The following is a 41,719-nucleotide window of genomic DNA, read 5'->3' as shown; positions in this document are numbered from 1 at the left end:
CCCCGTATCGCTTCCGCGGTGCCCGATGAAAACGATGAGCAGGACCACGGCTGCTACCCCGGCCGTGGTCGCTCCGCCGATCAGTGCGTTGCGGGTACGGCGGCTCGTCCGAGGCGGCGGTGGCGGCAGGACGCCGTCAGTGGGTTCAGGCGTGCCGTTGCCGTTCTCGGTCAATATCTCCCCCAGCGCCGCGTCGAACGGCGATCAGCCCGGTTGGAACGGTGCCCCCAGCAGGACTCGAACCTGCGACCAAGTGCTTAGAAGGCACCTGCTCTATCCGCTGAGCTATGGGGGCGGCGGCGCGCGGAACCAGGGTAGTAGAAGCCGCCGTCACTACGCGGCGCCATTCCGATCCGCCGGTCGCGGCCAGGGGCGGTCGGGCACGCACTGCGGCGCCGGTGATGGCGCGCCCTGCGGGCTTCCGCGCCACCGCGCGCGCCGGGGATGAGCTGATCGTCAAGCCGAATCGGCCGCAAAACGTCCCACAGCCGGGGCGCGCTTGGTACGGTCGGGGGCAGGCTCGCCCCGGTTCTTTCCGGACGAAGCCGCAACAGAGAAGTTATAAACAAACCTGACCCCGGTGTTCCCATGTCCCCAGGGGCTGCGGCATGCTCACGGCTGTGACGATCACAGGCCCGGACGCTGACCTGCTGGGCGCGGTGGGCGCGCTCCGCGACAGCGTGGCCGCGCCACGGCTCCCACTGGCCGCGGACGGTGTCGTCGCCACGCGCAGAATCCAGGCCGAACTGATCAGACGCCTGGACGACTATCTGATACCCAGGCTGCGCCGGCCCGAGGGCCCGGTGCACATCGTGGTCGGCGGCTCGACCGGCGTCGGCAAGTCCACCCTGGTCAACTCGCTGGTCCGGCAGGAAGTCAGCAAGGCCGGGGTGCTGCGGCCGACCACCCGCTCCGCGGTGCTCTGCGTGAACCCCGCCGAGGTCGCCGCGGTCACCGGCCCGGAACGGCTGCTGCCGGCCTTCCTGCGCGCGCCGGGGCCGACCGATCGGGCCGACGCCCTGACCCTCGCCCCGCACCCGGCCATCCCGGCCGGCATCGCGCTGATCGACGCCCCGGACGTCAACTCGGTCGTCGCCGACAACCGGGACGCGGGCGAGCGGCTGCTCGGCGCGGCCGACGCCTGGCTGCTGGTCACCACCGCCGAGCGCTACGCCGACGCGGTGCCGTGGCGGCTGCTTCAGGCGGCCCGCGAGCGGCGGGTGACCATCGCGATCGTGCTGAACCGGGTGCCGCCGGAGAGCCTGCGCGAGGTGCGCGAGGCCGGGCAGGCGCTGCTCGCCGTCAACGGCCTCGGCGATCTGCCGCTGTTTACCGTGCCGGAATCTGTTCTCACCGGCGGCCTGCTGCCCGAGTACCTGCTTGACCCGTTGATGACCTGGCTGCGTTCCACCGCACATGATCCGACGATGCGTCAGGCGACCATCGCCGCGACGGTCAACGGCATGTTCGATGACTTACCGCGCCGCCTCGGTGCGGTAGCAGAGGGCCTGGCAGCTCAAGTTGAGGCAGCCGACCGGCTGCGCAGCCAGGCGGATCTCGCCTACGCGTCCGAGCGCATCTCCTTGCATGACGCCATCGCGCAGGGCGAACTGCTGCGCGGTACGCCGCTGCTGGAGTGGCAGGCGATGATCGCTCCAGACCGCGCCACTGCGCTGTTCTCCGCCGGCGATCCGGCCGCGGAAACCGCCCGCCGCCTGCTGCTCGGCGCCGCGGCCGACCAGGTGGCCGCCGCCGCGTCGCGCGCCGCCGAGCAGGTCGCCGGGGCCTGGCGGGAGGCGCTGGCCGAGCAGGACAGCGCCGAAGCCGTGGTCTCGGCCGGAACCCGCGCCGGAGCCGTGCCCCCCGAACTGGACGAATGGGCCGACGGCCTGGTCGACCTGCTGGCCAGGGAGCCGCACCGCAAGCGCTCCGACGCCCAGTTCTTCGCCGCCGGCCGCAACGGACCCGCCGCGCTGCTGGCCGCCGTCGTCTTCACCGGCCGCCGCGGCGCCACCGCGCCGCCCAGACGCCGCCGCGCCCTGCGCTCGGGCTCCTCCATCGACCGGACCGTGCACCCGGTCGCCGCCGCGACCCGCCGCCTTGCCGACGCGGTCTTCGGCGCGGACGAGACCGACCGGCTCGCCGAACTCGCCGCGACCTCGCTGGACACCGCCCTCGGCGCACTGTTCGACCGGCTCGCCTTCCGCCACCACCGCGCGCTGTCCGACCTCGGCGTCGAGCCCGGCGCGGCGAAGGCGCTGCTCGAAGCCGGGCAGGCGGTGCAGCGGGCCCGATGAGAGTCATCCGCGGCAGTCAACGCACCCTCGGAGTCGGTACTCGGCTCGACGCGCTGGCGCGGCTGGTCGCCACCGCCGAGGGCCGGCTGCCGCAGCAGGCGCTCGATCCGGCGCGCGAGGTGCTGCGCCGGGCCGCCGCCCGCTTCGGCATGTCTGCCGAGCACACCGTGGTCATCCTCGGCGGGGCCACCGGTGTTGGGAAGTCCTCCCTGTTCAACGCCCTGGTCGGGATCGGCCTTTCCCCGGTCGCGGTGCGCCGCCCGACCACGACACAGGCCATCGCCTGCGTCTGGGAGGCGGACCGGCTCGCCGAGGCCAGGCCGCTGCTCGACCGGCTCGGCGTCGAGTCGCGCCGCCAGCTGACCCGCGACTCGGCCCTGGACCGCTCCGCGGTGCGCGACGCGCTCGCCGGGCTGGTGCTGGTCGACCTGCCCGACCACGACTCGGCCGTGCGCGAGCACCAGATCGAGGTGGACCAGGCGGTCAGCCTGGCCGACGTCGTGGTCTGGGTCACCGACCCGCAGAAGTACGCCGACGCCTCCTGGCACGACCGCTACCTCAAGGCGCTGGCGCACCACGCGGACATCATGCTGATCGTGCTCAACCAGATCGACCGGCTGCCCCCTGAGGCGGTGACCGAGTGCGCCGCGGACCTGGCCCGGCTGGTCGAGGAGGACGGGCTGACCGGCGTCGCGGTGATCCCGGTCTCCGCGCGCACCCGCGAGGGCCTCGACGAGCTGCGCCGCCGGCTGACCGAACGGGTCTCCGGCCGCAGGGCCGCCGCGGACCGGCTGGCCGCCGACGTCGACCGGGTCGCCGAACGGCTGGCCCCGATGCTGGTCACGGACGCGGCGACGCCGCAGCAGGACGACGGTGAGGCGACGGTCTCCGACGAGGCGCGCGCCGAGGCGATGGACGGCCTGCGCGCGGCGGCGGGAGTGGCCAGCCTCGCCGACGCCGTCAGCGAGCGGATCGCGGTCCGCGGCCAGGCGGCAGTCTCCACGCCGCTGCGCCTTTTGCGTGGACTGGTGGACCCGGGCACGGCCGCCGCGCCGGGCGCCGCGGGCCCGGCCGATCGCGGAGCCGACGGCCCGTCAGGCGGCGGCAGCCTGCGCGATCTGGTCCGCGCGGCGACCGACCCTGAGGGCGAGGCCCCGGCTCCGGTGCCGGTGGACCGAGCGGCGCTGGAAACCGTGCTCTCCCGGCTCTCCGACGCGGCCACGGCGCAGCTTCCGCCGGACTGGGCCCGCGCGCTGCGCAGCCAGATCACCGGCAGCAGGCGCAAGGTGGCCGACCGGATCGACGCCGCGCTGGCCGCCAGCGAGATCGACGCCAGGCCGCCGACCCGGCGCCTGCTCGTGCAGACCGGGCACGCCGCGCTGCTCACCCTCACCGCGCTGTGGGTCGTGCTCTGCTTCGTCCCCGGCTTCCCGGAAGCCCTCGCCATCGTGCTGGCCGCGCTCTGCCTGCTCGGCTCGATCGCCCTGGACCTGACCGCGCGCCGCAAGGCCCGGGATGCCGCGGTGGCCGCGGGGCAGGTCGCGGTCGGGCAGCTTTCCGTGGAGCTGGCCGCGGTCGCGCAGGACGAGCTGTTTGGCCCGATCGGCGAGGAACTGTCCAGATATCGCAGCGCCCTGGCCGACTTCAAGACGGTGCGTGAGGGCTGATCGCGGCTCCGGCGCCGTCACCGGCCGTACCGTACCGGCGGCCGAGTTATCCACAGAGCGCTGAAAGTCGGTCCGGACCGGCTCCGTACGGCCACTAAGCTTGTAGGCATGGCGGAGTTCATCTACACCCTGCGCAAGGCCCGGAAGGCCCACGGCGACAAGGTCATCCTCGACGACGTGACCCTCTCGTTCCTGCCGGGCGCGAAGATCGGCGTGGTCGGCCCGAACGGGGCGGGCAAATCGACCGTGCTGAAGATCATGGCCGGTCTCGAGCAGCCGTCCAACGGCGACGCGAACCTGACCCCCGGATACTCCGTCGGCATCCTGCTGCAGGAACCCGAGCTCGACGAGAGCAAGGACGTGCTGGCCAACGTGCAGGAGGGGGTGGCCGAGACCAAGGCGATGCTGGACCGCTTCAACCAGATCGCCGAGCTGATGGCCACCGACTACTCCGACGAGCTGCTGGCCGAGATGGGCACGCTGCAGGAGCAGCTGGACCACCGCAACGCCTGGGACCTGGACGCCCAGCTCGAGCAGGCCATGGACGCGCTGCGCTGCCCGCCCGGCGACGCCGACGTCAAGGTGCTCTCCGGCGGCGAGAAGCGCCGGGTGGCTCTGTGCAAGCTGCTGCTCGAGGCCCCCGACCTGCTGCTGCTCGACGAGCCCACCAACCACCTCGACGCCGAGTCGGTGCTCTGGCTCGAGCAGCACCTGGCCAAGTACGCCGGCACCGTGGTCGCGATCACCCACGACCGGTACTTCCTCGACAACGTCGCGCAGTGGATCCTGGAGCTCGACCGCGGCCGCGCCTACCCCTACGAGGGCAACTACTCCACTTACCTGGAGACCAAGGCCGCCCGCATGAAGGTCGAGGGCCAGAAGGACGCCAAGCGGGCCAAGCGGCTCAAGGACGAGCTGGAGTGGGTGCGCTCCAACGCCAAGGGGCGCCAGGCCAAGCAGAAGGCGCGCCTGGCCCGCTATGAGGAGATGGCGGCCGAGGCGGAGAAGACCCGCAAGCTCGACTTCGAGGAGATCCAGATCCCGCCCGGCCCGCGCCTTGGCAGCGTGGTGGTCGACGTCACCAAGCTGAGCAAGGGCTTCGGCGAGCGGCTGCTGATCGACGACCTGTCCTTCACCCTGCCGCGCAACGGCATCGTCGGCGTGGTCGGCCCGAACGGCGCCGGCAAGACCACCCTGTTCAAGACCATCGTCGGCTTCGAGCAGCCGGACTCCGGCGAGGTCAAGGTCGGCGAGACGGTGAAGATCTCCTACGTGGACCAGAACCGGGCCGGCATCGACCCGAAGAAGACGCTGTGGGAGGTGGTCTCCGACGGGCTCGACTACATCCAGGTCGGCCAGGTCGAGATGCCCTCGCGCGCGTACGTCTCCGCGTTCGGCTTCAAGGGCCCGGACCAGCAGAAGCCGGCCGGGGTGCTCTCCGGCGGCGAGCGCAACCGGCTGAACCTGGCGCTCACCCTCAAGCAGGGCGGCAACCTGCTGCTGCTCGACGAGCCGACCAACGACCTGGACGTGGAGACCCTCTCCTCGCTGGAGAACGCGCTGCTGGACTTCCCCGGCTGCGCCGTGGTGGTCTCCCACGACCGCTGGTTCCTCGACCGGGTGGCCACGCACATCCTGGCCTACGAGGGCGACTCCAAGTGGTTCTGGTTCGAGGGCAACTTCGAGTCCTACGAGAAGAACAAGGTCGAGCGGCTCGGTCCCGAGGCGGCCCGCCCGCACCGGGTCACCTATCGCAAGCTGACCCGGGGCTAGCCGGGTGCCCGCGGAGATCACTGACAAGGGGCTGAGGTACGTCTATCTCTGCCCCTTGCGGTGGGCGGACATGGACTCCTTCGGGCACGTGAACAACGTGGTCTACCTGCGCTACCTGGAACAGGCGCGCGTGGAGTGGATGTTCATGACCGCCAAGCAGGCGGGGATCGAGGAGTTCTCCCTCGGCACCGTGGTGGCCCGGCACGAGATCGAGTACAAGCGCCCCCTGGTGTACCGCTCCGAACCGGTGCGTGTGGAGACCTGGGTGACCCGGGTCGGGAACGCCTCCTTCACCGTGGCCTACGAGGTCAAGGACGACGAGTTCGTATACGCCCTCGCCAAGACGGTCCTGGTGCCGTACGACCTGGGCGCCGAGCGGCCGCGGCGGCTGACCGCCGAGGAGCGCGACTACCTCAAGCCCTACCTCGCCCCCGCACCACCCGAGTCGCGGCACCGGTGAGCGGCACCGTCGAACCGCCGCCGCCGAAGATCCGAACCGCCGACCTACTGACCCGCTGAACCTCCGACCCGCTGGTAGACCGATGAACGACGAGTACGTATTCGCCAGCCCGGACGACGCGGCCGCCCTGGGCGTCTACCTGCAACGCCTACTCGGCATGGACAAGACGGCCGCAGTGCGCATAGTCGGCATAGGACCGGTGGCCGCCGCGTACGCCGCTCCGCCGCTGCACGGATCCGCAGCTCGCGCCAGCGTTCTGACGGTGCGTACGGTGGGCCTTGCCGAAGGCACGCAGCCCTTCGACCGCACCGTGTCCGCCGGTCAACTGCTCGAATCGATCCACACCGACGAGGGCGGCACCGCCGGATTCACGCTGCCCGCGCAGCTCACCGGCGGTCCGTCCTGGGCCGGCCTGCTGCCGCCGCGCACCGGCTGGCAACCGCTCGGCGAGATTCCGCTGCGGCAACTGGCCGAGGCCGTCACACAGGGCAACGCAGACTTCAGATTCGCCGCGCTCGGCCGCGACCGCGCGGCGCTGGACAATCTCGCCGAGGAGATCTGGACCCGCGAACTTCCGCACGGCCTGCGCTGGCGCACCGCCCACGCCGCGTCCGCGATGGGATTCCTCGGCCCGCAGCCGGAAAGCTCCGCGCAGTCCGCGCGAGTGGCCGCACACACGCGGTGGCTGCGCGTGGACACCCCCTACGGCACCACGCTGGAGCGCATCAACGCCGGCCTATAAGGCCCGGCCCGGTCCAGTTCCGGGGTACCAGCAACATCGGCCTGTGGCACAAGCTAGGGTGTCGCTTCTGTACGCACTCACTGGTTGAGGGGAGAGATCGATGAGTGCACCGAAGATCACCGTCATCGGCACGGGATACCTGGGCGCGACACACGCGATCTGCATGGCTGTGCTCGGGTTCGACGTGCTCGGCGTCGACGTGGCGCAGGACAAGGTGGACCGGCTCAACGCCGGGCAGGTCCCGTTCTTCGAGCCGGGACTTCCCGAGCTGCTGGTCAAGGCGCTCGAATCCGGCAAGCTGCGCTTCACCACCGACTACGCCGAGGCCGGCGCGTTCGGCGACGTGCACTTCGTGTGCGTGGGCACGCCGCAGCTCGCCGGCTCCAACGCGGCCGACCTTCGTTACGTGGAGAGTGCGGTCACCGCGCTCGCGCCGCACCTGGACCGCCGCGTGCTCGTCGTGGGCAAGTCCACCGTGCCGGTCGGCACCGCGGCCCGGCTGACCGGCCTGCTGCGCGCGCTCGCGCCGGCGGGGGAGCAGGTCGAGCTGGCGTGGAACCCGGAATTCCTGCGTGAGGGCTTCGCCGTCGAGGACACGCTGCGACCCGACCGGCTCGTCTTCGGCGTCGAGTCGCAGTGGGCCCAGGACCAGCTGCACACCGTCTTCGCGCCGATCATCGAGCAGGGCAGCCCGGTCGTGATCACCGACCTGAGCACCGCCGAGCTGGTGAAGGTGGCCGCGAACTCCTTCCTGGCCACCAAGATCTCCTACATCAACGCGATGGCGGAGGTCTGCGAGGCCACCGGCGCGGACGTGCACCAGCTGGCCGAGGCGCTGTCCTACGACTCCCGGATCGGCGGCCGCTTCCTGCGCCCCGGACTCGGCTTCGGCGGCGGCTGCCTGCCCAAGGACATCCGCGCTTTCGCCCACCGCGCCGAGGAACTCGGCATCGGGCAGGCCGTGGCCTTCCTGCACGAGGTGGACGCGATCAACCGGCGCCGCCGCTCCCGCACCGTCGACCTGGTCCGCGAACTGGCCGGAGGCTCGCTGCGAGGCGCCAGGATCGCCGCGCTCGGCGCCGCGTTCAAGCCGAACTCGGACGACATCCGGGACGCACCGGCCCTCGACGTCGCCCGGATGCTCCAGGAGAGCGGCGCGAAGGTGCGCGTGTACGACCCGGAGGCGTTGGAGAACGCCCGCCGCGCCTACCCGAACCTGGAGTACGCGCACAGCACGCTCGATGCGGCGCGCGATGCCGATGTGGTGGTCCTGCTGACGGAGTGGACCGAGTTCCGCGAGATCGATCCGGCCGCGCTCGGCGACGTCGTCGCTCAGCGGAAGGTGGTGGACGGTCGCCACGCGCTCGATCCGGTTGCGTACCGCGCCGCGGGTTGGGAATACCGCGCCCTGGGGCGCCCGTAGCAGAGCTCGGCTAATCCGGCTGTGCCGGACCCGCCCGAGAGTCTGCCTTAGCGAAGCCCGGGTGCCGCTACTCGGCGTTGACCATGAAGTGCGCGGCCCGCTCCAAGTACTGCCAGAGCTCGGTCTCGTCCGCCTCGGGCAGCTTCAGCGAGCGCACCGCCTCGGCCATGTGATGCAGCCACAGATCCCGGGCCCGGGCGTCGACCCGGAAAGGCGCGTGGCGCATCCGCAAGCGCGGGTGCCCACGCGTCTCGCTGTACGTCGACGGGCCGCCCCAGTACTGGATCAGGAACAGGGTCAGCCGCTCCTCGGCCGGACCCAGGTCCTCCTCCGGGTACAGCGCCCGAAGCTCCTGGTCCTTGGCGACGCCCTCGTAGAAGCGGTGCACCAGCGCCCGGAAGGTCGGCTCGCCGCCGACCCTGGAGTAAAACGGCTCCGGTTCTCCGCGCGGAATGCTCGCCTGCGTCACCCGACCATCCTAATGCCGCGCCTCGCCGTGATCTTCGACGCGGCAGGCTGCCCGGTCCGCCGTGAATGGCCCCAGTCCGTTAACGCTTCGTCCGTAACGTCTCAGCCCTTTAACTCAGCCAGCCGCGATGGCAGGCCTGCCAGCCGAGCTGCAACCGTGTGCTCACGCGCGCCAGATCCATCATGTGCGCCACCCGGCGCTGCACGGTGCGCAGGCCCAGGCCGAGCTGCTTGGCGATCGCCGCGTCCGTCGCGCCGACCATCAGCAGCGAGAGGATCCGCAGATCCAGGCCGGTCGGTTCGGTCTCGGGGACGTCGAGCTCGATCCCGCTCGGCTCCACGAGGCGCACCGGCACCGCGCGGTCCCACACCGATTCGTACAGCCCCATCAGCAGCCTGATCAGGCCGGGGGCGCGCACGAACATCGCCGAGGGCTCGCCGCCGTCCGGGTTCGTGCCGTCGCTCAGCGGCACCAGCGCGACCGCGCGGTCCGCGATCACCAGCTTCGTCGGCACCCGCTCCACCACCCGGCACAGCTGCTGGTGCTTCATGTGCGCCATCAGACCCTCGAAGGCGCCCGGGCGATCCAGCATCGCGTGCTCGACGATGACGTGGTACCGCACGCCGCGGTTGATGGCCTGCTCCTCGGCCGCGCTCTCGCCCGGCCCGACCACCTCGTGGTTGGCCTCTGACATGACATGCAACTCGGCGGTCGCGGCCATCTGGACTTGCTCGAAGCGATGCCGCACCGCATGAGCGCCAATCACCACTTCCACCAGGTCGCGGGCGGAGCTGTCCGCACTCGCGCTGCGATACGCCTCAGCCAGCGACGCCAGGCCAAGCTCGGCGCGGTACAACGCGTGCCGCTGCTCAGCCAGCAGCGCCCCCAGAGCCACGGCTGGCGGAGCGGCCACGTAGCGCTCCCGCGGCCCAGTCTGCTTCGTCACCAGTCCCAGCTCGGCCAGCTGCGTGAGCGCCTTACGCACCTCGGCCCGCGGCAGTCCAGTCCGCTCGACGAGCCCGGCAGTACTGCCGGACCCCGCAGTCACCAGATCCTGGTAGACACGCTCCGCCGTCGGATCGAGGCCGAGTATGCCGAACACCGTCTATCCCCTCGTCAGCAGGTCTGCATGATCCGTGCCCGATTTGGCGGCGCGGATGCGTCTACCTCGCGTGTCTTTGTGCGTCCATGATTATCCGCCGCCGAAGCTGTTCTATGACGCGGGCTCACGTTCGCCAAGATCAGCGACCGGTCCGCCACCGGAACTCGGTCGGCGTACGCCCGGTTTTGGCACTCGGGTTGACCGAGTGCCAGCGGGAGTCATAACCTGCCGATTGGCACTCTCGCCGTGAGTGTGCCAATGCCACCCCGTCCCCCTGGCACCCGCGACGACAGGCGTGGACGGTGGCCCCAAGTCGACCGGCGGGGCGGTGTTCCCGCCGCCAGTGAATGTCTCCGAAGGAGAGGTCACGACCGTGGCTACCGTTGCCATCAAGCCGCTTGAGGACCGCGTCGTCGTCAAGCCGCTGGACGCCGAGCAGACCACCGCCTCCGGCCTGGTCATCCCGGACACCGCGAAGGAGAAGCCGCAGGAGGGCGTCGTCCTGGCCGTGGGCCCGGGCCGCTTCGAGGACGGCCAGCGCCTCCCGCTCGACGTCAAGGAAGGCGACGTCGTCCTGTACTCCAAGTACGGCGGTACCGAGGTCAAGTACAACGGCGAGGAGTACCTCGTCCTGTCGGCGCGCGACCTGCTCGCCGTCGTCAACAAGTAGCAGGCGCCCGCGCAGCCAGCCGTGAAGGCCGCGTTCCGCAAGCCCCGCTCGGACGGGCGGCGGGGCGCGGCCTTCCGCGCCTGACGCGCGCACGTCCGACCGGCCACAAGGCCCGGCGGAGCGACCAGGTTCGCTGTTCCACCAACCCAGGCTTAGAAGGGACGCTTGGCACTCATGGCCAAGATGCTGCAATTCGACGAGGACGCCCGCCGCAAGCTGGAGCGCGGCGTCAACGCGCTCGCCGACGCGGTCAAGGTGACGATCGGCCCGAAGGGCCGCAACGTCGTCATCGACAAGAAGTTCGGCGCGCCGACGATCACCAACGACGGCGTGACCATCGCCCGCGAGGTCGAGCTCGAGGACCCGTACGAGAACCTCGGCGCCCAGCTCGCCAAGGAGGTCGCGACCAAGACCAACGACATCGCGGGCGACGGCACCACCACCGCGACCGTGCTGGCCCAGGCGCTGGTGCGTGAGGGCCTGCGCAACGTCGCGGCCGGCGCGCAGCCGATCGCGCTCAAGCGCGGCATCGACGCGGCGGTCAAGGCGGTCTCCGACCACCTGCTGTCCACCGCCAAGCCGGTCGAGACCAAGGAGTCCATCGCCCAGGTCGGCGCGATCTCCGCGCAGGACCAGGCGATCGGCGACCTGATCGCCGAGGCGATGGACAAGGTCGGCAAGGACGGCGTCATCACGGTCGAGGAGAACAACACCTTCGGCCTCGCCCTCGAGTTCACCGAGGGCATGCAGTTCGACAAGGGCTACCTCTCGCCGTACATGGTCACCGACCAGGAGCGCCAGGAGGCCGTCCTCGAGGACCCGTACATCCTGATCAACCAGGGCAAGATCTCCTCGATCTCCGAGCTGCTCCCGGTGCTCGAGAAGGTTGCCCAGTCCCGCAAGCCGCTGCTGATCATCGCCGAGGACGTCGACGGCGAGGCGCTCTCCACCCTCGTGGTCAACAAGATCCGCGGCACCTTCAACTCGGTCGCGGTCAAGGCCCCCGGCTTCGGCGACCGCCGCAAGGCGATCCTGCAGGACATCGCGACCCTCACCGGCGCCCAGGTGGTCAGCCCCGAGGTCGGCCTCAAGCTGGACCAGGTCGGCATCGAGGTGCTCGGCACCGCCCGCCGGGTGACCGTCGACAAGGACAACACCACGATCGTGGACGGCGCCGGCGACTCCGGCGCGGTGCAGGACCGGGTGCGCCAGATCAAGGCCGAGATCGAGGCCTCCGACTCCGACTGGGACCGGGAGAAGCTGCAGGAGCGGCTGGCCAAGCTGGCCGGCGGCGTGTGCGTGATCCGGGTCGGCGCGGCCACCGAGGTCGAGCTCAAGGAGAAGAAGCACCGGCTCGAGGACGCGATCTCGGCCACCCGCGCCGCGGTCGAGGAGGGCATCGTGGCCGGCGGTGGCGCCGCGCTGGTGCACGCCACCACGGTGCTGACCGACCGTCTCGGCCTGAGCGGCGACGAGGCGACCGGCGTGGCCGTGGTCCGCAAGGCCCTGGTCGAGCCGCTGCGCTGGATCGCCGAGAACGCCGGGCACGAGGGCTACGTCGTCACCGACAAGGTCTCCAACCTCGACGACGCCAAGGGCCTGAACGCGGCCACCGGCGAGTACGTGGACCTGATTGCGGCCGGCGTCATCGACCCGGTCAAGGTCACCCGCTCCGCGCTGGCCAACGCCGCGTCGATCGCCTCGATGCTGCTGACCACCGAGACGCTGGTCGTGGACAAGCCGGCGCCGAAGGAAGACGAGGGTCACTCGCACGGCCACGGGCACAGCCACTAGTCGCGGCCTGCCCCACGGTAACTGAGTACGAACGACGCGACTCCCGCAGCCACCAACCCCGGTGGCGGCGGGAGTCGCGTCGTTTCGGGTACTGCGTGCGCTACGCCTTGACCAGCGGCTTCGTCTTCTTGCGCGCGGCCGGCTTGCTCGGCGCCTTCTTCGGCGCGTTCGTGTCTGCGGCCTTGGTCTTGGGCGCCGCGGCCGCCGCCGAGCCGCCGACAGCGCGCTTGCGCCGTGTCGCCGGTTCATAGGTCGCGGCGTCGTTCGCGGTGGCGGGCTCCTTCGCCTGGACCTGGTTCTGCATCGCCTTCTCGCGCAGCAGCTTCTCCTTCAGCTTCTCCTGCCGCGCCCGCGCCTCCTTCTGCCGGGCCGCCTGCGCCCGCGCGAGCGCCTTCTGCCGCGCGTGATGCTCCTCGCGTTCCTCCTCCGTCATGCCGCCCCAGACGCCGTACGGCTCGCGCACCTTCAGCGCGTGGTCCGCGCACGGTATCTGCACGGGGCAGTTCATGCAGATCTCCTTCGCCGCCATTTCCCGGCTCGATCGCGCCGCACCGCGCTCGCCCTCGGGGTGGAAGAAGAGCGAGCTGTCCTTGCCTCGGCACAGACCGCGCAGCTGCCAGTCCCACAGATCGGCGTTCGGGCCGGGGAGCCGTGAGAAATCGGCCATCGCCGCTGTCCCTCCTCGTCGCCGGCGGCGCGTTCAGTGACAGTGCGCTCGCTCAGCGTGTCCGTTGTAAACCGCAGGTCATCCAGTGACTGGACGTGTCATGACAAGGCATTCCCCGGTAAGAGTGGAGTTGCCGGTACTGACGCCTATACCCACCTATTTGTTAGGTAAGGGAGCGGTGTGTTCTCGACCTACGAACGGCCCAGTGCCGAGCCCCTGAACGGCCGATGCCCCGCTGCCCCGACCTGCGACTTCGATGGAATCACCCCGTTGTGGCGAGAAGGTGCCAAAGGCCTTAACACCGGGTCACGGCGCACCGGCCGGTACACCCGTGAGGAGCTCGTGCTGCGCACCGGCGTCCCGCACGCCGCACTGCGGGATTTGAACGGCGATTCGGACAGCGATCAGAACGGCGTCGAGCAACACCGCCCCTACGCCGCCATCGACGTCGTGCGCCTCGCCGTGGTCGACCGCCTCGTGCGCTCTGGCGTGCCGGTGGCGCGCGCCGCCGCGCTGGTGCGAGCGGCGGAGAGCCGGGTGTCCGCCACGGTTTGAGCCGGTCAGGACTTCCCAAATTCCGACGCCTGGGTCCAAACTGGGTCTGCACTAACAGCCCGTCACGATATCGTCACAAAACGTCCGTGCGCCGCCCCGCGCGGCCGGCCTCGATCCGCCGGCCGCCCGCCGTCCGGCGTGGCCTGCGCCGAGCGGGTGAACGGACTTTCGCCGAAAACTCGATCTTGAGCTGCGACTGTCCCGAATTCGCCACCCGATTGTGCGTAACGCTTTCGGGTGACGGTCGTTGAGTCAGTGCGTAGGGGGCCGGAACCCCCCACCCGGCGGGCCGTCCCACCGGTTTCCGGCCCCACTCGCGTCAATTCCCGGCATTGCCTGACAGCAGCAGGTATCCACAGTGCGTGGAGGCACATATGACGTCCATCCTGGTCTGTGACGACTCACCGCTCGCCCGCGAGACCTTGCGCCGCGCGGTGGCCACGGTCCCCGGCGTGGACCGGGTCACTACGGCGAGCAGCGGCGAGGAGGTGCTGCGGCGCTGGACCGCCGACCGGGTCGACCTGGTCCTGATGGACGTGCGGATGCCCGGCCTCGGCGGCGTCGAGACCGTCCGCCGGCTCGTCTCCACCGACCCGACCGCCCGGGTCATCATGCTCACCATGGCCGAGGACCTGGACGGCGTGGCCCTCGCCGTGGCCTCCGGCGCCCGCGGCTACCTGCACAAGGACGCCTCGCGCGCCGAGCTGCGGGCCACCGTCTCGCAGGCCCTCGCCGACCCGACCTGGCGGCTGGCCCCGCGCCGGCTGCGCCCGGCCGAGGTGGGTTCCGCCCCGACCCTGACCGCCCGCGAGATCCAGGTGCTCGAGGGGATGAGCCACGGCCGCTCCAACGCGGAGATCGGCCGCGACCTGTTCCTGTCCGAGGACACCGTCAAGACGCACGCGCGGCGGCTGTTCAAGAAGCTCGGCGCCTCGGACCGCGCGCACGCGGTGGCCCTCGGATTCCGCTGGGGGTTGGTTCGCTGACCGCGGCCGATACCCACAGCCTCCGCACGGCGGGCAGTCCGCTCCGGACCAGGAACGCAGTCCAGGTCCGGAGCCGCCGCCCGAGCGGGATTAGGGCGGGCTCTCGGGCCGTTAGACTTGACGTCTCCCCGACGCAGCCACCCCCGATCCGAACCACGGAGGGTTTTCGTGTCCGTCTCCGACATCCCCGAGAAGTTCGGCCTGCTGGGGCTGACCTTTGATGACGTGCTGCTCGTTCCGGCCGTCTCGGACCTGGCGCCCGGTGAGTCGGACACCACCGCGCGGCTGACCCGCAACCTGTCGGTGCGTATCCCGCTGCTGTCCGCGGCGATGGACACGGTCACCGAGGCGCGGATGGCGATCGCCATGGCGCGCCAGGGCGGCGCCGGAGTGCTGCACCGCAACCTCCCGGCCGAGGACCAGGCCGCGCAGGTGGACCTGGTCAAGCGTTCCGAGTCCGGCATGATCACGCAACCGGTGACGGTCAGCCCGGAGGCCACGCTCGCCGAGGTCGACGCGCTCTGCGCGAAGTACCGCATCAGCGGCCTGCCCGTGGTCGACGGCGCCGGACTCCTCATCGGCATAGTGACCAACCGGGACCTGCGTTTCGAGACCGATCACTCCCGGCTCGTGCGCGACGTGATGACTAAGGCCCCGCTGGTCACCGGGCACGTCGGGATCTCGGGCGCCGAGGCGATGAAGCTGATGGGCGCGCACAAGATCGAGAAGCTGCCGCTGGTCGACGCCGCCGGCAAGCTGCACGGCCTGATCACCGTCAAGGACTTCACCAAGACCGAGCAGTACCCCAACGCCACCAAGGACGCGGAAGGCCGCCTGGTCGTCGGCGCCGCGGTCGGCGTCGGGGACGACGCGTACCGCCGCGCGATGCTGCTGGCCGAGGCCGGTGTCGACTTCGTCGTGGTGGACGTAGCGCACGGACACTCCAAGGGCCTGTGCGACACCGTCTCCAAGGTCAAGGCGAACGCCCACGTCGAGGTGATCGGCGGCAACGTGGTGACGGCCGCGGGTGCCCAGGCGCTCATCGACGCCGGCGTGGACGCGGTCAAGGTCGGCGTCGGGCCGGGCTCGATCTGTACCACGCGCGTGGTCGCGGGCGTCGGAATGCCGCAGGTCACCGCGATCTACGAGGTCAGCCGCGCGGCCAAGCCGGCCGGCGTGCCGGTGATCGGCGACGGCGGCCTGCAGTACTCGGGTGACATCGCCAAGGCCATCGCGGCCGGCGCGGACACGGTCATGCTCGGCTCGCTGCTCGCCGGCTGCGAGGAGTCCCCGGGGGACCTGATCTTCATCAACGGTAAGCAGTACAAGTCGTACCGCGGCATGGGCTCGCTGGGCGCGATGTCTTCGCGCGGCAAGGCCGAGGGCAAGGCGTACTCCCGGGACCGTTACGCACAGCAGGACGTTTCGTCCGACGACAAGCTCATCCCCGAGGGCATCGAAGGCCAGGTACCGTACCGCGGCCCGCTCGCCGCCGTGGCCCACCAGCTCGTCGGCGGCGTCAAGCAGGCCATGTTCTACACCGGTTCGCGCACCATCGCCGACCTGCAGGAGGCGCAGCTGGTGCGGATCACCTCGGCCGGGCTCAAGGAGAGCCACCCGCACGACATCCAGATGACCGTCGAGGCTCCGAACTACCACTCGCGCTAGAGTCTGTTTTGAATTTGGTCTTGAGCGCGCGCCTGCCCGGAAAGGGAGCCCCATCGTGTCCGAGGTCGAGATCGGCCGCTCGAAGCGCGCCCGGCAGGCGTACGGTTTCGACGACGTCGCGCTGGTTCCCTCGCGCCGCACCCGCGACCCCGAGGACGTCTCGATCGACTGGCAGATCGACGCCTACCAGCTGCGCCTGCCGTTCCTGGCCGCGCCGATGGACTCGGTGGTCTCCCCGGCCTCGGCCATAGCGATCGGCCGGCTCGGCGGGGTGGGCGTGCTCGACCTCGAAGGGCTGTGGACCCGCTACGCCGACCCGGAGCCGCTGCTCGCCGAGATCGCCGAGCTGCCCGCCGAGCGCGTCGTGAAGCGGCTGCGGGAGATCTACGGCGAGCCGGTCAAGGAAGAGCTGATCGTCGCCCGGATCAAGCAGATCCGCGACGCCGGTGTCGTCGCCGCGGGAGCGCTGTCGCCGCAACGCACCGTGCAGTTCTACAAGACGGTGGTCAACGCGGGCGTGGACCTGTTCGTCATCCGCGGCACGACCGTCTCCGCCGAGCACGTCTCGCACGCGAGCGAGCCGCTCAACCTCAAGCAGTTCGTGTACGACCTCGACGTCCCGGTCGTCGCCGGCGGTGTCGCGACCTACAAGGCCGCGCTGCACCTGATGCGCTCGGGCGCGGCGGGCGTGCTGGTCGGTTTCGGCGGCGGCTCCTCGCACACGACGAAGAACGTGCTCGGCATCGCGGTCCCGATGGCCACCGCGATCAGCGACGTGGCGGCCGCCCGGCGCGACTACATGGACGAGTCCGGCGGCCGGTACGTGCACGTCATCGCGGACGGCGCGATGGGCGGCAGCGGCGAGATCGCCAAGGCGATCGCCTGCGGGGCCGACGGTGTGATGATCGGTTCGCCGCTGGCCCGCGCGGTCGAGGCCCCCGGCCACGGCTTCCACTGGGGCGCGGAGGCCTGGCACGGCTCGGTGCCGCGCGGCGTGCGCACGCACCTGGGCACGGTCGGCACGCTGGAAGAGATCCTGGTCGGCCCGTCGAACACCGCGGACGGCACCATGAACCTCTTCGGCGCGCTGCGGCGGGCCATGGCGACGACCGGCTACTCCGACCTCAAGGAGTTCCAGCGGGTCGAACTGACGGTGTCTTAGGGGCACAGTCTGTCTTAGGAGCACAGTGCCTGTCTCAGGGGCGCGGTGTCCGTCTTAGGGCACGGCGTCTTAGGCACTTGTCCGCGCGGGCGGATGGTCCCGCGGGGATCCGGCCACCTAGCAGTCGCCTAGAGGCCGCCCTTCCCGTGGCGTAACTCGCATAGCGCCAAGTCGATGCAAACCGGCATCGTAGAGGTATGCGCAGTGCGAAGCTCGGAACCGAGGAGCGGCGGGCCGCGTTGGCCGCGCTCGCCGCCACCGAACTGGACGTGTTGGTGATCGGCGGCGGCGTGGTCGGCGCCGGCACCGCCCTGGACGCGGTGACCCGCGGCCTTTCCGTCGGCATGGTGGAGGCGCGGGACTGGGCTTCGGGCACCTCGAGCCGCTCCTCCAAGCTCATCCACGGTGGCCTGCGCTACCTGGAGATGCTGGACTTCGCGCTCGTCCGCGAAGCGCTCAAGGAACGCGGCCTGCTCATCGAGCGCCTCGCCCCGCACCTCGTGCGCCCCGTGCCTTTCCTGTATCCGCTCACTGGACGTGCCTGGGAGCGTGTGTACGCCGGATCCGGCGTCGCGCTGTACGACGCGATGAGCTATTCGTCAGGGCACGGCCGCGGTCTGCCCCCGCACCGTCACCTGACGCGCCGTCACGCGCTACGCATCGCTCCCTCCCTGAAGAAGGACGCGCTCGTCGGCGCGATCCAGTACTACGACGCGCAGGTCGACGACGCCCGCTTCGTCACCACGCTCGTACGCTCGGCGGCCTCGTTCGGCGCGCTCGTCGCGAACCGTGCCCGCGTCGTCGGCTTCCTTCGCGAGGGGGAGCGCGTTACCGGAGCCGTAGTCCGGGACGAGGAGAGCGGTGAGCAGTTCGAGGTAAAAGCGGCGCAGGTGGTCAACGCCACCGGTGTGTGGACCGACGAGACGCAGGCCATGGTCGGTGAGCGCGGCAAGTTCCACGTCACCGCATCAAAGGGCGTGCATCTCGTCGTGCCCAAGGACCGCATCCAGTCCGCTTCGGGCATCATCCTGCGGACAGAGAAGTCGGTCCTCTTCGTCATTCCGTGGGGTCGGCACTGGATCATCGGCACCACCGACACCGCCTGGAACCTGGACAAGGCACATCCCGCGGCGAGCGCGACGGACATCGATTACGTGCTCAGCCACGTCAACAGGGTCCTGAGGACCGAGCTGACCCGCGAGGACGTCGAGGGCGTATACGCCGGTCTGCGGCCGCTGCTCTCCGGCGAGTCGGATGAGACCTCGAAGCTCTCACGCGAGCACATCGTCGCGCACGCCGCGCCCGGCCTGGTCGTCGTGGCCGGCGGAAAGTACACCACCTACCGCGTGATGGCCGCCGACGCCGTGGACGCGGCGCTGCACGGCCTCGACCGGCGCGGCCCGGCTTCGTGCACCGAGACCGTCCCGCTGCTCGGTGCGGACGGCTTCCCGGCGCTGTGGAACTCGCGCGCCCGCATCGCCGCGGCCAGCGGCCTGCACGTCGCCCGCATCGAGCACCTGCTCGGCCGGTACGGCTCGCTGGCCGAGGAGGTCATCGCGCTGGTGGAGAAGGACCGCGCGCTCGGCCAGCCGCTGGACGGCGCGGACGACTACCTGCGCGCCGAGATCGTCTACGCGGCCTCACACGAGGGCGCGATCCACCTCGACGACGTGCTCGCCCGGCGCACCCGAATCAGCTTCGAGACCTTCGATCGCGGCGTCAGCTCGGCGCGACCGGCGGCGGAGTTGATGGCCGCGACGCTCGGCTGGGACGACGGCCGTCGGGAGCGCGAAATCGCGCACTACACCGCGCAGATCGCCGCCGAGCGCGAATCCCAGCTCCAGCCGGACGACCAGTCGGCGGACGCCGCGCGGATGGGCGTGCCCGACTTCTCCTGACAAGACGTTCGCAGCCTTAGCCGCGGCAACTGGTTACCGCAGCGGGATAGGTAGTTACCGCAGCAGTATGAGTAACAGCGCCACGGCAGCCAACGCACACAGGGTCACCGCCACTGCCGGCAATCGCACGGCGGAGAGATGGTGGGCCGGGCGCACGGCCCAACGGCGTTCCGGTTGCGCGAGGGATCGCGGCGTCGAGGAAGGGTCCGCGGACAGTTCCGCGTGCCGCCGGGCCAGCAGGGCGCGTGCCTGCGCCGAGGGTTCGCGCACCGGCGCCGCAGCGACGAAGGACTCGTCGAATACGAGCGGCGCGTCGGCAAAGGACGCGGCGGCGTCCGAGGCGCCCGCGGGGACCTGAGGTGCGTCTGCGCGGCGCTGCGCGGAGCGGTTGCGCTGTTCGGGAAAGCGCTCGGTCATTGGGGAAAAGTAACGGAAATGTTGCGTGATCAGTAGGGGGTAGGGCAGCGGACGGCGACGAATGTCCGCTCGCCGCCGGGAAACCGCGCCAACGATCGGGTACCGGCTGGTCAGCAGCCTGAAACTTTCGGACCGCCCGGCAGCGCTGCCGGGCTTTCGGCCCGTCAGGTGTTCGAGTTGTGCGCCTTGGTCTGGCCGTCGCCGATCACGATGTACTTCGTGGAGGTCAGCTCCGGCAGTCCCATCGGGCCGCGCGCGTGCAGCTTCTGGTTGGAGATGCCGATCTCCGCGCCGAAGCCGAACTCGCCGCCGTCGGTGAACCGGGTCGAGGCGTTCACGATCACCGCCGCCGAATCGACGCGAGCGGTGAAGGCGCGAGCCGCCGCCTGCGAGCGGGTGATGATCGCCTCGGTGTGATTGGAGGAGTACTTGCGGATGTGCGCTACCGCGGCATCCAGCGAGTCCACGACGGCGGCGGCGATGTCGAGCGAGAGGTACTCGGTGTAGAAGTCCTCTTCGGTGGCCGGTACGACCTCCGATGCGTTACCCGCAGCCGCCGCGACCGCCGCAGTCTGCTCATCGCCGTGCACGGTAACGCCGGCGCTCTTGAGCGCGGCGAGTGCGCGCGGCAGGAACGCCTCGGCGATGTCCCGGTGCACCAACACGGTCTCCGCCGCGTTGCACACGCTGTAACGCTGCGCCTTGGAGTCGATCAGCAGCTCGACAGCGAGGTCGAGGTCCGCATCGGCGTCCACGTACACGTGGCAGTTGCCGACTCCGGTCTCGATGACCGGGACCGTGGAGCCGGTGACCACCGAGCTGATCAGCGCCGCGCCGCCGCGCGGGATGAGCACGTCAACCAGGCCGCGCGCCTGCATCAGTTCCTTGACGGAGTCGTGCGTGTCGCCGGGCACCAGCTGAATCGCGTCGCGCGGCAGACCGCAGTCGGCCAGGGCGTCGCGCATCGTCTCGACCAGCGCCGTGTTGGACGAGCGGGCGGAGGAGGAACCGCGCAGGAGTACCGCGTTGCCGGACTTGAGGCAAAGCCCTGCGGCGTCGACGGTCACGTTCGGCCGCGCCTCGTAGATGATCCCGACGACGCCGAGCGGTACGCGCACCTGACGCAGCTCGAGCCCGTTCGGCAGGATCGAGCCGCGCACCACCTCGCCGACCGGGTCGGCGAGCGTCGTGATCTTGCGCAGCGCCTCGGCGATGGCGGCGATCCGGTCTGCGGTGAGCGTGAGCCGGTCCACGATTCCGGCGCCGACGCCCGCCTCGCGCGCGCGATCCGTGTCCTGCGCGTTGGCGGCGACGATATGCGGCGACGCGGCGAGCAGGGCGTCCGCGATGGCGTGCAGCGCTCGGTCCTTCTCGGCGCGCGTGCGCACGGCCAGATCGGCGGCCGCCTCACGGGCCCGGCGTGCCGTCCGGATGACCTCAGACTCGCTCGACTCGTCCACCATGCCTCCAGGTTACGGCGCAAACGCCGGGAGGTAGCACGCTATTTCAGGCAGTGAGACCGACGCTCGCGGTCGCAGGACGGCAGGTCGCCGCGCAGCCGGTAGCGGTTACCGCGGGTCAGAGCACGGCCAGATCGTCGCGGTGCACGACCTCGCGCTCGTATTGCGGCCCGAGCGAGGCCGCCAGGTCGCGGGTCGAGCGGCCGAGCAGCGACGGCAGTTCGACCGCGTCGTAGTTCACCAGGCCGCGGGCCACTGCCCGCCCGGACGGATCGACCAGGTCCACGGGATCTCCGGCGACGAACGTGCCGGACACGGCGGTGATCCCGGCGGGCAGCAGGGAGAGGCGGCGGCGCACGATCGCGTCGACCGCGCCCTCGTCCAGCTTCAGGGCGCCGCGCGGCGCCGTCGCGTGCGCGAGCCACAGCAGGCGTGCTGCGGACCGTTTCCCGGTGCGGTGGAACAGGGTGCCGACCGCGTCCCCCGCCAGCGCACGGGCGGCGTATGCGGCCGTGGTGAGCACCACGGGGATGCCCGCCTCGGTGGCGATCCGGGCCGCCTCCACCTTCGTCACCATGCCGCCGGTGCCGACTCCCGCGCGCCCGGGAGCGCCGATCGAGACGCCTGCCAGGTCCTCGGGCCCGCGCACGTCGCTGATCGGGCGGGTCCCCGGCTTGCGCGGATCGCCGTCGTAGAGCGCGTCGACATCGGAGAGCAGCACCAGCAGATCCGCGTTGACCAGGTGCGCGACGAGCGCGGCCAGCCGGTCGTTGTCGCCGAACCTGATCTCCTGGGTGGCCACCGTGTCGTTCTCGTTGACGATCGGGATGAAGCCGAGCTCCAGCAGCCGGCTGAGCGTCTGCAGGGCGTTGCGATAGTGCGAGCGGCGGGTCACGTCGTCCGCGGTGAGGAGCACCTGGCCGACGCCGTGGCCGTGCCGCGCGAAGGACTGGGTGTAGCGGGCGATCAGCAGGCCCTGGCCGACGCTCGCGGCGGCCTGCTGCATGGCGAGTTCCCGCGGCCGCTTACGCAGGTTCAGCGGAGCGAGCCCGGCCGCGATGGCCCCGGAGGAGACCAGCACCACCTCCGCGCCGCCCGGCTTCGAGAGCGCCGATTCGTGCAGCGCGTCCACGAGGGCGTCTACCCGGCTGCCGTCCAGCCCCCCGGCCGCCGTGGTCAGCGAGGACGAGCCCACCTTCACCACGATCCGCCGCGCGGCGGTGACCGCCTCGCGCTTGGTCGCCTGCCCGCCTTCGCTCACCGGCTCAGGATAAGGTCGCCGGCCGCGTCATCGCTCTCGGGTTTCAGCGCGTGGGACCGGCCGCGGACCTGAGTCCCCGGCCGGTCCCCTCTAGCTCTGGTCAGTCGTCGCCGCTGTCACGACCAAGGAGACGGCGGTGGCGGCGGCACGACCGCGGGACGGTCGGCGCAGGTGATCGTGTTGGGCAGCTCCCAGGGCGCCAGCCACGGCCCGGTGGTCCCGCCGCCGGTGTTGCCGCCGAGGTCGGTGACGGTGAACTCGGAGCCCGCGGGCGTGAAGTGGAACGACCCGCAGTTGTTGATCCCGACCGCGCCGACGTTGCGGGCCACCACGTTCTGGAAGCTGGCCGATCCGGCGGTCCGCGCGCTGAGCACGGAGGTACCGGTGCCGTCCACCTTGATGTCCGAGAAGTGGAGGTTCGAGATCGAGTACAGGTCCTTCACCGGGAAGTCGGCGACCAGCATGATCGCGTTGTAGGTGTTGTCCAGGAAGTCGTCCCCGGTCACCTCGACGTCCGCGGTGATGCTGCTCTGCAGGGCGTAGACCCAGATCGCGCCGAGCCCGATGTTCCAGTTCAGCTCGTAGGTTCCGGCCCGCACCGTGGTGTTGCCGGTGATCCACAGGTGGCCGGTGAACGGCACCGCGTTGAACCGGCTGCCGACCTGAAGTGCGCTGCCTTCCCGGATCGGGTCGGCGACCAGGTTGTTCGACACGGTGTTGTCGGTGCCGCCGTAGATCGCGATGCCGTTGGCGAGCACCGGGGTCTGCACGGTGTTGTGGTCGAAGGTGTCGTTCGCGTCCGCGGTGACTTCGGACCACATGGCCAGGCCGTCGTCTCCGGTGTTGCGGATGGAGTTGTTCTGCACCAGCGAGTTCGCCACGCCGGTGTGGAAGTTGATGCCGTCGGCGATCTGATCGGCGATCACATTGTTCGTGATCTTGAGGTTGTCCATCGGGCCGTCGAACCACATGCCCACCTTGGTGTGGTGGATGTAGAGCCCGTCGATGGTCGAGTCGCTCATCGCGCCGCCGATGCCGTTGACCTGGTCGGTGTCGATGCGCTCGCGCACGTCGCCCTCGATCGCGAAGCCGGAGAGGTGCACGTTGTGGCTGCCGTCGGCCGAGGCGTCCTTGCCGTAGAAGCCGACGCCGGTGTGGATCGAGCCGTCGGGCGCCGGGCTGCTGAGGGTGACCTGATGGCCTTTGACGATCGAGTACCAGCTGCCCGCGCCCTCGATGGTCACGTTGTCGACGATGATGTGCCGGTTGACCTGGAAGGTGCCCGGCGGAATGTACACCTTCAGGTGCGTCTGCCGCGCGAAGGCGATCGCCCGGTCGAAGGCGTCCGCGGAATCGCGCCGGCCGGTCGGGTCCGCGCCGAAGAGCAGCACGTTCGCCGCGATCGGGTCGAGCTTCGGCGGCGCGACCAGCTGAGAGTCCATCAGGTCGATGGTCGTGGTGGCGGCGGCGCTGCCGTCGGCCGGAGCGGTCAGCCGGATCTTCGAGCCCGCCGGGTAGGTCCGGTCGAGGAGGAGCCGCTGCTCGTCGTAGAAGTGGTTCGGCCGGAACGGGCTCGGGAACACCGGGGCCGGCGTGGTCTGATCCGGGACGCAGCTGCACTCGGTGGTCCACCAGTCAGGGTGCAGCGGACCGGCATTCGGGTCGTTGCTGAACGGATACTCGTTGTACAGCCACGCGTACTGCGACGTGAGAGTCATGGTGCGGTGATCGCGGCCGTTGACGGTCACGTCCAGCGGGGCGGTTATCCCGCCGCCAGTTGGAGCGTCAGGGACGCTGTACCGCACGGTGATCGCGTTCGCTGAGCTGGGCAGCGTGAACTCGACGTACTGACCGGGCGTCAGATTGACCGCGGACCGGCCGGAAGCTTCTGCGGGAAGCGTGTACGCGGTCGTGCTCGGGCCGATGACCGTGCCGTTCGTCGCGGCGTTCTCGGCCTCCTGCTCGACGATGCCGAGGCTGGCGCCCCGCCCGGCGACCAGGGAGGGGTCGATCGCGGCGCGGGTCACGGCGGTGGGCGTGTACCCGCCGGCGGCCAGTGCGGGGCCGCCGAACACCACGCCGATTCCGGCCGTGGCGGCTGTCGCGGCGGCGAGCACCGCGGTACGCCGCGGTCGGCCGGGTGAGCCGGGCAGAGCTCCGGAGATGCTCCGTTGCATCGAATGCTCGTTTCTCTCGTGAGTGTGAACACCTGATGACGCCCACGGTGGCCACACGCCACCAGGCCGCGAGGTGACACTAGGGCCGCGCAGGCGGCTCCACAAGAGTCACTGCAAGATATTTTCGTCGCTCTGTTATTTGCTTGCGGTGGAGATTTGTGTTCTTGCGGGAACTGCTAGGGTTGTTGCGAATGGCAGGAACCGCGCAAGTGGCCCGTCAGCTGTACAGCCGGTCGTCCGAGCCGCGCGGTCCGAGGTGTTCCGCGCCGCTGGCCACGGTCGGCTGCCAGTCGAAGACCACCGCATCCGGGCCGTCGCCGATCACGACCTCGTCGCCCTCGTGCGCGCCCATCTCCAGCAGCGCCTGCTCGACGCCGAGCCGGTTGAGCCGGTCCGCGAGGTAGCCGACCGCCTCGTCGATGGAGAAGTCGGTCTGCCGCACCCAGCGTTCCGGCTTGCTGCCGCGCACGACGTAGTGCCCGTCCTCGAAGGAGAGCGTGAACGGAGCCTCGTCAACCGCCTTCGGCCGGATCACCAGGCGGCCCGGCTCCTCGGCCGGACGCTGCGCCCGAGCCTGCTCGACGATCTCGGCCAGCGCGAAGGCCAGCTCGCGCAGCCCCTCCCGGCTGACTGCGGAGACCTCGAACATCCGCAGGCCGCGGGCCTCCAGGTCCGGGCGCACCAGTTCCGCGAGGTCGCGCGCCTCCGGGACGTCGATCTTGTTGAGCACGACCAGGCGCGGCCGGTCGGACAGCCTGCCGAGCGCCGCGAACTGGGCGCCCGCGCCGATCCCGCTGCCGACGTTCTGCTCCTCGCTGCTCAGCGCCTCCTCGTATGCCGCCAGCTCCGCCTCGATGACGTCCAGGTCGCTGAGCGGGTCGCGGTCGGGCTCCAGGGTCGCGCAGTCGAGCACGTGCACCAGGACCGCGCAGCGCTCGATGTGGCGCAGGAACTCGTGGCCGAGCCCCTTGCCCTGGCTCGCGCCCGGGATCAGGCCGGGCACGTCGGCCATCGTGAAGACGTGGTTGTCCGCCGTGACCACGCCGAGGTTGGGCACCAGCGTGGTGAACGGGTAGTCGGCGATCTTCGGCTTGGCCGCCGACATCGCGGCGATCAGCGAGGACTTGCCGGCGCTCGGGTAGCCGATCAGGGCCACGTCCGCGACCGACTTGAGCTCGAGCACGAACTCCCCGGCCTCGCCCGGCTCGCCGAGCAGCGCGAATCCGGGGGCTTTGCGCTTGGTGGTGGCCAGCGCCGCGTTGCCGAGCCCGCCAGGACCGCCCTTGGCCAGCACGAAGCGGGTGCCCGCGCCCACCAGGTCGGCCAGCACCTCGCCGTCCGGGGTCTTTACCACGGTCCCGCTCGGCACCGGCAGCACCACGTCGGCCCCGTTGGCGCCCTGCTTCAGGTCGCCCGCGCCCGGCTTGCCGTTGCCCGCGGTGCGGTGCGGGGAGTAGTGGTACTCGATCAGCGAGGTGACGTTCGGGTCGACCACCAGGATCACGTCGCCGCCCCGCCCGCCGTTCGCCCCGTCGGGGCCGCCGAGCGGCTTGAACTTCTCTCGGTGCACGGAAGCGCAGCCGTGGCCGCCCTTACCGGCCGCGACGTGCAACGTCACGCGGTCTACGAAGGTGGCCATGGCTGTCTTCTCTCCGACTTCAGATAAGCCCGATCACGACAGTACGCCGGGTCGACCACTGCGACCCGGCGTACTGGCGAGACGGTGCTTTGAGACTGCTGTGCGTACCGTGCGGTAGACGCTGCTTAGGCGTCGACGCTCACGATGTTGATGACCTTGCGGCCCCGGTGCGTACCGAACTGCACGGCGCCCGCGGTCAGCGCGAACAGCGTGTCGTCCTTGCCGCGGCCGACGTTCTCACCCGGGTGGAAGTGGGTGCCGCGCTGACGCAGGATGATCTCGCCGGCGTTCACCTTCTGGCCGCCGAAACGCTTCACGCCAAGCCGCTGCGCGTTCGAGTCCCGGCCGTTGCGGCTGGACGAGGCGCCCTTCTTGTGTGCCATGTCAGCTTACTTCTTCCCGGTGTCGATGCTGGTGACCTTGACCTGGGTGTACTTCTGCCGGTGGCCCTGGCGCACCCGGTAGCCGGTCTTGTTCTTGTACTTGAGGATGTCGATCTTCTTGGCCTTGACCTCGGCGACGATCTCGCCGTGGACCTTGACGCCTTCGAGCACCCACGCGTCGGAGGTGACCGAGTCGCCGTCGACGACGAGCAGCGCCTTCATCTCCACCGGGGTACCCGGCTCGCCGACGAGCCGGTCGACCTCGACTACGTCGCCCACGGCGACCTTGTGCTGCCTACCGCCGCTGCGGACGATCGCGTACACCGCTACTCCTACGGTTTTGCCTACGCCTGCGCGCAGTGCGATACAAGTCGCCGCGACAAGCTGAGACTGTCGATTGACTGGTCCGGCGCGGCGCGGGGGCACCGCGGGACGGGGGGCGAGCCTAAACACGCCGAAAAGCAAGCGTACGGATCGGGTGCCGCTGAGGTCAAACTGAAGATCGCGAACGAGCCTCATCGGGGCCACGCGGCTGCCTGACCGTCACCGCACGCGCACCCTCGCTCGCCTCGCGGCGCGCCGATCCGATACGGACCGTGCGCGCCGCGCGGCGAAGCGCTGGGAGCCTTACTACGAAGCTTCCGCGTTCGACTGCGGAGAGCCCGCGGGGCGGCTGGCCGCCCGGCGGCGCTTGCGCGGTCGGCCGGTATCGATCAGTGCCTCGCTGAGTTCGTCACCGGCCGCCGCGGCGTCCGGGTCGTCCGCGTGCGCCTTGAGGTTGATCGGCGCAGTCTGCACGGCCGGAGCCTGAGCCGACTCGGCGGTTGCGCTCGCGTCCGCCTCGGCGCGCGGGCTCGTGTCCGGCACGGCGTCGTCGGCGACCCAGGACGAATCCACCGGTGCGCCCGGCGCGTCCTCGCCCTCGTGGTGCTTGCCCTTACGCCGCCTGCGCCTGCTGGCCCGGCTCTCTACCGCACTGCTGGCGTGACGAGCGTCACCGGCGTTGCCGTTCGATGCGTTACCGCCGTGGTGCTCTGACGCGTCGCCAGAACCGCCGTGCTCGTCGTGGCCGTGGCTGTGCTCTCCGGTCACCCGGTCGATCCGCTCGACCACGGTGGTGGCCCGCTCCGCGGCCTTACGGCCGTGCGGCTCCACCGGGTCCATGTGCACGATGATCCCGCGGCCGTTGCAGTGGTCACAGGTCTCGGAGAAGGCCTCCAGCAGGCCCTGGCCGACCCGCTTGCGGGTCATCTGCACTAGCCCCAGCGAGGTGACCTCGGCCACCTGGTGCTTGGTGCGGTCCCGGCCCAGGCATTCGAGCAGCCGGCGCAGCACCAGCTCCCGGTTCGACTCCAGCACCATGTCGATGAAGTCGATCACGATGATGCCGCCGAGGTCCCGCAGCCGCAGCTGGCGGACGATCTCCTCGGCCGCCTCCAGGTTGTTGCGGGTGACCGTCTCCTCCAGGGAGTTGCTGCCCTGGCCGGTGAACTTGCCGGTGTTCACGTCGATGACGACCATCGCCTCGGTCCGGTCGATCACCAGCGAGCCGCCGCTGGGCAGCCAGACCTTGCGGTCCAGGCCCTTGGCCAGCTGCTCGTCGACCCGGTACACGGTGAAGATGTCCGTGTCGCTGGTCCAGTGCTCCAGCCGCTCGGCCAGCTCCGGTGCGACCCCGGACAGGTACTCGTGGATCGTCTTGTACGCCTCGTCGCCGGAGACGATCAGCTTGCTGAAGTCCTCGTTGAAGATGTCGCGAATGACGCGCACCGTCAGGTCCGGCTCGCCGTAGAGCAGCGCCGGGGCGTTGGCCGTGCGCGACCGCCGCTCGATCTCCTCCCACTGCGCGACCAGGCGCTCGACGTCGCGGGCCAGCTCCTCCTCGCTCGCCCCCTCGGCGGCGGTGCGCACGATCACGCCGCCGTCCTCGGGCACGACCTTCTTGAGGATCTGCTTCAGGCGCGTGCGCTCGTTGTCCGGCAGCTTGCGGCTGATGCCCATCATCGAGCCGCCGGGGATGTACACGAGGAACCGGCCGGGCAGCGAGATCTGGCTGGTGAGCCGTGCGCCCTTGTGCCCGATCGGGTCCTTGGTGACCTGCACGAGCACCGGCTGCCCGGACTTGAGCGCGGACTCGATCCGCTTCGGCTGGCCTTCGAGGCCCGCGGCGGCGAAGTTCACCTCGCCCGCGTAAAGCACCGCGTTGCGGCCCTTGTTGATGTCGACGAACGCCGCCTCCATCGAGGGCAGCACGTTCTGCACCTTGCCCAGGTACACGTTGCCGACGTACGAGACCGAGGACTCGCGGTTGACGTAGTGCTCGACCAGCACGCCGTCCTCAAGCACACCGATCTGCGTACGGTTCGCGGCCTGACGCACCACCATGACGCGCTCGACCGATTCGCGGCGGGCCAGGAACTCGGCCTCGCTCACGATCGGGGCGCGGCGGGAACGCGTCGAGCGGCCGTCGCGGCGGCGCTGCTGCTTCGCGGCCAGGCGCACCGAGCCGCGCACGCCGAGCACGTCGTCGCCGGTGCGCACCGAGTCCGGCTCGATCAGCCGGGAGGAGCGGCGCTCGCGCGGCTCGCGGGGCTCACGGATGCGCACCACCGTGTTCGGCGGGTCGTCGTCCTCCGTGCCGCCGGCGGCCAGGTCCTCGGCGGTCTGCCTGCGGCGGCGCCGGCGACGGCGCCGGCTCGAGCCTTCGCCGTCGGCGACCAGCGCGGCCTCGTCGGCGTGGTCGGCCTCGGCGGGCTCGCTCTCGGACTCCTCGGCTGACGCGGCGTCAGCCCGCGCGGCGACCGCGTCGCCGCTGTGACCGCTCCCGTTGCGGCTGCGCCGACGGCGGCGGCGGGACTCGCGCTCGGCGTTGGCCTCCTGCGTCTCACCGGTCGCCGGCTGCGCCGCGCGCTCGGCCTCTTCGGCAGCCGCGACGGGCTTGGGCTGGGCCTGCGGCGCGGTCTGCGGCGCGGTGGCCCGGCGGCGGATCGGCTCGGCGACGACCGGAGCCTGGAAGATGAGCATGCCGGGGCGCTGCGGCGCGACCGGCGCGGGTGCCAGCGCCGGGGCCTCCTCGGCCTCGGCATCCGGTGACCACGCGGCCTCGATCTCCTCGGCCTCGAGCGCGCCGGCGGCCTCGTCCTCGTCCTCGGTGGCGGGGGAGGAGCCGGCCGCGGCGGCCAGCGGTTCGACCGGCTGCGCCGGCGCGCTCGCACGCTTCCGGCTGCGGCGCGCCCGGCCGGTGGCCTGCGGCGTCTCGGCCGTCTCGGGCTGAGCAGCGCCCGACTGAGCACCGCCGGACCGGTCGGCGTCGGCGTCGGCTGCCGACTCAGGCTGAGCGCTCACATCGGCGCGGGCGGACTCGGCGCTGGCCGCGGTCTGCGGAGCCGCCGCGCCCGCGGCATCGGCGTCCGGCGCCTCGCCGGTGCGCGTCCGCCGGCGCGTGGTCGTTTTGCGCGCCGTCTTCTTGGCCGGGGCCTCCTGCGCGGCAGCGGCGACCTCGGGCGCGGCCTGCTGCGCGGCCGCCTCGGCGGAAGCGTCGCCGGCCTGATCCGCGGCGGCGGCCGGGACCGCCTTCTTCGTCGCGGTCTTGCGCGTCGTCTTCTTCGCCGCGGGCGCCTCGGCGGCCGCGGTCTTGGTCGCGGCCTTCTTGCCGCGGGAGCGCTTGGCCGCCGGGGCGGCCTCGGCCGGCTCGGACGCGTCGCCGCCGCTCGCGGCCTCGGCCCGCGGAGCGCTCTCCGCGGTCGGGGCCCCGGCGGGGCGGCTGGCCGCACGGCGGCGGCGCGGGGTGGTGTTCGGCGAGTCGGCTGTGGACTCGTTCTCGGGTTCCAGGCCTGAGCCGGAACCGGTGGGCTCGTGATCGAGCATTCGGGCGGTTCTCCCGTCGTGGCCGCCGGGCGCTCGGACGCCACCGGTTCCGGTGTGCGTCGGCGCCGCGCGGCGGCTCGTCTGTACGTACTGAAGTCAGGTGGGCCGGATCGGGCGTCTCGCCGAATCGGGCCGTCGTGCCGGCGCCGCCGCGAAGGCGGGGCGCCTGCGAGCACTCATACCCCGGAAACCGGGGTGTTGATGCTCGACGGCCCGGAATTCGCCGAAGCGCTCCGGTCCAGGGCCATCGGGTCGGCCACCGGCCACGCCCCGGACCCGGCCGCGGACTCGGCGTTCGCCGGCGCACCGGGTGTGGTCTGGCTAGTCAGACCGGCGCCGTGCAGACCGTCGCCGTGCACCAGTGGTCCCTGCGCCAGCCTGGTCACCCGTGGGGCGACCGGCGGCACAAGACCGCTCACGGATCCGAGTCCGGTCAGGACATCATCGGGGCGGACGGCCGGCGTGGCGTGCCGGACGACCACTCGCAGTATCGCACAGGCAGACGACCGCGACTGGTGCCCGGCTTCAGCCGGGCTGTCGAGGACGTTGAGCGAAACTACGGCTGATCTGGTGTCGAAAGTGCGCATTCCGGTCTTCATCAGGCGTTCCACCTCAACCGTCTCGGCGGCGAGGAACGCCTCGGCGGCGCGCCTTGCCTCGGCCGGTTCGACCTCGGGCAGCTCGATCTGCCAGACCGAGGCCTCCAGATGGTCGGCCAGCGAGGGAGTGGCGGCCTCGACGATCTCCAGGATGTCCAAGTCGGGCGGCAGCGCAGCGTCCAGGGAGGCACGCAGCGCCGTCGGGTCGACGCGTCGGGTGACCGCGATCTCGACGTACTCCGCTTCGCTGGCCGTGCCGGTCGGGGCCGCCCCGGCCCAGGAGATCTTGGGGTGCGGGGAGAAGCCGGCTGAGTACGCCATCGGTACCGCCGCGCGCCGCAGCGCCCGTTCGAACGCCCGCTGGATGTCCCGGTGGCTGGTGAAGCGCAGCCGGCCGCGTTTCGCGTAGCGGATCCGCAGCCGCTGGACCGCAGGGGGCGGGGGAGGGCCGTCTGGCGTGCGCTTGGGCAGCGTTCTCACCGCTTCTCGTTCGGGGTCTTTGGGTCCAAGGGTAAGCCCCGGCAGGCACCCGCCCGTGCGTACACGACCAGTGTGGTCTAGTGCAGCGACTTCAACCGCGGCACGAGCACGCCGGCCAGCTTGGCCAGGTCGATCTCGGTGCTCTGGCCCTGGAGCAGCGAGTTGTCGATTACCGCGACCGCCGTGCCGACCCGGATCGCCGCGCCGTTCATCACCATGGTCTGGTTGCCGATCGCGACCTTGACGGTGAAGCCCACCGACTCGTCCCCGACCCGCGGTCCCGGTATCACCTTCACCGACGCGCTCTGGGTCGCGCCGCTGGCGTCCGAGGCCTGGAAGGTGCTGCAGCGGTTGAGCGCCGCGCCCAGCTTGTTGGTGAACGTGGTCGCGTCGGTGCCGTGGAACTCCAGCAGTGTCTCGTCGAATTCGCCGAGCCCGGACGGCGGCGTGAACGCGTCGCTGGCGTAGGAGGCCTCGCCGAGGCTGTTCTGGCCCACCGTGTTGACCAGGTTGAGCACCTTGTTGCAGTCCGCGCTGCTCAGGTCGACGCTGGACGCCGCCGCGGACAGGTTCGCGCCGCTGTTCTGCGCGCCGATCGACTCCTCGGTGAAGTCGTGCGGCAGGTCGGCGGCGGCCAGCAGGATCGTGCTGAGCTGCTTGCCGCTCGGCACGTCGTGCGTGGAGGAAGCGGAGGCGGCGGATGATGCCGAGCCGCCACCGGTGCACGCCGCGAGCGTCGCGGTCAGCGCTAACGCTGCGAAGCCGGCAGTTGTACGGGCGGTTGCACAGGCGCCTATCCGAGTTGCCATGCGGGCACTCTAGCCTCCGTGCCTTCAGGCTCGGACTCAGACAACCCGGCGTGCCTGTGCCGCTTCGTAAAGACTCGACCACTTACCGCGCAGCTCGGGCACCTGGACCGGGCCACCTATCGCGGCGTGCACAGCTCTTCGTACCCGACCCCGGTCGCCTCGACCGACGCCGCCCACAGTCGCTCTGCGAGCGCCTTGTCGCGGGCCACGTGACTTGGTTTGACGTGTATCGGCGCCCCGCGCATGCCTAAGCGCGGTCCGAAGAACTCGCCGCCGGCCGCATTCGGGTGCGTCGCTGCGTACAGCGAAGGCAGTGCACCCGACGCCGCGGATTGGCCGATGATGCCCGTGGACACCTGAGCGATCTGGCCGATCACCGCGCGTTGCCCGATACTCGCGTGCGCTACCAATTCCGAGCGCGTGTAGCCGGGGTGCGCGGCGATGGAACGCAGCACCGCCGCCGAGCCGGTGCACGCTCGTACCCGCCGGTCGAGTTCGAGGGCGAACAACAGGTTCGCCAGCTTCGAACGCGAATACCCCAGCCACCGCGAGCCGCGCGGCAGAGTCTTGAAATCAGCGGGCTCGCTCAGCCCCGCCCCGCTCGCGGTGCGATGCATCAACGAGGTCACCGTCACCACCCTCGCCCCGTCCGCGGCCAGCAGGAGCGGCAGCAGACGGCCAGTCAGGGCGAAGTGCCCCAGGTGATTCGTGCCCAGCTGAAGCTCGAAACCCTCGGCGGTCAGCTCCGGCCGCGGCGCCATCACCCCGGCGTTGTTCACCAGGACGTCGATGTGCCCGGCCCGGTCCGCGATCTCTCGCGCGGCGTCCTCCACGGACTCCAAGCAGGCCAGATCTACGCGCACCAGTTCGACGGACGCCTCGGCGTAACGCGCCGCGATCCGGTCCCTTGCCCGTGCGCCGCGCTCCAAGTCGCGGACGCCGAGCAGAGTGCGGGCCCCACCCCGGGCCAATTGCGCCGCCGTCTCAAGGCCGATCCCGCTGGTCGCCCCGGTTACCAGGGCCACCCGGCCGGTCAGCTCGGGAATGTCGGCGGCGCGCCAACCCCTCCACTGCACCATAGGGAACAGTCTTACGGAGGGCTGACGCGCCGTCCATGCTCAGCGCCCCGGCTGGCAGCAAGCTGCCCTTGTCGTTGGGCGGCCGTCCGCCCGCTGACGCCGCCTGGAGCGCCCGTCTTCGCATCCCGTCGCGGCCGGCGCCGCGACCGCCGGACTACAGCAGGGTCTTGATGGCCGAGATCACCTCGGGCGCGTCCGGCTCGGTGCGCGGACCGAACCGGGCCACCACGTTGCCCTCGCCGTCGAGCAGGAACTTCTCGAAGTTCCACCGGATGTCGCCGGTGTAGCCCTCGGCGTCGGGGGCCTTGGTCAGCTCGGCGTAGACCGGGCTGCGGTCCTCGCCGTTCACGTCGATCTTCTCGAACAGCGGGAAGGTGACCCCGTAGGTCGTCGAGCAGAAGGTCTGGATCTCCTCCGCGGTGCCGGGCTCCTGGCCGCCGAACTGGTTACACGGGAATCCGACCACCGAGAAGCCCTGGCCCGAGTAGGCCTTGTGCAGCTCCTCAAGCGCCGAGTACTGCGGGGTCAGTCCGCACTTCGACGCCACGTTGACCACGAGCACGGCTCGGTCAGTGTGCTCGCCGAGGCTGGTCGGGGTGCCGTCCAGCGCCTTGAGCGGAATGTCCTTGATTCCCATGCGGGCTACTCCTCTGGTTCGTCGTCTAGCCGTCACCGGGCACGCGTCGTTAACACATCGCCGCGTGCCTTAACACGTCACTCGCCCGTGCCGGTTCATCGCGTGATGTGAGTCACCGGTCTCGAGTCACTGCTCGGTGTCGTCCGCGTCCCGGCCCGGCTCCTCACCGTTCGGGCGCTGACCCCACCGGCGATACATAGCGCCACCGATGCGGTCGCCAATTCCCGAGGCGTCGCGCGCGAACTCACGCAGCTTCGCCATCAGCGGGTCCGCGCTGTTACGCACCGATTCGGCGTATGAGTCGGCGGCGGCCTTCGCGTCCTCGGTAGCCGAGGCGGCCGCGTCCCCGTCCCGGCGCGGGTAGTCGCCGCCGAGGATCCGGTTGTAGGTGCCCGTCTCGACCCAGCGGGTCAGCTCCAGCGAGCGCACCGAGGGGAACGGGTGCGTCTGGTCCCGGGTGAGCAGCAGCTTCAGTATCGAGTCGCGGATGTCGCCGCCGGCCTCGTATTCGCGGGCCTGGTCAATGAAGGCGAGCGCGTTCATCTCGTGCAGGTGAGCGCCGCCGGCCATCTTCATCTGGGTGCGTACCGCGGCCTCGATGTCCTGGCCGACCAGCAGCCCGGCCCGGTCGCTGGACAGCTCCGCCTTGCGGAACCACTCCAGCAGCGCGGTGATCAGCGCCTGGATGCCGAGCTGGCCGCCGGGCAGCCATGCGACCGCGCCGCTGAGGTTCATCAGCCAGATCAGCATCGTGCGGTACACCGCATGGCCGGAGAAGGCGTGGCCGAGTTCGTGTCCGACGACGAACCGCAGCTCCTCCTCGTCAAGCAGCTCGACCAGCCCGGTGGTCAGCACGATCACCGGCTTGTCCAGTCCGATGGTCATACCGTTGACCAGCGGGGTCTGCTGCACGAACAGCTGCGGGCGCTCGCGCACGTCCAGGATCTCGCAGGCGTCGGTCAACATCGCGTCGAGCCGCGGGAACTGCCGTTCGGAGACCTGGACCGCGTTGGCCAGCAGCATCAGCCGCAGGTTGCGCTCGCCGATCAGGCCGCTGAGCTTCTTGAGCAGCGTGTCGAACCCGCTCAGCTTGCGCAGGGCGGTCAGCGCGGCGCGGTCGGCGGGATGCTCGTAGGCGCGCGAGCTGATCTCCGGGAAACGGCGGCGGTTGCGGTCGGGCACGCGATCGGCCGGTTCTCCGGCCTGCGATGGCTGTGACATGGACTTGTGCCCCCTCGTGGAGTCGGGAGGTTCCCGGATCGCCACATTACCGACCCGGCGTCTGCCAGGGCGTGCCGTGGCGCGTATGGTCGAGTCGTGCAACAGATTCTTTTGGCGGTCAACGCCCCGGACAACACCCCGCCGGGGATCTTCCTGCGCCTTTACATCTTCGGCGGCCTCGCCGTGGTCATCCTGATCGCCTGGCTGGTACTGCGCGGCTACCGCGATTCGGGTGAGACGCAGGACAAGAACCGCGACTGACCGACCCTCTCGGCGAGGCGCACGGCGCGGCCCTCTATATTTAGGGCGCGACCGGAGAGCGCAGCGTGCCTGAGCGGGCGACAGCCGCCATCCGGTACCCAAGCCGTATGGCGATCGAGTGGAAGTAAGGACGGACACGGTGCACGCGCTTACCGTTTTGGCAGAGGGCAGCGGCCGCTACGCGGGCATCAACCCGGCCCTCAACGCGATCGTCGTGATGATCATCTTCCTGGTGCTGCTGTTCCTGGTGACCCGGCTCAACCGGGACAAGTAATTCCCGGCAAAATAGGACAAGCAGCCCAAGTGCTGGTGTAACCGCGGGGTGAGCCAGGTAGGGTCGGTGCGCATGAGCGACCCCCAGCCCCCCGACACGGCGGTGTCCCGAGCGGATGCCGGGTCCCGGCAGCCCGCACGCGCGCGCCGCGTCGGCGTGATGGGCGGCACCTTCGACCCGATCCACCACGGCCACCTGGTCGCGGCGAGCGAGGTCGCGTCGCTGTTCGAGCTCGACGAGGTGGTGTTCGTCCCGACCGGCCAGTCCTGGCAGAAGGACAACCGGCTGGTCTCCTCCGCCGAGGACCGCTACCTGATGACGGTCATCGCCACCGCGTCCAACCCCCGTTTCACGGTCAGCCGGGTCGACATCGACCGCGGCGGCCCGACGTACACCGTCGACACCCTGCGTGATCTGCGCGCCGAGCGGCCCGCGGGCACCGAGTTCTTCTTCATCACCGGCGCCGACGCGCTGGAGCAGATCTTCACCTGGCAGGAAGCCGCCGAGCTGTTCGACTTGGCGCACTTCGTCGGCTGTACCCGGCCGGGGCACCCGCTGGCCGATCCGGGTCTTCCGGTCGGCAAGGTCTCGCTGATCGAGGTCCCGGCGCTGGCGATTTCCTCGACGGCCTGCCGCGAACGGGTACGCCGCGGCGAACCCGTGTGGTATCTGGTACCGGACGGCATCGTGCAGTACATCAACAAGCGCGGCCTGTACCGGGATCCTGGCGACACTGGAGAACACCTCGGCCGCCCGCATGAGTGGGGGGCCGAGCCGGACCCGACCGCGCAGGAGGCACCGTGAGCGGACCCGGACGCCGCCGGAAGCCGAATCCGGAGGAAGAGGGCAGCCTGCCCGCGCCGCCGCGCCCGCCCGCAGGCTACGGGCAGCAGCAGCCCGCTCAACCCCAGCACGAGTACGAGCGCGAATACGACTACGCCTACGATTGGCGCCAGTCTCAGGGCGGGCAGCCCGAGGCACAGCCTGGCCCGGTCTTCGATGCGTTCTCCTCCGGCCAGCACCAGGTCGCGCCGAACGATCAGCCCGCGTACTACAACCCGGTCGGCTACGGCCTGAACGATCCGTACTCACCCACGGGCTACGGATCGCAGCCGCCGCCGACGCCTCCGCAGCCTGCGCGGCAACCGTTCTCGTCGCAGCCGTATGCGTCGCCGCCTGCGCCGCCCGCCTCCGTACCGCGCCCCGACGCTGTGTGGCCTGACGCGCCCTCACGAAACGACGCACCGTCACCCCAGCCTTTCCCGCACCAAGCCGGTCAGCCGTCGTCCCGCACACCCTTCGGGCAGCCCCCCTCGTACACGGCTCCCGCCACCGCATCTCCGGCCTCCGCGCCCACCCGACCGCCGGCGCCGCCCACCTCGGCCCCCGACGCCCTCTTCGACGACAACGACCTCTTCGACTCCGGTTCGTTCTCGACCTCGTCGCTCTCGGCCTCCTCTGCCACAAACGCCGCGCCAGCCGCTCCCGCTCGCGCCCCCGAACCTCCGACCGTCACCGACCCGGTTGTGCCGCCCCCGCCGGAAGGGGGCCCTCGTCCCAACGACGGCTACACGGCCGCCGACTTCGCGTTCATCGAGGAGGAAACCGGCCAGGACGTCAAGGGGTGGCTCACTTTCGTCGAGTCGCGTGCGGACAGCCGCGCGGATCGGACCAAGCGCTTCCGGCGTCGGCTGATCGGCGCAGGCGCCGCGGTAGCCGTGGTCGCGGCGGGTATCGGTGCGTACGCGCTCTTCAACGGCGGTTCGCTGATCGGAGGCGGCGGCCCCACGAAGTCCGTGGTTCTGCTTCAGATCAGCGACTCCACCGGCAATGCGGTAGCCGATGCGCTGCTGGTTACCGACCACACGGCGACCACAGGCACCGGCACCTCGAAGACCGTGACCGGTAAGGGCGCCAGCGTGCTGATCCCCTCTCAGATGGTGGTGAACAGCACCGGATTCGGCCAGCAGGCCTTCGGCGGCAACATGGCTCAATCCGTTCCCGCGGCCGGTAAGGACACCGTCGCCGACGCGCTCGGCGTCAACATCGACGGTGTGTGGCGGATGGACGAGGTCACCTTCGCCGGGTTGATCGACCAGATCGGTGGCATCCAGCTCAACGCCAACGTCGCCGTCCCGGTGGCCACCGCCAGTCCCACTGCGGCAGCGATCCCCGTCGGCAACCAGAAGCTGACGGGCGGTCAGGCCGTTGCCTACAGCACGTACACGGCTAAGGGCGACGGCCCCGACGCCCAGATCGAGCGCTTCGGACAGGTAGTCAGCGGCCTCTTCGCAGCGCTGCCCACGGACGCCGGCGCGATCACCGCGTACCTGAACCACCTGGGTATCGTCGACGATCCGGCCCTCCCCGAGAGCAAGCTGAGCCCGATCCTCGCGGCACTCGCGGCAGAGCAGCAGGCCGGTGCGCTTACCGCTAAGGCACTGCCGCTGCGCACCGACGGTTCGAACGAGCTGGACGTGCAGGCAGCGGCGCCCATCGTCAGCAGCCTGCTCGGCGGTGCGCTGAACACGCAGAACAACGGGCAGATCTCCCGAGTGCTGGTCGAGGATGCGTCCGGTCACACTGGCATCCAGTCCCAGGTCATCCGAGGCGCCGCGCAGGCGCGCCTCGCGAACGGCGGCTACACGTTCGTCGACGGCGCGACGGTCGCCCACCGGTCCACCAGCGTGGTCGAAGTGGGCTCGGACGGCGCGAAGTCGGCCGCGGTGCAGCTCGCCGCGACGCTCGGCCTCCAGCCCAACGACGTGCAGGTTGTACCCGGGATGAGCAGCTTCGCGGACGCGACCGTGCTGCTCGGCGCGGACTGGCCCAAGCTGGCCAACGTCACCCTCCCCGGCACCACCAACTAACGACCGCGCTCCTCCCGCCCAGGTAGAGCGCGCTGAACCGCCACTCGCGCCGGTTCGTCCCCCCTCCATGAGACCCTGTTATCACCCCAAAGTTGACTCAGCCCTAACGAACTGAGAGGTGTGCCGAGAGTGACAGCGACCGACCGGGCGAGGGAGCTCGCGATTGCGGCGGCGCAGGCGGCGTCGGACAAGCTCGCCGATGACATCGTGGCCTACGACGTGAGCGACGTCTTCGTGATCACGGACGCCTTCGTGCTCGCGTCCGCTCCGAACGACCGGCAGGTCAGGGCCATCGTCGACGCGATCGAGGAGCGGCTGCTCGATCTGGGTGCCAAGCCGGCCAGGCGCGAGGGCCAGCGCGAAGGCCGCTGGGTGCTGCTCGACTACATCGACATCGTCGTGCACGTCCAGCACGCGGAGGAGCGCACCTACTACGCGCTTGAGCGGCTGTGGAAGGACTGTCCGATCATCAGCCTGCCCGAGTCTGTCACCAGCGGCCGGTCCGCGGGTCCCGCGGCCGACTTCGGCGGCGCCCAGTGAACCCCGGCGACGATCTCAACGGCGGCGAGGCCCCCGACGCCGACCCCCAAGTCCCGACCTCCGCTGCCGACCGCGGCTCCCCGCACAGCGCGCCATCCGACCGCCACGCCTACCACGCCCCCGGTCGTCGCGTTGTCGTCTGGCGGCACGGCCAGACCGAGTGGAACGTCGAGGGCAGATTCCAGGGCCAGACCGACGTGCCGCTCGACGCCGTCGGCCGCGACCAGGCCCGCCGCGCCGCCCGGCTCCTCGCCGCGCTGCGCCCGAACGTGATCACCGCGTCAGACCTCGCCCGCGCGGCCGACACGGCCCGCGAGCTGAGCGCCCTGACCGGCCTGCCCGTCCTGCTCGACAAGGGACTGCGGGAGACCTACGCGGGCACCTGGCAGGGGCTGACCGACACGGAGATCCGGGAGAAGTTCCCGGAGGAGTTCGCGGCCTGGAAGCGCGACCACTCGGTCCGGCGCGGCGGCGGCGAACTGGAGACCGAGGTGGCCGACCGCGTCGTCCCCGCGATCCTGCGCGCGCTCGAAAGCGTCCCCCCGCGCGGCACCCTCGTCGTGGTCAGCCACGGCGGCTCCTCCCGCGTCGCGATCGGCCGCCTGCTCGGCCTGCCCCCCGAGCACTGGAGCAGCCTCGGCGGCCTGTCGAACTGCTGCTGGTCGGTCCTCGGCGAGGCCACCCGCGGCTGGCGCCTGCTCGAACACAACGCGGGCTCCCTCCCCGAGCCGGTCATCGGCGACGACGCCAACGCAGACGCGGATGCGGATGCGGACGGTGAGGCCGCCGGCAACGGCGATGCGGACGTGCGAGCCGCCCTGGCCTGACGTGCCAGACCCGTCCGGCGGCTTATGGATTTCGCGTTTCGCTCCCGCGTTGGCTAATATGGCGGAGCCCGCCCGGGAACAGAGTGATTCCATGGATACGCAAAGCGTTTGTTCCTGGCGGGACCAAAAGTCCTCCCAGCTGGGCGGATCTATAAGGGGCCATAGCTCAGCTGGTAGAGCATCTGTCTGGCAGACAGAAGGTCAGGGGTTCAAGTCCCCTTGGCTCCACAAGCAAGAGAAGCCCCGGCCGGAATCGGCCGGGGCTGCTTTACGTCAATGGCGACGATTATGCCGCCCACCCTCCCGCCCCCGTTCCGCTTCGCTCCACGGACTTGAGGCGCTGCCGCGCACGCGCTTCGCGCTGATGGCTCCGCTTCGCTCCGCCTTCGACGCCTGCAGCTGGCCCGGCTCCGCCGGAACTGGAGCCCGCCCTCCCACCCCTAAATGCTCCGCGTCCTCGCTGACGCTCGGCCGCTCCGCTAGCTGCCTCCATAGCCGTCTCCTCCTCAGCCCGACGAGCGGCCGACGGCCAGCCTTATGGCCGCGAAGCGTAGAGGCCGAGGACAACGAACTGGCCGATCCCGAAGACGAAGCACCATACGCCGAATGCGCGAAACGTCCAGGTCGGAAGCCTTCTGAACAGTGCACCGTCGAGTGTTCTGGCTTCGAGCCGCTGCCGGAACCTAGTCGCGTAACCATGCACGTCCCAGCAGAACACGACACCCGTGACCAGCGATAGCACCAGCATGATCATGACAGGCGGAGCCATAACGTCCCCCGAGCGGTACCCGAGCATTACGAGCCACAGCAGGGTATCAAGATACGTAATCAGCGAGAAGTCAGTGAAAAGCCAGGCAGCAGATCACACCAGCCGACAACAGGCGATGAGCGCCAAGCAGCGGACGAGGCCAACCGACACTGGCCGATTGCAGTAGAAGCCGGGGAACCGTCCTTACACAGAAGCCATCGCACCGCCGTGCGGCGACGCCATGCGTTGACCGCCAGTTCGACGAAGCTGAGCTGACGCCCTTGACTCGTGCGACTGCCGAACGGCGACCATGGTCCATGACTCGCTCATTGTCGACGCCGCCGGTAGTACCCGCCGGGTCGCTCTGCGGCTCTCCGCAGCCGGTGCTGCCAGCCGGCCAGGGCTTGGTCCTGCGGCCGTGGAGACCGGCCGATGCTGCGGTATTCCTGTCCGCTTACCAGGATCATGAGATCCGCCGCTGGCACACGCGTCGTCCACTGACCGAGGCCCATGTTCAGGAATGGTTCGACACATACCGGCGGGACTGGGAAAGCGAGAGGGGCGGGCACTGGGCGATCACCCGAGACGGCGGCGAGGTGCTGGGCCGGATCGCCACGCGCGGCTGGGATTTCGACAGTGGCATCGCCGGAGTCGCCTACTGGGTGCTGCCGGCGGCTCGCGGCGCGGGCGTGGCTACCAGCGCCGTCAACGCGCTGTCGGCCTGGGCGCTGGGGGAAGCCGGCTTCTACCGCCTGCATCTGGACCACTCGACGCGCAATCACGCATCTTGTCGCGTCGCCACGAAGGCCGGTTTTCTGCTCGAAGGCACCAAACGCA

The 41,719-nt window shown here is 70.4% G+C and carries 35 protein-coding genes, 2 tRNA genes and 1 pseudogene; 21 read left to right on the top strand and 17 right to left on the bottom strand.

All coding sequences use genetic code 11. The annotated features are described in order from the left end of the window. Positions 1–222 precede the first annotated feature (222 nt). Positions 223–295, bottom strand: a tRNA-Arg gene (locus VFA06_RS12910). A 325-nt stretch (positions 296–620) separates the two neighbouring features. Here VFA06_RS12910 and VFA06_RS12905 point away from each other — a divergent pair. The 6 genes from VFA06_RS12905 (at position 621) to VFA06_RS12880 (ending at position 8,362) form a co-directional block, all read left to right on the top strand. Next, positions 621–2,297 (top strand): hypothetical protein, encoded by a 1,677-nt coding sequence (locus VFA06_RS12905; protein ID WP_324840760.1) that lies wholly within the window; start codon positions 621–623, stop codon positions 2,295–2,297. Next, the gene (locus tag VFA06_RS12900) at positions 2,294–3,964 is read left to right on the top strand and encodes a GTPase (protein ID WP_324840759.1); all 1,671 of its coding nucleotides are present in this window, start codon (positions 2,294–2,296) and stop codon (positions 3,962–3,964) included. The genes VFA06_RS12905 and VFA06_RS12900 overlap by 4 nt, the downstream gene beginning before the upstream one ends. Before the next feature lie 108 nt (positions 3,965–4,072). After that, positions 4,073–5,737, top strand: coding sequence for an energy-dependent translational throttle protein EttA (ettA, locus tag VFA06_RS12895; RefSeq protein WP_324840758.1), 1,665 nt, complete (start codon positions 4,073–4,075; stop codon positions 5,735–5,737). A 31-nt stretch (positions 5,738–5,768) separates the two neighbouring features. Beyond that, positions 5,769–6,197, top strand: a complete 429-nt coding sequence (locus VFA06_RS12890) for a thioesterase family protein (protein ID WP_349260168.1) — start codon at positions 5,769–5,771, stop codon at positions 6,195–6,197. An 82-nt stretch (positions 6,198–6,279) separates the two neighbouring features. Beyond that, complete coding sequence (locus VFA06_RS12885; protein ID WP_324840756.1) at positions 6,280–6,939, top strand: hypothetical protein; 660 nt, start codon at positions 6,280–6,282, stop codon at positions 6,937–6,939. Between the two features lie 100 nt (positions 6,940–7,039). Beyond that, positions 7,040–8,362, top strand: coding sequence for a UDP-glucose/GDP-mannose dehydrogenase family protein (locus tag VFA06_RS12880; RefSeq protein ID WP_324840755.1), 1,323 nt, complete (start codon positions 7,040–7,042; stop codon positions 8,360–8,362). 67 nt (positions 8,363–8,429) lie between these two features. Here the strand turns inward: VFA06_RS12880 and VFA06_RS12875 are convergent, their stop codons facing one another. Beyond that, complete coding sequence (locus tag VFA06_RS12875; protein WP_324840754.1) at positions 8,430–8,831, bottom strand: globin; 402 nt, start codon at positions 8,829–8,831, stop codon at positions 8,430–8,432. A gap of 109 nt (positions 8,832–8,940) precedes the next feature. Then, a complete protein-coding gene (locus VFA06_RS12870) occupies positions 8,941–9,933 on the bottom strand; it encodes a helix-turn-helix domain-containing protein (RefSeq protein ID WP_324840753.1) in 993 nt (330 codons plus the stop codon). Positions 9,934–10,276: 343 nt separating this feature from the next. Here VFA06_RS12870 and groES point away from each other — a divergent pair, with 343 nt between their 5' ends. Both groES and groL read left to right on the top strand, forming a co-directional pair. Continuing rightward, positions 10,277–10,603: a co-chaperone GroES gene (gene groES / locus VFA06_RS12865; protein WP_414639882.1), complete on the top strand. Its 327-nt coding sequence runs from the start codon at positions 10,277–10,279 to the stop codon at positions 10,601–10,603. A gap of 174 nt (positions 10,604–10,777) precedes the next feature. Beyond that, positions 10,778–12,397, top strand: a complete 1,620-nt coding sequence (gene groL / locus VFA06_RS12860; RefSeq protein ID WP_324840752.1) for a chaperonin GroEL — start codon at positions 10,778–10,780, stop codon at positions 12,395–12,397. 382 nt (positions 12,398–12,779) lie between these two features. Here the strand turns inward: groL and VFA06_RS25910 are convergent. Continuing rightward, positions 12,780–13,064 (bottom strand): annotated as a pseudogene (locus tag VFA06_RS25910) (WhiB family transcriptional regulator); the annotation flags it as partial. Between the two features lie 180 nt (positions 13,065–13,244). On the opposite strand from VFA06_RS25910, the gene VFA06_RS12850 reads away from it, so the two are divergent. The 5 genes from VFA06_RS12850 (at position 13,245) to VFA06_RS12830 (ending at position 19,333) form a co-directional block, all read left to right on the top strand. Continuing rightward, complete coding sequence (locus tag VFA06_RS12850) at positions 13,245–13,619, top strand: hypothetical protein (protein ID WP_324840750.1); 375 nt, start codon at positions 13,245–13,247, stop codon at positions 13,617–13,619. A 374-nt stretch (positions 13,620–13,993) separates the two neighbouring features. Further along, positions 13,994–14,605 (top strand): response regulator transcription factor, encoded by a 612-nt coding sequence (locus VFA06_RS12845; RefSeq protein ID WP_324840749.1) that lies wholly within the window; start codon positions 13,994–13,996, stop codon positions 14,603–14,605. A 168-nt stretch (positions 14,606–14,773) separates the two neighbouring features. Next, a complete protein-coding gene (gene guaB, locus VFA06_RS12840; protein WP_324840748.1) occupies positions 14,774–16,273 on the top strand; it encodes an IMP dehydrogenase in 1,500 nt (499 codons plus the stop codon). Between the two features lie 55 nt (positions 16,274–16,328). Further along, positions 16,329–17,435: a GuaB3 family IMP dehydrogenase-related protein gene (locus VFA06_RS12835; RefSeq protein WP_324840747.1), complete on the top strand. Its 1,107-nt coding sequence runs from the start codon at positions 16,329–16,331 to the stop codon at positions 17,433–17,435. Between the two features lie 197 nt (positions 17,436–17,632). After that, positions 17,633–19,333 carry a glycerol-3-phosphate dehydrogenase/oxidase gene (locus VFA06_RS12830; protein ID WP_324840746.1) on the top strand — a complete coding sequence of 567 codons (1,701 nt, stop codon included), beginning with the start codon at positions 17,633–17,635 and terminating at the stop codon, positions 19,331–19,333. A gap of 54 nt (positions 19,334–19,387) precedes the next feature. Here the strand turns inward: VFA06_RS12830 and VFA06_RS12825 are convergent, their stop codons facing one another. The 13 genes from VFA06_RS12825 to VFA06_RS12765 form a co-directional block, all read right to left on the bottom strand. Beyond that, on the bottom strand, positions 19,388–19,750 hold the full coding sequence (locus VFA06_RS12825; protein ID WP_324840745.1) for a hypothetical protein: 363 nt from the start codon (positions 19,748–19,750) through the stop codon (positions 19,388–19,390). Positions 19,751–19,914: 164 nt separating this feature from the next. Beyond that, complete coding sequence (locus tag VFA06_RS12820; RefSeq protein ID WP_324840744.1) at positions 19,915–21,213, bottom strand: glutamate-5-semialdehyde dehydrogenase; 1,299 nt, start codon at positions 21,211–21,213, stop codon at positions 19,915–19,917. A gap of 115 nt (positions 21,214–21,328) precedes the next feature. After that, positions 21,329–22,471: a glutamate 5-kinase gene (gene proB / locus VFA06_RS12815; RefSeq protein ID WP_324840743.1), complete on the bottom strand. Its 1,143-nt coding sequence runs from the start codon at positions 22,469–22,471 to the stop codon at positions 21,329–21,331. Between the two features lie 116 nt (positions 22,472–22,587). After that, positions 22,588–24,648, bottom strand: a complete 2,061-nt coding sequence (locus tag VFA06_RS12810) for a glycosyl hydrolase family 28-related protein (protein WP_324840742.1) — start codon at positions 24,646–24,648, stop codon at positions 22,588–22,590. Between the two features lie 217 nt (positions 24,649–24,865). Next, positions 24,866–26,287, bottom strand: a complete 1,422-nt coding sequence (obgE, locus tag VFA06_RS12805; RefSeq protein WP_324840741.1) for a GTPase ObgE — start codon at positions 26,285–26,287, stop codon at positions 24,866–24,868. A gap of 125 nt (positions 26,288–26,412) precedes the next feature. Beyond that, positions 26,413–26,670, bottom strand: coding sequence for a 50S ribosomal protein L27 (rpmA, locus tag VFA06_RS12800; protein WP_324840740.1), 258 nt, complete (start codon positions 26,668–26,670; stop codon positions 26,413–26,415). Positions 26,671–26,676: 6 nt separating this feature from the next. Continuing rightward, complete coding sequence (gene rplU / locus VFA06_RS12795) at positions 26,677–26,994, bottom strand: 50S ribosomal protein L21 (RefSeq protein ID WP_324840739.1); 318 nt, start codon at positions 26,992–26,994, stop codon at positions 26,677–26,679. 306 nt (positions 26,995–27,300) lie between these two features. Next, on the bottom strand, positions 27,301–30,537 hold the full coding sequence (locus VFA06_RS12790; protein WP_324840738.1) for an Rne/Rng family ribonuclease: 3,237 nt from the start codon (positions 30,535–30,537) through the stop codon (positions 27,301–27,303). A 176-nt stretch (positions 30,538–30,713) separates the two neighbouring features. After that, on the bottom strand, positions 30,714–31,607 hold the full coding sequence (locus tag VFA06_RS12785) for a TIGR03936 family radical SAM-associated protein (protein ID WP_349260167.1): 894 nt from the start codon (positions 31,605–31,607) through the stop codon (positions 30,714–30,716). A gap of 86 nt (positions 31,608–31,693) precedes the next feature. Further along, on the bottom strand, positions 31,694–32,425 hold the full coding sequence (locus VFA06_RS12780) for a hypothetical protein (protein WP_324840736.1): 732 nt from the start codon (positions 32,423–32,425) through the stop codon (positions 31,694–31,696). A 116-nt stretch (positions 32,426–32,541) separates the two neighbouring features. Further along, positions 32,542–33,504 (bottom strand): oxidoreductase, encoded by a 963-nt coding sequence (locus tag VFA06_RS12775; protein ID WP_324840735.1) that lies wholly within the window; start codon positions 33,502–33,504, stop codon positions 32,542–32,544. Between the two features lie 154 nt (positions 33,505–33,658). Continuing rightward, positions 33,659–34,141: a glutathione peroxidase gene (locus VFA06_RS12770; RefSeq protein ID WP_324840734.1), complete on the bottom strand. Its 483-nt coding sequence runs from the start codon at positions 34,139–34,141 to the stop codon at positions 33,659–33,661. A gap of 126 nt (positions 34,142–34,267) precedes the next feature. Next, complete coding sequence (locus VFA06_RS12765) at positions 34,268–35,362, bottom strand: M48 family metallopeptidase (RefSeq protein ID WP_324840733.1); 1,095 nt, start codon at positions 35,360–35,362, stop codon at positions 34,268–34,270. 96 nt (positions 35,363–35,458) lie between these two features. Here VFA06_RS12765 and VFA06_RS12760 point away from each other — a divergent pair, with 96 nt between their 5' ends. The 8 genes from VFA06_RS12760 to VFA06_RS12725 form a co-directional block, all read left to right on the top strand. Continuing rightward, positions 35,459–35,623, top strand: a complete 165-nt coding sequence (locus VFA06_RS12760) for a hypothetical protein (RefSeq protein WP_324840732.1) — start codon at positions 35,459–35,461, stop codon at positions 35,621–35,623. 118 nt (positions 35,624–35,741) lie between these two features. Next, positions 35,742–35,897, top strand: coding sequence for a hypothetical protein (locus VFA06_RS12755; RefSeq protein WP_324840731.1), 156 nt, complete (start codon positions 35,742–35,744; stop codon positions 35,895–35,897). 72 nt (positions 35,898–35,969) lie between these two features. After that, positions 35,970–36,701, top strand: a complete 732-nt coding sequence (nadD, locus tag VFA06_RS12750) for a nicotinate-nucleotide adenylyltransferase (RefSeq protein ID WP_324840730.1) — start codon at positions 35,970–35,972, stop codon at positions 36,699–36,701. Continuing rightward, positions 36,698–38,767 carry an LCP family protein gene (locus tag VFA06_RS12745; protein ID WP_324840729.1) on the top strand — a complete coding sequence of 690 codons (2,070 nt, stop codon included), beginning with the start codon at positions 36,698–36,700 and terminating at the stop codon, positions 38,765–38,767. The genes nadD and VFA06_RS12745 overlap by 4 nt, the downstream gene beginning before the upstream one ends. Positions 38,768–38,896: 129 nt before the next feature. Beyond that, the gene (gene rsfS, locus VFA06_RS12740) at positions 38,897–39,307 is read left to right on the top strand and encodes a ribosome silencing factor (protein ID WP_324840728.1); all 411 of its coding nucleotides are present in this window, start codon (positions 38,897–38,899) and stop codon (positions 39,305–39,307) included. Next, on the top strand, positions 39,304–40,134 hold the full coding sequence (locus VFA06_RS12735) for a histidine phosphatase family protein (protein ID WP_324840727.1): 831 nt from the start codon (positions 39,304–39,306) through the stop codon (positions 40,132–40,134). Before rsfS ends, VFA06_RS12735 begins: the two co-directional genes overlap by 4 nt. Positions 40,135–40,289: 155 nt before the next feature. Then, positions 40,290–40,362: transfer RNA gene (locus VFA06_RS12730), tRNA-Ala, on the top strand. 837 nt (positions 40,363–41,199) lie between these two features. Continuing rightward, the coding region (locus VFA06_RS12725) for a GNAT family N-acetyltransferase (protein ID WP_349260166.1) at positions 41,200–41,719 on the top strand (520 nt) is incomplete at its 3' end.

Source organism: Actinocrinis sp. (assembly GCF_035653575.1).
GTDB lineage: Bacteria > Actinomycetota > Actinomycetes > Streptomycetales > Catenulisporaceae > Actinocrinis.
Note: the sequence above shows the minus strand (reverse complement) of the source record. Positions and strands in the feature narration are given on the sequence as shown.

Coding starts and splice junctions, on each gene's coding strand:
- obgE (WP_324840741.1), bottom strand. CDS start 26,287: ATGGCCACCTTCGTAGACCGCGTGACGTTGCACGTCGCGGCCGGTAAG.
- VFA06_RS12880 (WP_324840755.1), top strand. CDS start 7,040: ATGAGTGCACCGAAGATCACCGTCATCGGCACGGGATACCTGGGCGCG.
- VFA06_RS12770 (WP_324840734.1), bottom strand. CDS start 34,141: ATGGGAATCAAGGACATTCCGCTCAAGGCGCTGGACGGCACCCCGACC.
- VFA06_RS12780 (WP_324840736.1), bottom strand. CDS start 32,425: ATGGCAACTCGGATAGGCGCCTGTGCAACCGCCCGTACAACTGCCGGC.
- nadD (WP_324840730.1), top strand. CDS start 35,970: ATGAGCGACCCCCAGCCCCCCGACACGGCGGTGTCCCGAGCGGATGCC.
- VFA06_RS12775 (WP_324840735.1), bottom strand. CDS start 33,504: ATGGTGCAGTGGAGGGGTTGGCGCGCCGCCGACATTCCCGAGCTGACC.
- ettA (WP_324840758.1), top strand. CDS start 4,073: ATGGCGGAGTTCATCTACACCCTGCGCAAGGCCCGGAAGGCCCACGGC.
- VFA06_RS12810 (WP_324840742.1), bottom strand. CDS start 24,648: ATGCAACGGAGCATCTCCGGAGCTCTGCCCGGCTCACCCGGCCGACCG.
- groL (WP_324840752.1), top strand. CDS start 10,778: ATGGCCAAGATGCTGCAATTCGACGAGGACGCCCGCCGCAAGCTGGAG.
- VFA06_RS12845 (WP_324840749.1), top strand. CDS start 13,994: ATGACGTCCATCCTGGTCTGTGACGACTCACCGCTCGCCCGCGAGACC.
- VFA06_RS12825 (WP_324840745.1), bottom strand. CDS start 19,750: ATGACCGAGCGCTTTCCCGAACAGCGCAACCGCTCCGCGCAGCGCCGC.
- VFA06_RS12885 (WP_324840756.1), top strand. CDS start 6,280: ATGAACGACGAGTACGTATTCGCCAGCCCGGACGACGCGGCCGCCCTG.
- VFA06_RS12765 (WP_324840733.1), bottom strand. CDS start 35,362: ATGTCACAGCCATCGCAGGCCGGAGAACCGGCCGATCGCGTGCCCGAC.
- VFA06_RS12820 (WP_324840744.1), bottom strand. CDS start 21,213: ATGGTGGACGAGTCGAGCGAGTCTGAGGTCATCCGGACGGCACGCCGG.
- VFA06_RS12790 (WP_324840738.1), bottom strand. CDS start 30,537: ATGCTCGATCACGAGCCCACCGGTTCCGGCTCAGGCCTGGAACCCGAG.
- rpmA (WP_324840740.1), bottom strand. CDS start 26,670: ATGGCACACAAGAAGGGCGCCTCGTCCAGCCGCAACGGCCGGGACTCG.
- VFA06_RS12830 (WP_324840746.1), top strand. CDS start 17,633: ATGCGCAGTGCGAAGCTCGGAACCGAGGAGCGGCGGGCCGCGTTGGCC.
- VFA06_RS12900 (WP_324840759.1), top strand. CDS start 2,294: ATGAGAGTCATCCGCGGCAGTCAACGCACCCTCGGAGTCGGTACTCGG.